This is a genomic window from Bradyrhizobium sp. 153, from assembly GCF_023073835.1.
Lineage (GTDB): Bacteria > Pseudomonadota > Alphaproteobacteria > Rhizobiales > Xanthobacteraceae > Bradyrhizobium.
The window spans coordinates 1-49,628 of sequence record NZ_JADPKH010000132.1; the positions used below are offsets into that span (position 1 = coordinate 1).

General features: G+C 64.4%; 48 protein-coding genes, 1 tRNA gene and 3 pseudogenes. 34 read left to right on the forward strand and 18 right to left on the reverse strand.

Features of this window, described 5'->3' with window-relative positions; genetic code table 11:
* Positions 1 to 681: porin (locus IVA91_RS31250; protein ID WP_247276191.1), on the reverse strand; the 681-nt coding region annotated here is incomplete at its 3' end.
* Between the two features lie 311 nt (positions 682 to 992).
* On the opposite strand from IVA91_RS31250, the gene IVA91_RS31255 reads away from it, so the two are divergent.
* The 8 genes from IVA91_RS31255 to IVA91_RS31290 all read left to right on the forward strand — a co-directional run bounded on the left by IVA91_RS31255 (position 993) and on the right by IVA91_RS31290 (position 9,562).
* Positions 993 to 2,399 carry a DegQ family serine endoprotease gene (locus tag IVA91_RS31255; RefSeq protein WP_247276192.1) on the forward strand — a complete coding sequence of 469 codons (1,407 nt, stop codon included), beginning with the start codon at positions 993 to 995 and terminating at the stop codon, positions 2,397 to 2,399.
* Complete coding sequence (locus IVA91_RS31260) at positions 2,396 to 3,727, forward strand: replication-associated recombination protein A (protein ID WP_247460085.1); 1,332 nt, start codon at positions 2,396 to 2,398, stop codon at positions 3,725 to 3,727. The genes IVA91_RS31255 and IVA91_RS31260 overlap by 4 nt, the downstream gene beginning before the upstream one ends.
* Before the next feature lie 56 nt (positions 3,728 to 3,783).
* Positions 3,784 to 4,998, forward strand: coding sequence for an RluA family pseudouridine synthase (locus tag IVA91_RS31265; protein WP_247460087.1), 1,215 nt, complete (start codon positions 3,784 to 3,786; stop codon positions 4,996 to 4,998).
* 139 nt (positions 4,999 to 5,137) lie between these two features.
* Positions 5,138 to 5,932, forward strand: coding sequence for an ATP12 family protein (locus IVA91_RS31270; RefSeq protein ID WP_247416832.1), 795 nt, complete (start codon positions 5,138 to 5,140; stop codon positions 5,930 to 5,932).
* 56 nt (positions 5,933 to 5,988) lie between these two features.
* Positions 5,989 to 7,614, forward strand: a complete 1,626-nt coding sequence (locus IVA91_RS31275) for a flagellar hook-length control protein FliK (RefSeq protein ID WP_247276196.1) — start codon at positions 5,989 to 5,991, stop codon at positions 7,612 to 7,614.
* The gene (locus IVA91_RS31280; RefSeq protein ID WP_247276197.1) at positions 7,611 to 7,874 is read left to right on the forward strand and encodes an EscU/YscU/HrcU family type III secretion system export apparatus switch protein; all 264 of its coding nucleotides are present in this window, start codon (positions 7,611 to 7,613) and stop codon (positions 7,872 to 7,874) included. Before IVA91_RS31275 ends, IVA91_RS31280 begins: the two co-directional genes overlap by 4 nt.
* Positions 7,875 to 8,023: 149 nt before the next feature.
* On the forward strand, positions 8,024 to 8,842 hold the full coding sequence (gene blaOXA / locus IVA91_RS31285) for a class D beta-lactamase (protein ID WP_247276198.1): 819 nt from the start codon (positions 8,024 to 8,026) through the stop codon (positions 8,840 to 8,842).
* 63 nt (positions 8,843 to 8,905) lie between these two features.
* Positions 8,906 to 9,562 carry a carboxymuconolactone decarboxylase family protein gene (locus IVA91_RS31290; protein ID WP_247276199.1) on the forward strand — a complete coding sequence of 219 codons (657 nt, stop codon included), beginning with the start codon at positions 8,906 to 8,908 and terminating at the stop codon, positions 9,560 to 9,562.
* Positions 9,563 to 9,714: 152 nt separating this feature from the next.
* Here IVA91_RS31290 and IVA91_RS31295 read toward each other — a convergent pair whose 3' ends face one another.
* Positions 9,715 to 10,710, reverse strand: coding sequence for a dienelactone hydrolase family protein (locus IVA91_RS31295; protein WP_247460089.1), 996 nt, complete (start codon positions 10,708 to 10,710; stop codon positions 9,715 to 9,717).
* A 427-nt stretch (positions 10,711 to 11,137) separates the two neighbouring features.
* On the opposite strand from IVA91_RS31295, the gene IVA91_RS31300 reads away from it, so the two are divergent.
* The gene (locus IVA91_RS31300; protein ID WP_247276200.1) at positions 11,138 to 12,670 is read left to right on the forward strand and encodes an acyl-CoA carboxylase subunit beta; all 1,533 of its coding nucleotides are present in this window, start codon (positions 11,138 to 11,140) and stop codon (positions 12,668 to 12,670) included.
* A 98-nt stretch (positions 12,671 to 12,768) separates the two neighbouring features.
* A complete protein-coding gene (locus tag IVA91_RS31305) occupies positions 12,769 to 13,116 on the forward strand; it encodes a hypothetical protein (RefSeq protein WP_247276201.1) in 348 nt (115 codons plus the stop codon).
* A gap of 18 nt (positions 13,117 to 13,134) precedes the next feature.
* Here IVA91_RS31305 and IVA91_RS31310 read toward each other — a convergent pair whose 3' ends face one another.
* On the reverse strand, positions 13,135 to 13,287 hold the full coding sequence (locus tag IVA91_RS31310) for a hypothetical protein (RefSeq protein WP_247276202.1): 153 nt from the start codon (positions 13,285 to 13,287) through the stop codon (positions 13,135 to 13,137).
* Positions 13,288 to 13,381: 94 nt separating this feature from the next.
* Positions 13,382 to 14,035, reverse strand: a complete 654-nt coding sequence (locus tag IVA91_RS31315) for a glutathione S-transferase family protein (RefSeq protein WP_247460091.1) — start codon at positions 14,033 to 14,035, stop codon at positions 13,382 to 13,384.
* A gap of 129 nt (positions 14,036 to 14,164) precedes the next feature.
* Here IVA91_RS31315 and IVA91_RS31320 point away from each other — a divergent pair, with 129 nt between their 5' ends.
* Both IVA91_RS31320 and IVA91_RS31325 read left to right on the forward strand, forming a co-directional pair.
* Positions 14,165 to 14,479, forward strand: coding sequence for a hypothetical protein (locus tag IVA91_RS31320; RefSeq protein ID WP_247460093.1), 315 nt, complete (start codon positions 14,165 to 14,167; stop codon positions 14,477 to 14,479).
* A gap of 119 nt (positions 14,480 to 14,598) precedes the next feature.
* Positions 14,599 to 14,883 carry a twin-arginine translocation signal domain-containing protein gene (locus tag IVA91_RS31325; protein WP_247336736.1) on the forward strand — a complete coding sequence of 95 codons (285 nt, stop codon included), beginning with the start codon at positions 14,599 to 14,601 and terminating at the stop codon, positions 14,881 to 14,883.
* 148 nt (positions 14,884 to 15,031) lie between these two features.
* On the opposite strand, the gene IVA91_RS31330 is transcribed toward IVA91_RS31325, so the two are convergent.
* On the reverse strand, positions 15,032 to 15,283 hold the full coding sequence (locus IVA91_RS31330; protein WP_247276206.1) for a hypothetical protein: 252 nt from the start codon (positions 15,281 to 15,283) through the stop codon (positions 15,032 to 15,034).
* Positions 15,284 to 15,472: 189 nt separating this feature from the next.
* A pseudogene (locus IVA91_RS31335) lies at positions 15,473 to 15,799 on the reverse strand (alpha/beta hydrolase); the annotation flags it as partial.
* 1 nt (position 15,800) lies between these two features.
* On the opposite strand from IVA91_RS31335, the pseudogene IVA91_RS31340 reads away from it, so the two are divergent.
* A pseudogene (locus IVA91_RS31340) lies at positions 15,801 to 16,260 on the forward strand (alpha/beta fold hydrolase); the annotation flags it as partial.
* Between the two features lie 209 nt (positions 16,261 to 16,469).
* Here IVA91_RS31340 and IVA91_RS31345 read toward each other — a convergent pair.
* Positions 16,470 to 17,168 (reverse strand): winged helix-turn-helix domain-containing protein, encoded by a 699-nt coding sequence (locus IVA91_RS31345; RefSeq protein ID WP_247276208.1) that lies wholly within the window; start codon positions 17,166 to 17,168, stop codon positions 16,470 to 16,472.
* A 245-nt stretch (positions 17,169 to 17,413) separates the two neighbouring features.
* Between IVA91_RS31345 and IVA91_RS31350 the strand changes: the two genes are divergently transcribed.
* The 3 genes from IVA91_RS31350 to IVA91_RS31360 all read left to right on the forward strand — a co-directional run bounded on the left by IVA91_RS31350 (position 17,414) and on the right by IVA91_RS31360 (position 19,049).
* Positions 17,414 to 17,722 (forward strand): NIPSNAP family protein, encoded by a 309-nt coding sequence (locus IVA91_RS31350; protein ID WP_247301137.1) that lies wholly within the window; start codon positions 17,414 to 17,416, stop codon positions 17,720 to 17,722.
* Positions 17,723 to 17,750: 28 nt separating this feature from the next.
* On the forward strand, positions 17,751 to 18,101 hold the full coding sequence (locus IVA91_RS31355; protein ID WP_028151163.1) for an antibiotic biosynthesis monooxygenase: 351 nt from the start codon (positions 17,751 to 17,753) through the stop codon (positions 18,099 to 18,101).
* A gap of 138 nt (positions 18,102 to 18,239) precedes the next feature.
* Entirely contained in the window at positions 18,240 to 19,049 is an 810-nt protein-coding gene (locus IVA91_RS31360) for an isocitrate lyase/phosphoenolpyruvate mutase family protein (protein ID WP_247460095.1), read from the forward strand.
* A 185-nt stretch (positions 19,050 to 19,234) separates the two neighbouring features.
* Here the strand turns inward: IVA91_RS31360 and IVA91_RS31365 are convergent, their stop codons facing one another.
* Positions 19,235 to 19,624, reverse strand: a complete 390-nt coding sequence (locus IVA91_RS31365; protein WP_247460097.1) for a hypothetical protein — start codon at positions 19,622 to 19,624, stop codon at positions 19,235 to 19,237.
* Between the two features lie 156 nt (positions 19,625 to 19,780).
* On the opposite strand from IVA91_RS31365, the gene IVA91_RS31370 reads away from it, so the two are divergent.
* Positions 19,781 to 20,425: a trimeric intracellular cation channel family protein gene (locus IVA91_RS31370; protein ID WP_247460099.1), complete on the forward strand. Its 645-nt coding sequence runs from the start codon at positions 19,781 to 19,783 to the stop codon at positions 20,423 to 20,425.
* Between the two features lie 145 nt (positions 20,426 to 20,570).
* Here the strand turns inward: IVA91_RS31370 and IVA91_RS31375 are convergent, their stop codons facing one another.
* Positions 20,571 to 21,797, reverse strand: coding sequence for a cytochrome c (locus IVA91_RS31375; protein ID WP_247460100.1), 1,227 nt, complete (start codon positions 21,795 to 21,797; stop codon positions 20,571 to 20,573).
* Positions 21,798 to 22,078: 281 nt separating this feature from the next.
* On the opposite strand from IVA91_RS31375, the gene IVA91_RS31380 reads away from it, so the two are divergent.
* From IVA91_RS31380 to IVA91_RS31420, 9 genes are all read left to right on the forward strand, one after another.
* A complete protein-coding gene (locus tag IVA91_RS31380) occupies positions 22,079 to 25,570 on the forward strand; it encodes an indolepyruvate ferredoxin oxidoreductase family protein (RefSeq protein WP_247460102.1) in 3,492 nt (1,163 codons plus the stop codon).
* Between the two features lie 348 nt (positions 25,571 to 25,918).
* Positions 25,919 to 27,076: a thiolase domain-containing protein gene (locus IVA91_RS31385; protein WP_247460105.1), complete on the forward strand. Its 1,158-nt coding sequence runs from the start codon at positions 25,919 to 25,921 to the stop codon at positions 27,074 to 27,076.
* Positions 27,076 to 27,465: a Zn-ribbon domain-containing OB-fold protein gene (locus IVA91_RS31390; protein ID WP_247460106.1), complete on the forward strand. Its 390-nt coding sequence runs from the start codon at positions 27,076 to 27,078 to the stop codon at positions 27,463 to 27,465. The genes IVA91_RS31385 and IVA91_RS31390 overlap by 1 nt, the downstream gene beginning before the upstream one ends.
* A 258-nt stretch (positions 27,466 to 27,723) precedes the next feature.
* Positions 27,724 to 28,584: a MaoC family dehydratase gene (locus IVA91_RS31395; protein WP_247301131.1), complete on the forward strand. Its 861-nt coding sequence runs from the start codon at positions 27,724 to 27,726 to the stop codon at positions 28,582 to 28,584.
* 155 nt (positions 28,585 to 28,739) lie between these two features.
* A complete protein-coding gene (locus IVA91_RS31400) occupies positions 28,740 to 29,618 on the forward strand; it encodes an SDR family oxidoreductase (RefSeq protein ID WP_247460108.1) in 879 nt (292 codons plus the stop codon).
* A 112-nt stretch (positions 29,619 to 29,730) separates the two neighbouring features.
* Positions 29,731 to 30,684 (forward strand): dihydrodipicolinate synthase family protein, encoded by a 954-nt coding sequence (locus tag IVA91_RS31405; RefSeq protein WP_247276220.1) that lies wholly within the window; start codon positions 29,731 to 29,733, stop codon positions 30,682 to 30,684.
* Positions 30,685 to 30,688: 4 nt separating this feature from the next.
* Positions 30,689 to 31,504 carry an NUDIX hydrolase gene (locus tag IVA91_RS31410; RefSeq protein ID WP_247276221.1) on the forward strand — a complete coding sequence of 272 codons (816 nt, stop codon included), beginning with the start codon at positions 30,689 to 30,691 and terminating at the stop codon, positions 31,502 to 31,504.
* Between the two features lie 79 nt (positions 31,505 to 31,583).
* On the forward strand, positions 31,584 to 32,498 hold the full coding sequence (locus IVA91_RS31415; RefSeq protein WP_247460110.1) for an EamA family transporter: 915 nt from the start codon (positions 31,584 to 31,586) through the stop codon (positions 32,496 to 32,498).
* A gap of 125 nt (positions 32,499 to 32,623) precedes the next feature.
* Positions 32,624 to 35,311: a PAS domain S-box protein gene (locus IVA91_RS31420; RefSeq protein WP_247460112.1), complete on the forward strand. Its 2,688-nt coding sequence runs from the start codon at positions 32,624 to 32,626 to the stop codon at positions 35,309 to 35,311.
* Between the two features lie 42 nt (positions 35,312 to 35,353).
* Here the strand turns inward: IVA91_RS31420 and IVA91_RS31425 are convergent, their stop codons facing one another.
* The 3 genes from IVA91_RS31425 to IVA91_RS31435 all read right to left on the reverse strand — a co-directional run bounded on the left by IVA91_RS31425 (position 35,354) and on the right by IVA91_RS31435 (position 37,010).
* Positions 35,354 to 35,794 (reverse strand): DMT family transporter, encoded by a 441-nt coding sequence (locus IVA91_RS31425; RefSeq protein ID WP_247276224.1) that lies wholly within the window; start codon positions 35,792 to 35,794, stop codon positions 35,354 to 35,356.
* Positions 35,795 to 35,873: 79 nt separating this feature from the next.
* Entirely contained in the window at positions 35,874 to 36,425 is a 552-nt protein-coding gene (locus IVA91_RS31430) for an AraC family transcriptional regulator (protein WP_247276225.1), read from the reverse strand.
* A 234-nt stretch (positions 36,426 to 36,659) separates the two neighbouring features.
* Positions 36,660 to 37,010 (reverse strand): GrlR family regulatory protein, encoded by a 351-nt coding sequence (locus IVA91_RS31435; RefSeq protein ID WP_247276239.1) that lies wholly within the window; start codon positions 37,008 to 37,010, stop codon positions 36,660 to 36,662.
* 258 nt (positions 37,011 to 37,268) lie between these two features.
* On the opposite strand from IVA91_RS31435, the pseudogene IVA91_RS31440 reads away from it, so the two are divergent.
* Positions 37,269 to 37,762 (forward strand): annotated as a pseudogene (locus IVA91_RS31440) (hypothetical protein).
* Positions 37,763 to 37,817: 55 nt separating this feature from the next.
* On the opposite strand, the gene IVA91_RS31445 reads toward IVA91_RS31440, so the two are convergent.
* Positions 37,818 to 38,201 (reverse strand): VOC family protein, encoded by a 384-nt coding sequence (locus IVA91_RS31445; RefSeq protein WP_247276227.1) that lies wholly within the window; start codon positions 38,199 to 38,201, stop codon positions 37,818 to 37,820.
* Positions 38,202 to 38,439: 238 nt separating this feature from the next.
* Between IVA91_RS31445 and IVA91_RS31450 the strand changes: the two genes are divergently transcribed.
* The 3 genes from IVA91_RS31450 (at position 38,440) to IVA91_RS31460 (ending at position 39,848) form a co-directional block, all read left to right on the forward strand.
* Entirely contained in the window at positions 38,440 to 38,955 is a 516-nt protein-coding gene (locus IVA91_RS31450; RefSeq protein ID WP_247416855.1) for a hypothetical protein, read from the forward strand.
* A 160-nt stretch (positions 38,956 to 39,115) separates the two neighbouring features.
* Positions 39,116 to 39,619 (forward strand): hypothetical protein, encoded by a 504-nt coding sequence (locus IVA91_RS31455; RefSeq protein WP_247276229.1) that lies wholly within the window; start codon positions 39,116 to 39,118, stop codon positions 39,617 to 39,619.
* 152 nt (positions 39,620 to 39,771) lie between these two features.
* Positions 39,772 to 39,848, forward strand: a tRNA-Arg gene (locus IVA91_RS31460).
* Between the two features lie 240 nt (positions 39,849 to 40,088).
* Here IVA91_RS31460 and IVA91_RS31465 read toward each other — a convergent pair.
* Both IVA91_RS31465 and IVA91_RS31470 read right to left on the reverse strand, forming a co-directional pair.
* The gene (locus IVA91_RS31465) at positions 40,089 to 40,361 is read right to left on the reverse strand and encodes a hypothetical protein (RefSeq protein ID WP_247276230.1); all 273 of its coding nucleotides are present in this window, start codon (positions 40,359 to 40,361) and stop codon (positions 40,089 to 40,091) included.
* A gap of 417 nt (positions 40,362 to 40,778) precedes the next feature.
* Positions 40,779 to 41,042 carry a hypothetical protein gene (locus IVA91_RS31470; protein ID WP_247276231.1) on the reverse strand — a complete coding sequence of 88 codons (264 nt, stop codon included), beginning with the start codon at positions 41,040 to 41,042 and terminating at the stop codon, positions 40,779 to 40,781.
* 290 nt (positions 41,043 to 41,332) lie between these two features.
* Between IVA91_RS31470 and IVA91_RS31475 the strand changes: the two genes are divergently transcribed.
* Positions 41,333 to 41,779: a hypothetical protein gene (locus tag IVA91_RS31475; protein ID WP_247460114.1), complete on the forward strand. Its 447-nt coding sequence runs from the start codon at positions 41,333 to 41,335 to the stop codon at positions 41,777 to 41,779.
* Positions 41,780 to 41,878: 99 nt separating this feature from the next.
* Positions 41,879 to 42,751, forward strand: coding sequence for a DMT family transporter (locus IVA91_RS31480; protein ID WP_247460116.1), 873 nt, complete (start codon positions 41,879 to 41,881; stop codon positions 42,749 to 42,751).
* Positions 42,752 to 42,879: 128 nt separating this feature from the next.
* Here IVA91_RS31480 and IVA91_RS31485 read toward each other — a convergent pair whose 3' ends face one another.
* On the reverse strand, positions 42,880 to 43,173 hold the full coding sequence (locus IVA91_RS31485; protein WP_247460118.1) for a histone: 294 nt from the start codon (positions 43,171 to 43,173) through the stop codon (positions 42,880 to 42,882).
* 323 nt (positions 43,174 to 43,496) lie between these two features.
* On the opposite strand from IVA91_RS31485, the gene IVA91_RS31490 reads away from it, so the two are divergent.
* Positions 43,497 to 45,227 carry a Cache 3/Cache 2 fusion domain-containing protein gene (locus IVA91_RS31490; protein WP_247460120.1) on the forward strand — a complete coding sequence of 577 codons (1,731 nt, stop codon included), beginning with the start codon at positions 43,497 to 43,499 and terminating at the stop codon, positions 45,225 to 45,227.
* Positions 45,228 to 45,369: 142 nt separating this feature from the next.
* Here IVA91_RS31490 and IVA91_RS31495 read toward each other — a convergent pair whose 3' ends face one another.
* The gene (locus IVA91_RS31495) at positions 45,370 to 46,029 is read right to left on the reverse strand and encodes a peroxiredoxin (protein ID WP_247460121.1); all 660 of its coding nucleotides are present in this window, start codon (positions 46,027 to 46,029) and stop codon (positions 45,370 to 45,372) included.
* A gap of 382 nt (positions 46,030 to 46,411) precedes the next feature.
* Here IVA91_RS31495 and IVA91_RS31500 point away from each other — a divergent pair, with 382 nt between their 5' ends.
* Positions 46,412 to 46,984 carry a hypothetical protein gene (locus tag IVA91_RS31500; protein ID WP_247460123.1) on the forward strand — a complete coding sequence of 191 codons (573 nt, stop codon included), beginning with the start codon at positions 46,412 to 46,414 and terminating at the stop codon, positions 46,982 to 46,984.
* 55 nt (positions 46,985 to 47,039) lie between these two features.
* On the opposite strand, the gene IVA91_RS31505 is transcribed toward IVA91_RS31500, so the two are convergent.
* Complete coding sequence (locus IVA91_RS31505; protein ID WP_247460126.1) at positions 47,040 to 48,893, reverse strand: nucleotide pyrophosphatase/phosphodiesterase family protein; 1,854 nt, start codon at positions 48,891 to 48,893, stop codon at positions 47,040 to 47,042.
* Positions 48,894 to 49,628: the final 735 nt, after the last annotated feature.

Genomic DNA, 49,628 nt, shown 5'->3' on the forward strand with positions numbered 1-49,628 from the left:
GATGCCGGCCTCGATCGCCATCCGTCCGCCGAACGGCTTCAAGCCGGTGTAGCTGAGATAGGCGTTCTCGACCCCGGAGACGCCACCGCCCGGAAGGGATCCCGGCGCCGCGCCGCCAAATCCATCGGACGAGCCGCCGAAGTCGTAGACCAGCGCGAAGTTCCAGTCGTTGAAGAACTTGCCGGTCAGGCCGATGCGCGCGCGGCGAACGTTCTGGCCGCTGTCGAGCTTCTGCGGCACGGTCGCCGCGGTGTTTGGACGATAGTCATAACCACCGACATCCCAGTGCAGGCGGCTGGTGATGGCGACGCAATTGGCCTGGTCGGCGGTGCAGACAGTTGGCCGGTTGTTCGGCATCGTCACGACCACACCGGAGGCCGGCGCCGGTCCTTTGACGGGGATTGCCGCATTGGCGTTGGCAACGACGGCCTTTGCCTCCGAGCGCGCCTCGGCCTTGGCTTCAGCCTTCGCTTCGGCTCTGGCCTTCGCCGTAGCCGCCGTGTTCGCCGCGGTCTGGCTCTGGAGCTTGTCGAGCTTCTGCTCCAGCATCTTCAGCTGCTGCTTCAACAGCGCGATCTCCTGCTCGCTGCTGCTTACCGTTTGGGTCTGGGCTTGGGCCTGCGAGGCCGCCAGCGCGCCGGCGAGACCGATCGCCGTGGCCGCAATCCTTGTTCTGCTCATGTCATGACTCCATCGTTTGACGAACTTCCCCAAGTCGCTGGCGGAGCCTAGGTGTGATCGATGACTGCCCCGCGACGCTGCGCCCGGTTGCGCGGTTCCCACTGATGCCAATTCGCCGCAACCGAATCCGCTCGACACTACAATGGTGGATGACGCGCATCATGCCAATCCATCACTCTGGCAAATTGCCGCTTAGTACGCTGTGCTTGCATCTCGGACACCACGGGGAAGAGGCCGAATATTGCCGCCCGGCGCCCTTCTATTGGCGGGCGAACGCGCCTATATTCCGGCGTCTTTTCCAAGAGGTAGGAATGTTTCGATCGACCTGGAGCGCCGTCGTCGCGGCCCTGTGCATAGCGTTTTCAGCCCACTTCAATCCGACTGCTGCGCAGGACCGTCGGGTGCCATCGTCGCCGGCCGAGCTGCGGCTGTCCTATGCACCGATCGTGCAGCGTGTGCAGCCGGCCGTCGTCAACGTCTATGCCGCCAAGGTGGTGCAGAACCGCAATCCGCTGCTCGACGACCCGATCTTCCGCCGTTTCTTCGGCGTGCCGGGCCAGCAGCCCGAGCAGATGCAGCGTTCGCTCGGCTCCGGAGTCATCGTCGATGCCTCCGGCCTCGTCGTCACCAACGTCCACGTCATCGAGGGCGCGGACCAGGTGAAAGTGTCATTGTCGGACAAGCGCGAATTCGAGGCCGAGATCCTGCTGAAGGATTCCCGCACCGATCTCGCCGTGCTCCGCCTGAAGGACTCCAAGGAGAAATTCCCGACTCTGGACTTCACCAATTCCGACGAATTGCTGGTCGGTGACGTCGTCCTCGCCATCGGCAATCCCTTCGGCGTCGGCCAGACCGTGACCCACGGCATCATCTCGGCGCTGGCGCGCACGCAGGTCGGCATCACCGATTACCAGTTCTTCATCCAGACCGATGCGGCGATCAATCCCGGCAATTCCGGCGGCGCGCTGGTCGACATGAGCGGCAAGCTCGCCGGCATCAACACTGCGATCTATTCGCGCTCCGGCGGCTCGCAAGGTATCGGCTTTGCCATTCCCGCCAACATGGTGCGCGTCGTCGTCGCTTCCGCCAAGAGTGGCGGCAAGGCAGTGAAGCGGCCGTGGCTGGGGGCAAAATTGCAGGCGGTGACGCCCGAGATCGCCGAAAGCCTCGGCTTGCGTTCGCCGACCGGCGCGCTGGTCGCAAGCGTGGTGCCGAATGGCCCCGCGGCGAAGGCCGGCCTGAAATCCTCCGACCTCATCACCGGGATCGACGGCCAGATCGTGGACGATCCCAATGCCTTCGACTACCGCTTCGCAACCCGTCCGCTGGGCGGTACCGCGCAGATCGACGTGCAGCGCGGCAGCAAGCCGGTCAAGCTGACGGTGGCGCTGGAGACTGCCCCCGACACCGGCCGCAACGAGCTCGTCGTGACCGCGCGCTCGCCATTCCAGGGCGCGAAAGTCTCGACCATCACGCCGGCGCTCGCCGACGAATTGCATCTGGATGCCGACACCGAAGGCGTCGTGATCACCGATATCGGCGGCGATACCGCGGCCGCAAATGTCGGTTTTCAGAAAGGCGACATCATCCTGGCCGTCAACAACCAAAAGATCAGCAAGACCGGGGACCTCGAGAAGGCTGCCGGCGAGCGGTCGCGGATCTGGCGCATCACGCTGGTGCGCGGCGGCCAGCAGATCAACGTCACGCTAGGCGGATGAGTTCGAAGCGACCACAGGAGACGCCAACTCTCTTCGCCGCGGCGGGGCTCGATCACGACGCTCCACATCCGCTGCCGGACCGGCTGCGTCCGCGCGCGCTGTCGGAGGTTGTGGGCCAGGACCACATCCTCGGTCCGGACGGTGCGCTGACGCGCATGCTGGAGACGCGCACGCTCGGCTCGCTCATCTTCTGGGGGCCGCCGGGTACCGGCAAGACCACGGTGGCGCGGCTGCTGGCGGATGCAACCGACCTGCATTTCGAGCAGATTTCCGCGGTGTTCTCCGGTGTCGCCGATTTGAAGAAGGCCTTCGATGCCGCGCGCGCCCGCCGCGAGACGGGCAAGGGCACGCTGCTGTTCGTCGATGAGGTGCATCGATTTAATCGTGCCCAGCAGGATTCGTTTCTGCCTGTGATGGAAGACGGCACGGTGGTCCTGGTCGGCGCCACCACCGAGAATCCGTCGTTCGAGCTCAACGCGGCGTTGCTCTCTCGCGCGCGCGTCCTGGTGTTTCGCTCGCTCGATGCTGCCGCGATCGAAAAGCTGTTCGCCCATGCCGAGGCGGTCGAGGGCAAGAAGCTGCCGCTCGATGCCGAGGCACGCGCGGTTCTGGTGCGCATGGCCGACGGCGACGGACGTGCCTCGCTGACGCTCGCCGAGGAAGTCTGGCGCGCCGCGCGCAAGGACGAGATTTTCGACGCCGCGCAGCTGCAGGAGATTTTGCAGCGCCGCGCCCCGATCTACGACAAGTCGGCCGATGGCCATTACAACCTGATCTCGGCGCTGCATAAATCGGTGCGCGGCTCTGATCCCGATGCCGCGCTCTATTACCTCGCGCGCATGCTCGATGCCGGCGAGGATCCGCTGTTCCTGGCCCGCCGCGTCGTGCGCATGGCCGTGGAGGACATCGGGCTTGCCGATCCACAGGCGCTCGTCATCGCCAATGCGGCTAAGGACGCCTTCGACTTTCTCGGCCATCCCGAGGGGGAGCTCGCGATCGCGCAGGCCGTGGTCTATCTCGCCACCGCGCCGAAATCGAACGCGGTCTACACTGCCTTCGGCACGGCGATGCAGGTGGCAAAACAGGCCGGCTCGCTCCTGCCGCCAAAACACATCCTCAATTCCCCGACCAAGCTGATGAAGTCGGAAGGCTACGGCGCAGCTTACGAATACGACCACGACACGCCGGAAGCCTTCTCCGGCCAGGATTATTTCCCGGAAGCCCTGGGCCGCCAGACTTTTTATGACCCGCCCGAGCGCGGTTTCGAGCGCGAGATCAGAAAACGGCTGGATTACTGGGCCAAGCTGCGCAAGGAGCGGGGTGGCTGAGGCCCAATCGCCATTTCGTCGTGACGAAAGGGCTCTTTTGGGATAGGCAGGCAGCCATGAGCCGCCGCATCAAGAGAATGAACCCAAAGCCCCGTTCGCGCGACGAGCGCGGTGACGCGCGTCCCTTCAAGGCGCGCAGCGCGCAGAAAGCGGGGCCGCGGCCGGGCGGCAAGGCAGCGAGCAAGCCGCCGCGCTTTGCAGGCGAGCGCGCCGAGCGGCGCGCACCCAAAGCTGCGCTGGAAAAGACCGCGCCGGAAAAGTCCGTCGAGGCATTGCTGCCGACCAAGGTGCAGACTGTCACCGTCACGGCCGACGAGAACAACATGCGCGTCGACCGCTTTCTCGAAGCACGCTTTCCCGGCCTGTCGTTCTCCCACATCCAGCGCGTCGTGCGCAAAGGCGAGCTGCGCGTCGACGGCAAGCGCGTCGACAGCAAGGACCGCCTGGAGGAGGGCCAGAGCGTCCGCATTCCGCCGCTGAAGCTCGACACGCCGAAGGCCGCCGGCCCACTCTCGGAAGCCGCGCAGAAGACGCTGGCCGCGCTGAAGGAGATGACGATCTGGGAGGACGATGACGTGCTCGTGCTCAACAAGCCCGCCGGACTTGCCGTGCAGGGCGGCTCGGGCATGACGCGGCACATCGACCAGATGCTGGAGGTGATGCGCGATTCCAAGGGCCAGAAACCGCGCCTCGTGCACCGTATCGACCGGGAGACGTCGGGCTGTCTCCTGATCGCCAAGACGCGCTTTGCCGCCTCGCATCTGACCGGCGCGTTCCGCTCGCGGTCGGCGCGAAAGGTCTATTGGGCGCTGGTGCCGGGCCTGCCGAAGCCAAAGCAGGGCCGCATCTCGACCTTCCTCGCGAAGGAGGAGGGCGAGGACGATACTATCATGCGCATCGCCCAGCATGGCGATGAGGGCGCAAGCCACGCGGTGACCTATTATGCGGTGGTCGAGACCGCCGGCAACAAGCTGACCTGGGTGTCGCTGAAGCCGGTGACGGGACGCACCCACCAGCTCCGCGCCCACATGGCCCATATCGGCCATCCCATCGTCGGCGACCCCAAATATTTCAACATCGAGAATTGGCAGCTGCCGGGCGGCTTGCAAAACCGTCTGCATCTCCTGGCACGCCGGATCGTCATTCCGCATCCGCGCGGCGGCGTGATCGACGCCACGGCACCACTGCCGCCGCATATGCAGCAATCGTGGAATCTGCTCGGGCTCGACGCAACCCGGTTTGATCCGATCGAGAACGCGCCGGAGGAGTAGGGCTAGGCGCCGGGGCCAGCCAAAGCCCGGCGAACGGGCCGCAATGCCCGCAAGTTCCCTTATGCCTGCCGCTCGCTTTGTCGCCCGCCGCCCTTATCTTTGAAAGCTTAGCACTCAGCGACCGGGACCGAAGACTCACATGCGCGAATTGTTCGAAGAAGCTGCGGGGCAACCCGCGTCGGATCCGCAGGAATCGGCGCGCGCCTCCGCGCGCGCGCCCCTGCGCAAGCGCTTCTACAAGGATGCCGGCGCAGTCGAGGCCGAGGGCGGTTTCGCCATCGCCCTCGACGGCAAGCCGATCCGCACGCCCTCCGGCCGCCAGGTGCTGATTCCCTCGCGCGAGCTCGCCGATGCGGTTGCTGCCGAATGGGCGGCACAGGGCGAGACGATCGATCCCGTGACCATGCCACTGACGCGGATCGCCAACAGTGTAGTCGAGGGTGTGATCGACCGGATCGATCTCGTCAGCGACGACCTCGCAAAATACTTCGAGACCGACCTGTTGTTCTATCGCGCCGGCCACCCCGAAGGGCTGGTTGCCCGCGAGGCCGCGCATTGGGACCCCGTGCTGTTTTGGGCCGCAGAGACGCTGGGCGCGCATTTCATCCTGTCCGAAGGCATCATGCATGTGAAGCAGCCGGACGAGGCGGTCAGGGCCGCGCGCGCCGCGCTGCCGGGGGATGCCTGGTCGGTCGCGGCGCTCCATATGGTGACAACGTTGACCGGCTCGGCGCTGCTGGCGCTGGCCCTGGCCCATGGCGTGCGCGATGCTGGGCAGGTCTGGGCCGCCGCCCATGTCGATGAGGACTGGAACATCGACCAATGGGGCGTGGACGAGGAAGCGGCCGCTCGCCGCGCCACGCGCCTGCGGGATTTCGAGGCCGCCGTGACGGTCTTGGCGACGGTAAAGCCGCAAGCACCGGAAGGTCCTTAACGAGAGGTTTACGAGGCGGCCTTAGGGTGGCGCCAGCATTCCCTGGGCCCTTCGAGATGCCGACGCCGATAAGCTCGATCGTTCCGATCAGCGCCGCCAGCCCTGTGGCTGACGCGGCGACGCCCGATCTCGTGCTTCAGGCCGGCAGCGTTGTCGACGCCAAAGTGGTCAGCGTGCTCGCCGACAATCTCGTGCGGATCGCAATCGCCAACCTTTCGATGGACGTGATGTCGGAAGTGGCGTTGTCGCCGGGGCAGAATCTCCAGCTCGCGGTGTCGCAGAACGACGGCACCATCCGGCTCGCCGTCGTCGTGGGCGGGGCAGACGGGGCGGCGTCCGATCAGATTACGCTGACGCCGGCTGCGGCCTCGCTGATGGATAGCCCGCCGCTTGCGCCGTCGACGAGCGCTGCGCGCAATACGCTGACGCCAGCGGAGCAGATTGCCGTCACTGCGGCGTCCGCCGAGGCCGTGACCAGGCAGGGCAGCCAAGCGCCGCTATTCGCCAATCTCGCCGCGGTCGTCGTCGGCAGCGATTTGCCGGCGGGGCTGAAGCAGGCCGTGCTGGACGTGCTGGCGCAGCAGACGCCGCTCAACGCCGGGCTCGACGGCGGCGATATCGAGACTGCCTTCCAAAAGTCTGGCCTCTTCCTCGAAGCCTCGCTGGCCGCCGGCCGCACGCCGGCGTCCGGCGCAACGCCCGATTTGAAAGCGGCGTTGCTCGTGCTGCGCCAGACGCTGGCCGCGCTCGGGACAACCTCGCCTCAGACGCAAGGCGCCGCCATTCCTGCCAGCGCCACGGGCACACCGCAGGTCAACGCCGCGCCGGCGCAGGCAGCAGGTGAGGCCGCGCAGGCCGCATTGTCGTCAGCGGCCCCCGATATTGCCCAAACGGCGCAACATCCGCGCGGCGCTAATCTCGCGGCCGCGGTCCTCGCCGACATGGCTGCCAAGGCGCCACAAATGGCGATGCCGCGAACCGTGACGGCCGGCCTTGCCGCCAGCCTCTTGCAGGAGATGACGCAGAACCTGCCGCGGATCATCGGCAACGTGCCCGGCTCCAACAAGGCCGTACCGGATGGCCACATCTTCGAGGTGGCCACCCATGCGACCGCGCCACCACCGTTCCGCGGCGCATTGCCGGTGCCCCAACCCATCGCCTCGCCATCGCTCGCGCCCGATACCCCGCTCGCTGCAACCGTGCACCGTCTGCTCGACGACACCGATGCCGCGATCGCGCGGCAGACATTGCTTCAGATCGCCTCGCTCCCTGATCGCGCCGATGCCTCCGGCCACCGCATCGACCCGGCCGTGCCGCAATGGAGTTTCGAAATTCCCTTCGCAACCCAACAGGGCACCGCGATGGCGCAGTTCGAGATCTCGCGCGACGGCGGCAACGAATCCGCCGATCCCGCCACGCGTGCCTGGCGCGCGCGCTTCTCACTTAATGTCGAGCCGGCAGGTCCCGTGCATGCGCTGATCACGCTGAGCGGCGACAAGACTTTTGTGCGGATGTGGGCGGAGCGGCCGGCGACGGCGCAGCAGCTCCGCGCCGGAATCGGTGAACTCAACCAGGCACTGACGAGAGCCGAGCTCAAGCCCGGTGATATCGTGGTGCGCGAGGGCACCCCGCCGCAACCGGCGCCGGCCCGCGCCGGACATTTCCTGGATCGGGCCACATGAGCGACGCCTCCAAGCTTGCGATTGCCCTGCACTACGAGAAGGGCACCAACGCCCCCGTCGTCGTCGCCAAGGGCAAGGGCACGATCGGTGAAAAGATCGTCGAGATCGCCAAGGCCCATGACATTCCGATCGAGGAGAACGAGGTCTTGGCCGGCGCGCTCTCCAAGCTCGAGCTCGGCGAGGAGATCCCTCCAGACCTCTACAAGGCCGTCGCCGAAGTGCTGGTGTTCGTGCTGCGGCTTTCGGGTCGCGGGCGGTAGAGCATGATCCGGACCCCGGAGGACCGCGTTAGCGCAAAGTGTGGAGCGGTCTTCCGAAAAAACATCGTGCTCAAGAAATAACCTGTCATCGTTTCACCAGATATCGGCGGCATTGTCGCGACCACTCTCATCATCATTGGATACCGCTCTTGCTGACCCGTCGTTCCACCCTCGGTCTGCTTGCCGCAGCCGCCACCGTGCCGTCACGCGCGCTCGCTCACGTCGCGCCGCCGCGCAACGAAATCCGCGACAGCTTGGCCAAACGCTTCACCGATCTCGGCACATCGGGCACCTTCGTCGGCTACAAGGTCGAGGACTATCTGATCGTCGCCAGCGACAAGGAGCGCTCGGGCGAGGGGAAGCTGCCGGCCTCGACCTTCAAGATTCCAAACTCGTTGATTGCGCTCGAGACCGGTGTGGTCACTGACCCCGACAAGGACGTGTTTCCCTGGGACGGCGTGAAGCGTCCGATCGAGGCCTGGAACAAGGATCACACGCTGCGGACTGCGATTGCAGTCAGTGCGGTGCCGGTCTATCAGGAGATCGCGCGCCGCATCGGCCAGCAGCGCATGCAAAAGTATGTTGACGAGTTCGACTACGGCAACCGCGACATCGGCGGCGGCATCGACCAGTTCTGGCTCACCGGGGCCTTGCGCATCGATGCCGTCGAGCAGATCGACTTCGTCGACCGGCTGCGCCGGCGCGCGCTGCCGATCAGCAAGCGCAGCCAGGATCTCGTCTGCGACATCCTGCCGGTGACCAAGGTGGGCGAAAGCGTCATTCGCGCCAAGTCCGGCCTGCTTGGTGCTGAGCGCGGCGAGCCGTCGCTCGGCTGGATGGTGGGCTGGGCCGAGAAAGGCGAAGCGCACACCGTGTTCGCGCTCAACATCGACTGCCGCGAGCCACGCCACATCGAAGCCCGCATGACGCTGACGCAAGCCTGCCTTGCCGATATTGGTGCGATCTAGCGCTACCGCGCTGGTGCCGCTCGACTAGCATCCTCCCGCCAAAGAAAACCGGGAGGATGGAAAATGAATGCAACGCCGCTCTGGCTGTCGTCGCTCACGCTTGCCGCAGCAAGCGGCTGGTTCGCTGCCACGATGTTTGCCGGCCCCGCCACCAGCAAGGAGCCACGGTTTCCGCAGCTCACCATGGATCAGCTCGACGCCAGGCAGAAGCCGCTCGGCGAGCAGATCATGAAGGTGTCGAGCGTCGGCATCGGCGGACCCTACAATTCGATGATCCGCAGCCCCGTGCTCGGCCAGCGCCTGTTCGACCTGTTCCACTATCTGCGCTGGGAGACCTCGGTCCCGGTCAAGCTCAACGAGTTCGCGATCCTGATCATCGGGCGTCAATGGCGGTCGCAGGTGGAATGGTACGCGCACGCGCCGCTGGCGGCGAAGGCAGGGCTGTCGGCCGACATCATCGCGGAGCTGAAGGCCAACAAGCGGCCGTCGAAGATGGCCGATGACGAGGCGGTGGTCTACGACTTCGTCACCGAGCTCACCACCACCAAGAAAGTCACCGACGAGACTTATGCGCGCGCGAAGAAGGTGTTCAACGACCAGCAGATTGTCGATCTCACTGCAGTTGCCGGCAATTACGTGATGGTCGCGATGCTGCTGGCAATGGCCGAGGAGACGGTGCCGCCTGGCAAGGAGGAGCCGTTCAAGCCAGGGGAGCCGTAAGGCTCGCCATTGCGAGGAGCTCGCGCCAAACTGCAGTACCGTAGGGTGGGCAAAGGCACGCAGCGCCGTGCCCCACCTTCGTCTCATGACTGTGATTGGTGGGCACGCTCCGCTTTGCCCACCCTACGAGAGCTGGGGCGGAGCAAACAGTCTCACCCCAATTTGAACAGCACCTGCAAAAACTCCTCCACGGCCTTGCGCGCTTCGGCGGCTGTCTTCGGATTGCCGCCGACATGCGGGTTGAGCTCGACACAGGCGTCCTTGTAGGAGAAGGGCGCGTTGGTATCGCCGTTCATCAACACGCCGCCGTCACCTTCCTTGATATGGCAGTTGCGCACGGTTTGCGCGTTGGCGGACACAGTGACGGTGTTGAGGCCGAGCAGGCCGCTGTCGAACCCATGTGCACTGTCAGGATATTCGGTCAGCACCACGTCGCGCCCGACCGCCTTGAGCCGCTCGACGAAAGCCCTGCAGCTTTTCACGGGATTGTAGTCGTCGGGCGCGCCGTGGAAGATGCGGATCGGTCGCGCGACGACTTCGCTATCGCCAACATAGGTCGTCGAGCAATCCGGATAGAACGGGATATAGGCCGCGAACTGGATGCCTGACTTATTCCACAGCTTGTTGAAGCGCTCGAGGCTCGCATAGAGCGTCGCCTGTCCGCCGCGTGAAAAGCCCATCAGCACGATGCGGTCAGGATCGACGCGGGGATGCTTCGCCAAAATCTCCAGCGACCGGTAGATGTCCACGATCAAATTGAGTCGGCCCAGGAAGGCCTGGTTCGGCCCGACCACCGTCAGGCCGCGCCCTGTAAAGCCGTCGATCACGAAGGTGGAGATGCCCATAGCGTTGAACGCGTGCACCCAGGCTTCCGTAGTGGCGCCGACGCCGCTCGAGCCGTGCATCAGCACCACGACGGGGAGTTTTCCGGTCCCTTGCGCGACACGCAGTTCGCCCGCGACCGTCACCGGCTTGCCGGCCGCCGCATCACCACTGAGGAATTGCTGGTCGGAGAGGGTGAGCGAGGGGATCGGGTAGATCTCGGCGCGGGTGGCGACCTCTTTCGGAAGCGATTGTGCGTTGGCGCCAATGCCCGCGAACAGAGTCGATATAAAGAGCGCCACAGCAACGCGGAATGCCCTCGGCATCGGATCTCCTCTCAGGATTTTGATCGGGTGCAACAACAGGCTCGCGCGCTGGGACGATCATCGTGGACATTGCGCGATGCTTGCGTCAGACATGAGGACCGCCGCCGTACCAACTCGGCTCACGCAACATTGGCGCCTGATCGTGGGTTCGGAGCAAGCCTGAATCGGCTGGCCTGGTCAACCGGGCTGGACGGCAATTTGCGGGCGACGGCCAGGATCGGGCGCTCCCGCCGAGAGGGGCGAAGCCGAACCCGGCCTGTCCTGGCGATGCCCCTGGCCATGCTCGCCTCCCAGGCAAAACTTTGTAATTCCTTGCGCTTTCACGCTGCGGCAGGGCAGCCCTGCGGCGCCGAAAGGCGCTTTCCGGGCCGCAAAATGCCGTGTTAGAACCCGGCATCGCTTAAGGCTTAAGAACTGGCGGGAGCAAATGAAACACATCCTGGACGCCCTTGAAGATCGTCGTGCCGGTGCCAAGCTCGGCGGCGGGGAGAAGCGCATCGAGGCGCAGCACGCCCGCGGCAAGCTGACCGCGCGCGAGCGCATCGAGCTCCTGCTCGACAAGGGATCGTTCGAGGAATTCGACATGTTCGTCGAGCATCGCTCCACCGAGTTCGGCATGGAGAAGAACAAGATCCCGGGCGATGGCGTCGTCACCGGCTGGGGCACCGTCAATGGCCGCAAGACCTTCGTCTTCGCCAAGGATTTCACCGTGTTCGGCGGCTCGCTGTCCGAGACCCACGCGCTGAAGATCACGAAGCTGCAGGACATGGCGATGAAGGCGCGGGCGCCGATCATCGGCCTCTATGACGCCGGCGGCGCCCGTATCCAGGAGGGAGTCGCCGCGCTGGCCGGCTATTCCTACGTGTTTCGCCGCAACGTGCTCGCCTCGGGCGTGATCCCGCAGATCTCCGTCATCATGGGCCCGTGCGCCGGGGGCGACGTCTATTCACCCGCAATGACCGACTTCATCTTCATGGTGAAGAACACCAGCTACATGTTCGTCACCGGCCCCGACGTCGTGAAGACGGTAACGAACGAGGTCGTCACGGCCGAAGAGCTCGGCGGCGCCTCGGTGCACGCCACGCGCTCCTCGATCGCGGATGGCGCCTTCGAGAACGACGTCGAGACGCTGCTCCAGATGCGCCGTCTGATCGACTTCCTGCCATCCAACAACACCGACGGCGTGCCGGAATGGCCGAGCTTCGACGACATCGGCCGCATCGACATGTCGCTCGACACGCTGATCCCCGACAATCCGAACAAGCCCTACGATATGAAGGAATTGATCCTGAAGGTCGTGGACGAGGGCGACTTCTTCGAGATCGCGGAGGCCTTCGCCAAGAACATCGTCACAGGCTTTGGCCGCATCGCGGGCCGCACCGTTGGCTTCGTCGCAAATCAGCCGATGGTGCTGGCCGGCGTGCTCGACTCTGATGCGTCGCGGAAAGCGGCGCGCTTCGTCCGCTTCTGCGACGCCTTCAACATCCCGATCGTCACCTTCGTCGACGTGCCGGGCTTCCTGCCGGGCACCGCGCAGGAATATGGCGGCCTGATCAAGCACGGCGCCAAGCTGCTGTTCGCCTATTCGCAATGCACCGTGCCGCTGGTGACCATCATCACCCGCAAGGCCTATGGTGGTGCCTTCGACGTCATGGCCTCCAAGGAGATCGGCGCCGACATGAACTACGCCTGGCCGACCGCACAGATCGCGGTGATGGGCGCCAAGGGCGCGGTCGAGATCATCTTCCGCAGTGACATCGGCGACCCCGACAAGATCGCGGCGCGAACCAAGGAATACGAAGACCGGTTCTTATCGCCGTTCATCGCCGCCGAGCGCGGCTACATCGACGACGTCATCATGCCGCATTCGACAAGAAAGCGGATCGCCCGGGCGCTGGCGATGCTGAAGGACAAGAAGACGGAAATGCCGGCGAAGAAGCACGACAATTTACCGTTGTGAGCGCACACAGCCCGGATGCGCGCAGCGACATCCGGATCTTTGCCTAAGCCCCGCATCTCGCTTCGCTGATGCGGGTTACCAATATCTTCTGAATTCGCATGACCGAAGACGATCCGATCGATGAGATCTCCGATATCGAGGCGCGGATCGAAGCGCTCGCCGAGATTGCCGAGCGGTGCCGGAAATACATTCTGGCGTCCAAGATCGCCATCGGCGGCGGGACCGCGCTGCTGCTCGTCACGATCCTCGGTCTGTTGGGATTAGGCCAGACCGCCGCGCTCGGATCGATCGCTCTGGTGTTGGGTGGGATCGTCTCGCTCGGCTCGAACGTCAGCACGTTGCGGCAGACGGACGAGGCCATCAGTGCTGCGGAGGCGCGTCGTTCGGCGCTGATCGGAAGCATCGATCTTCGCGTCGTTGCCGATACGCCGCTGAAGCTGGTGTGACGCGACGCGTCGCACGCCCTACGCCGCAGTCCTGAGCGTCAGCACCTGCAACTCCGCGCGGCATTCGGCTGCGAAGGCCTGAAGGCGTTCCGCGGTTTGCTGGTCGAGGATCGCCTTTGCTAAGCGCTCGGCGCGGGCAATCTGTTCTTTGAGATACGCGATACGGGCCATGGGTCACCTTTCGCCTCGAATAATTTGAGGCAAATTGCTTCGTTCCGATGGCTATGAGCGTACGCTTACCACCGGGTTAATGATGTGCGGCAGGTCACGCTCGGCGGGCCGCATCCCCCGCGGCGAAATGCGCCATTTGGTCCGCGCGGGCTTTGAGGAAGGCCGGGCGGGCCGTGGCCCGGGCGAGGTAAGCGCGACAGGCCGGGTGGTTCGCAAGTCCCTCGAAACGGTCGACGGGGCGCAGCACGTCCGACATCAGGATGTCGGCGACGGAGAAGGACCCCGCCAACCATTCGCGGCGGGCCAGCACCGGTTCGAGATGCTTGAGACGAACCGTAAGGAACCCGTCCAGGAATTTCCATCCTGGCGTGCCGTCCGCATTGCCCATGAAGTTCAGCATCGCCCAGGGCAGGCTCGCCATCTCCACCGAATTGAGCGCGGCGAACACCCATTTCGTCGCCTCGCTGCGGCGGCGCGGATCCGATGGCATCAGCTTGTCGCTGCGCTCGCCGAGATGCAGCAGGATCGCGCCGCTCTCGAAGATCGAGAGGTCGCCATCGGTCAGCCACGGCACCTGGCCGAAGGGCTGGTGCGCGAGATGTGCGGCGCCGCGGTCCTCGAACGGCACGCTCGCGACGCGATAGGGCAAAGCGGCTTCTTCGAGCGCCCAGCGCACACGGAGGTCGCGCACGAAACCCCTGGGCATCTCGGGAACCCAGTCGAAGGTGGTCAGCGTGAGGTCGGCCATGTCGTCTCTCCGTATCTTGGCTCAGACCAAGGACGAGCAAAGGGCACGCATTCCGACACCGGTGACAACTGTTTTTGTCGCCGGCGAGTGAAGCGGCTAGTCTTCGCTCAAACAGTGGGAGGAAACCCGATGCCATCAGCGTTCTTCGTCGTCCGCGCCACCGTCACCGACGCGAGCAAGCGCGCCGCCTTCGACAGATGGTACGAGACGGAACATCTGCCCGATGCGGTGAGGGCGTTCGGCGTAGCCAAGGCCTGGCGGTTCTGGAGCCTGGACGATCCCTCGCTGCATCAGGCCATGTATCAGTTCGATGACGAGGCGAAGCTCGCGGCGATGCTGAAAGGTGATGCGCTGAAGCGCCTGACGGCCGACTTCAACCGCGACTGGCCCGAAGTGAGGCGCACGCGCGAGACGCTGGTGCTGGCGCAGGAGTTCGCGACGTAGGCGACAGGCGATACCGTCCGCTTCTCATCGAAACTGAACGCATGATTCAGCTTCGGTTCATGTCGTCACCGCGACACTTCCTCGGCATCACGGGCACGATGATCCAAGAGGAAGAAGCCATGGAGCGCCGAAATTTTTTGAAACTTGCACTGGGGGTGACGGCGGGAGCCGCCGCCTTCGCTGCGACCGCGCAGGCCGCGCCGCTGTCACCGCAGCCACTCGCTGATCCCACCCGCATGCCGCAAGGTCACTCAGACGCTCATCCCGCAGTCACTACCAGCGAAGAAGCCGGGCAGGCGAAACCTGAGCAGGTGCACTGGCGTGGGCGCGGCCGGCATTGGGGCTGGCGCCACCGCCATTGGGGTTGGCGTCGCCGGCGCTGGCACCGCCGCCGTTATTGGTAAGCCCGCGGCAACCGCGAATTGGACCGGGGATCGCCGCTGGCGGTCCCCGTCTCGATTCGGGAGGCGCTCAAGGGACACCGTCGACTAGCGCCAAAACGAAATTGGCCGCGCAGGCGGTACCGCGCGGCCATTTTGCAATGCGAAAGGATCAGAACGGACGGCAGCGGCCGGCGTACCAGCGGAAGCCATAGGGGCACGCGCGTGCGCGGGGCACCACGACGACCGGCGCCGGGGCGACCACTACGGGCGCGGGGCGCACAACGACTGCCCCGCGCATCGGACGGCAGCCGCCATAGGGGCCACGATACCAGCCGGGGCCGCAGCCGCCGGCGGCGCTGGCCGCTTCGCTGAAACCGACGACCGCGCTGGCGAGCATGACGGCGGCGAACAGGTATTTCATTTGATCTTCCTTCTGGTCCTTCGGGAGAGGCTTAGGGGATGGCGCTTGCGGCGAACAATGAATCAACAGACACGATTCGACACGTTAAATCGGGGGCGTGCCGACACGTCGCGATCCAAGCCTGCCAATCATGACCTGAATGCGGCATGAACATTGCTCCGCATGCCGCTTCACGCGATGGCGACGGCGCTAGCGGCCAAGAAACTCCAGCACCAGCTCCCGATACTTCTCCGGCGCCTCCAGGAAGACGAGATGGCCGGTGTCCGGGATCACCTCGGCCCGCGCATTCGGCATCTTTGCGGCGAACGCTTTCGCGAGTTCGGCATTCTGCCCCATCTTGGCGCGCAGCGCCTCCGGCGCGCTCACTCGTCCCGGCGCGTTGTGATCATCGGCGCCCATTACAAACAGCGTGGGCAGTGTGATGAGCGGGATCTCGTGTGCCACCGGCTCGCGATAGATCATCTGGCCGGAGCTGACGAAGGCACGCAGCCAGCGCGAATAATCGGGGCTGCCCTTTGTGGTGCTGCTGCACGGGCGTAATTTCCCGTCGAGCTACTGGGCCCCCGTGATCAAGATGCTGAGCGAGGCGGGTTATCGCGTCGTCGTGCCGGACCAGGTCGGGTTCGGCAAATCCTCTAAGCCGCAGGGCGAACTCCATTTCGACACGCTGGCGCGCAACACGATTGCGCTGCTCGATCATCTCAAGATCGACAGGGCCGAGATCGTCGCTCATTCGCTCGGTGGCATGCTCGGCGTGCGCCTCGCCCGCGCCTATCCGGACCGCATTGCCCATCTGGTGCTGACCGCGCCGATCGGACTGGAGGACTACCGCCTCTACGTGCCGCCGACGCCGACCGAGAAGATGATCGAGACCGAGGACAAGCTCACGGCGGACGGCTATCGCAAGCAGCTCCAGACCAACTATTCGATCAAGCTGGCCGCCGGAGGCGATCACCCCGTTCATCGATGCCCGTTTCAGAAGCGGTTCATTGAGGGTCTCGTGTTTGGAGCCGTCATTCCGGGGCGCGTCGACGACGCGAACCCGGAATCTCGAGGTGCCGGGTTCGCTGCTCCGCATCGCCCCGGAACGACAATGCGCATAAAGTGATGGATGGCCGGGTCAAGCCCGGCCACGACAACAATGGGAGTTCACACGGCATTGTGTGCCGTCACGCAGCTTGCGTGATCAGTCCTTGCCGTTCCCGAACAGCGCAGCGAACTGTTTCTCGCCGGTGCGGGTGAAATTCACAACGCGGCTTCCGGGCGTGGCGTCGCGTGCGGCCCATTTGAGTTCGGCGAAGCGCTGCATCATGGCCGCCCCCAGTGTGCCGGCGAGATGATGCCGCCGCTCGCTCCAGTCGAGACAGGCCTTGCACACCGGGCGGCGCGGATGGGTCAGCATGTCGGGCGAGATCTGCAAATGCTTGGCGAGGAAGCGCTCGCCCTCCGCCGTCAGCTCGATCTCCTGCTTCTTCTGCCTGACCAGCTGCCGCGCGCGCATGGTGTCGAGCATCTGCACGCCGAGATCGCCGGCGAGATGGTCGTAGCAGATCCGCGCGCGCCGCAACGCCGGATCCTTCGGCCCGGTGCGCACGCGCATGTGGCCGGTCCGCGCGGCAAGCCCCGCCAGGCCCTCGAGCACGCCCGCGACGTCGTCATCGGTGAGGCGGTAGTAGCGGTGCCGGCCCTGCTTCTCCGGCTCGACGAGGCCGCCGGCCTCGAGCTTCGACAGGTGCGAGCTCGCAGTCTGCGGCGTGATGCCGGCCTCCTGCGCCAATTCGCTCGCGGTCAGCGCGCGGCCGTTCATCAGCGCGGTGAGCATGTTGGCGCGCGCGGGATCGCCGACTAGGGAGGCGACCATGGCGATGTCAGGACCTGATTTCATGCTTCGATGGTAGCCGAAGCATCAACGTCCGGCAAGGAGGTAGGTTTTCACCAAGTCGTCATTGCGAACGACGGCGAAGCGATCCTCAATACCTAACCCTCATCCTGAGGAGCGCGCCTTTGCGCGCGTCTCGATGGAGGAAGGCCCGGCTGGTGGCCGACGCCGCGCACGCGGCTCCTCAGGGTGAGGGGCTGACTTTGGTGATCGCTGCGCTCGCAACGACGACGGAAACACAGGAGCCCTTCATGTCCATCACCGTCTTCATCCGGTACCAGCTTGATCCATTCAAGCGCGCCCAATTCGAGGAATATTCGAAACGCTGGCTCACCATCATCCCGAAATGCGGCGGCGAGCTGATCGGCTATTTCATGCCGCATGAGGGCACCAACAACATCGCCTTCGCGCTGATCACCTTCGAGAGTCTGGCCGCCTATGAGGCCTATCGGGCGCGGCTGCGGCAGGACGCAGAAGGCATGGCGAACTTCCATTTCGCCGAGGAGAACAAGTTTATCCTCGCGGAAGAGCGCACCTTTCTGCGCAAGGTGGTATTGTAGGCCACTACATCGTTAGCAGGAGATGCCCATGATCGCCGTGATCTTCGAAGTCTGGCCGAAGCCGGAACACCGCCAGGACTATTTCGACCTCGCGGCCGATCTGAAGCCCATCCTGCAAACCATCGACGGCTTCATCTCGGTCGAGCGCTTCGAGAGCCTCACCGAGAAGGGCAAGATCCTGTCGGTATCGTTCTGGCGGGATGAGGCGGCCGTGCAAGCCTGGCGCAACACGATGGAGCATCGCCGTACCCAGGCCAAGGGCAGGGCGAAGATCTTCGCCGATTATCATTTGCGCATTGCCAGCGTCATCCGTGACTACGGCATGAATGATCGCGAGCAGGCGCCGAAGGACAGCCGCGCCGTGCACGACGCACACTAGCGCTGCCCGGGCGCGCCCTTGCGCTGCCCCGGGGCGCGCCCTTGCGCTGCCCCGGGGCGCGCACTTACGCTGCCGGGCGCGCACTAGCGCTGCCCTGAATGCGCGCCTATGTCTTCGCGGCCAATAAGGGAGAGAAACATGCACGTGACAACCGCTGACAAGCGCGCGACGTTCAGGAAGATGCACCAGAGCGGCTGCTTCATCCTGCCCAATCCGGTCGACGTCGGCAGTGCCAAGGCGCTGCAGCATCTCGGTTTCAAGGCGATTGCGTCATCGAGCGCGGGCTTTGCCTGGACCATCGGCAAGGCCGATAATCACGTCAGCGTCGAGGAGGTCTGTCAGCATCTGGCAGCATTGAGCTCCGCCGTCGACATTCCCGTGAATGCGGATTTCGAGGGCGGCTTTGCCGTCGAGCCGGACAAGGTCGCTGACAATGTCGAGCGCTGTGTCCGCACCGGCGTTGCCGGCCTGTCGATCGAGGATTCCACCGGTGACAAGGCCAAGCCGCTCTACGACCGCGCGCTCGCGGTCGAGCGGATCAAGGCCTCGCGCAAGGCGATCGGCGACAGCGGCACGCTGCTGGTCGGCCGCTGCGAGGCTTATCTGTGGGGCGCGACCGATCTCAAGCTGGTCATCGACCGGCTCACCGCCTACGCTGACGCGGGCGCTGATTGCCTTTATGCGCCGGGCCTGAAGAGCCGCGAGGACATTGCGGCGGTGGTGAAGGCGGTGCATCCAAAACCGTTCAATCTCCTGATCGGCGGCTCCGGCCTGTCGTTGCAGCAGGCGGCCGATCTCGGCGTGCGTCGCATCAGCGTCGGCGGCTCGCTCGCCCGCGCCGCCTGGGGCGGCTTCATGCGCGCGGCCAAGGAAATGGCGGAGCAGGGGACCTTCACCGAGCTCGGCAATGGCTATTCCGGCGGCGAGCTCAACAAGATGTTCAGCTGACCCAAAGCAAAAGCGGCGGGACCTTTTTGGGTCCCGCCGCTCTCGTAGCCTCTCGGTGTCCTGCCCCGGCTGGTGCGCAATTGCGCACGGGCCCGGCATCCAGTACGCCGCGGCTTTTGATTTGGCCACGACCGTCTCGGAGTGCTGGGTCCCGCCAGGTCAGCGGGCGAGCTATCGTGTTACTTTTACTTCGCGCCGTCAGACGGCGTCTGCGTATCGGGCGCCGGCTTGCTCGGTGCTGCACCCGTGGTCACGCCCGGCCCGGTGTTGTTGCGCGGCGTCACGTCGCGCATGCCGGGAGGCGCGGTCGGATTGGTCGGCTGCGTCTGCGCGGTCTGCGACGTCGGCGCGTTGCTGGCCTGGTTGGTTGTGCTGGTATTGTTCAGGCCGTAGAACACGGCACCCAGCACCAGCGCAATCGCAACGGCGAACAGCGCAACCTTGCCGCTGGAGGCGGGGCCTTCGCCAAGCTCGGGATCGGCCTGAAGCTCGGCATCCCGGCGCGCCGCGCGAAGATACTCATCGTCGGCGAGGTTCGGGCGGTACGGATCGTTGGGAAAACGGTCGTCAGCCATCGATTGGTCTCCTCGGGTTATTGCCGCGGGACAACCCGTGGATGCGAGATTCCGTTCCCGGCGCTTATGCTTTCGTCGCATGTTGCTCCCGCCGCGGGAATCAGGACCTTGTCTAGGGGAACCGTGGATCAGGTTCCACAGAGGGAGAACAAATCCATGTGGAGCCTGCCGCCGACGGACGGCGTCCTGCATCTTCTGGCGTTGGTCGCCTTGACGGCGGAGAGCATGACGGCCGCGCTGGCCGCCGGTCGACGGAGCATGGACTATGTCGGCGTTTGTCTTCTCGCCTGCGTGACCGCGCTTGGCGGTGGCACACTGCGCGACCTGTTTCTCGGTCACTATCCGCTGGTGTGGGTCGCCAACCCGATCTACCTCGCGCTGCCGGGCGGGGCAGCGCTGCTGACGATCCTGATCGCGCGGCTGGTGCATCGTCTGCACCTCGCTTTCATCGTTCTCGATGCCATCGGCCTCGTCGTCTTCACCATGATCGGCTGCAATGTCGGCTGGCAGATGGATGCCTCGCTGCCGATCGTGATCGTCTCGGGCATGGTGACAGGCTGCGCCAGCGGCGTGTTGCGCGACGTGCTCTGCAACGACGTGCCGCTCCTGTTCCGATCCGAACTCTACGCCAGCGTCTCGGTCGTGACCGGGCTGTTCTACGCCACCGCCTTCGCTCTCAATCTCAATGCCGAGCTCTGGACAATCCTGACCTTCGTGCTCGGCCTCAGCTTCCGTCTGCTCGCGGTCCGCTACAGATGGGAGATGCCGAAATTCGTGTTCACCGGGGATGAAAAGAAATAGCGCGCTTTCTTCGCCTCGCTCCGCTTGCGAGAGGCAGACGCGCGAAGCGCGGCCCGATGACAGGCTCCGCGAAGCAAATCCAGAATCCCTCCGCGAAAGACTTTGGATTGCTCGCCAATGACGGAGAGAAGGCGACGGCGCGGATTTACGGCTCTTCCTTCCTCGCCTTTGCCACCTGCGCCGGCGTCACCATCGGGCCCGCATTGCCCCAGGAATTGCGGATGTAGTTCGTCACTGCCGCGATCTCGGCGTCGGACAATTGCTTGGCATAGGCCGGCATCTCGGCGGTGTTGGGCGCGCGCGGCGTCGTCAGGGTGTGGGCGCCATCGAGGATGATGCGCAAGGTGGAGGACGGATTGACCGATTGCAGCAGGGCGTTGCCGGGCAGCGGCGGATAGATCCGTGGGCTGCCTGTGCCGTCGGCCTCGTGGCAGGCGACACAGAGCTTTGCGTAGACCGCCTGGCCGGCCTTCATCTCGGCAACGTCAGCCGGCGTCACGATGGTCTCGCGCCGCGCCGGCGGCAGGCTCTTCAGGTAGACCGCGATCGCACGCACGTCGGCATCGCTCATCTTCGAGGTCGAGTTGACGATCACCTCCGCCATCGGCCCGCCGGCATGGCTTTTGGCGTTGCGGCCGCTTTGCAGATATTCGGTGATATCGTCGGCGCTCCACGACTTCAGCCCGGTGCGCGCCGCGCCGTCGAGCCTTGGGGCATACCAGCCGCCGACCTCGTTGCCGGACAGCGCCTGCGCTTGCTTTTCCGCGCCAAAATAGTTCTTCGGCGTGTGGCAGGCGCCGCAATGGCCGAGACCGGTGACGAGATAGCCGCCTCTGTTCCACGCGGCGCTCTGGCTCTGGTCCGGCTCGAACAGGCCGGGCTTAAAGTACAGATAGTTCCAGACCCGCATCAGCCCGCGATAACCGAACGGCCAGCGCAGCTCCGGCGGCTTGTTGCGGTTGGCGATGGGCGCCAGCGTTCCTAGATAGGCCCGGACCGCCAGCGTGTCGTCCTTCGTCATCCGCGTGAAATAGGGATAGGGAAACGCCGGGTAGTAGTTCGAACCGTCAGGCGCGAGGCCATAGCGCAAGGCGCGCGTGAAGTCGGCATCGGTCCAGGTGCCGATCCCGACGTCGCGGTCTGGCGTCAGGTTTGGCGCGTAGATCGCACCGAAGGGCGTATCGATGCGCTTTCCGCCCGCGAACGGCTTTGCCGGATCGGCGGTGTGGCAGCCCGCGCAGTTGCCAGCCTCGACCAGCGTCTTGCCGTAGGCGATCAGCTCCGGCGAGAGATCGGCGGCGCGGGCTGCGCCTCCAATTGCACTGCACAACGCCAAACCCACGAGAGCCGAGCCAGTCAGAATCGTCCGCATCGAAAGCCTCTCCTGCGACCAATCGACGTCGTCCCGCAGTATAGGGGCCTCACGTCATTTCGCGACGGCGGGGGTATGGTGACACAAATTGAAAATGCCCAGCGTGTTTCAGGCCACGAAATTGCGATTTTTACCCGGCGCTCCCTTTGCTCCAGATTTGTGATGCGGAGCGTGAAATTTCCGACATAGAGTGGCGGAGATGGTCGGCGCGCCCTAGCTAAAACTGACGGGCAGGCAACGGCTTAAGTGGCCAAAGGCCAAGAAGGGCGGAAGAGGACAGCATGGGCATCAACCAGGGTCCGATCAGTCTCGATCAGAAATACACCCAGCAGACCGGACACGTTTTCACCACGGGCATCCAGGCGCTGGTGCGCCTGCCGATGGCCCAGATCCGGCGCGACCGCGCCAACGGCCTCAACACCGCGGGCTTCATCTCCGGCTATCGCGGCTCGCCGCTCGGCGGCTACGACCAGCAGCTCTTCGCCGCGCGGAAGCATCTCGAACAGTACAACATCAAGTTTCAGCCCGGCGTGAACGAGGATCTCGCAGCGACCGCCGTGTGGGGCTCGCAGCAGCTCAACCTCTCGCCCGGCGCCCAATATGATGGCGTGGTGGGCATCTGGTACGGCAAGGGCCCCGGCGTCGACCGTTGCGGTGACGTCTTCCGCCACGGCAATGCCGCCGGCTCGGCCAAGAACGGCGGCGTGCTCTGCCTTGCCGGCGACGACCATGGCGCAAAATCCTCCACCGTTCCGCATCAGTCCGACCATGCCTTCATCTCGGCGCTGATGCCGTATCTCTATCCCTCGAGCATCCACGAGATGATCGAGATGGGTCTGCTCGGCATCGCGATGTCGCGCTACTCCGGCTGCTGGGTCGGCATGAAGGTGATCACGGAGACGGTGGAGACCACGGCCGAGATCGACCTCACCGACGAGATGAAGCCCTTTATCATCCCCTCCGATTTCGAGCTGCCGCCCGGCGGCCTCAATCTGCGCTGGCCCGACGACCGCTTCGAGCAGGACCGTCGCCTCCAGGACTACAAGGGCTTTGCCGCGATCGCCTTTGCGCGCGCCAACAAGGTCAACCGCGTCACCATGGATTCGCCGAATGCCCGCTTCGGCATCATGGCATCCGGCAAGAGCTATGAGGACGTGCGCCAGGCGCTGCGCGAGCTCGGGATCACCGAGCAGGTCGCCGCCAAGATCGGCCTTCGTCTTTACAAGATCGGCATGCCATGGCCGCTGGAGCCGGAGGGCGTACGGCAGTTCGCTGTGGGGCTCGAAGAAATCTTCATCGTCGAGGAACGGCGCGAGATCGTCGAGAACCAGGTCAAGCAGGAGCTGTTCAACTGGCGTGACGACGTCCGCCCACGCATCGTCGGCAAGATGGACGAGCACGACAAGCGCTTTTTGACCTTCGCCGCCGAGCTCAGCGTCGCCTCGCTTGCGACCTCGCTGACCGAGCGGCTGCTTCGACTTAATCTCAACCCTGAAATTGCGGAGATGCTCCGCGTCAAGGCCGACTGGTTCAACGGCCGCCAGGCCACGCAGATGCAGGCGGTCGCGCCCATCTCCCGTACCCCGTATTTCTGCTCAGGCTGTCCCCACAACACATCCACGAAAGTCCCCGAAGGCAGCCGCGCCATGGCCGGCATCGGTTGTCACTTCATGGCGCTGTGGATGGACCGCTCGACCGAAACATTTACGCATATGGGCGGGGAGGGCGTGCCCTGGGTCGGCATTGCGCCTTTCACCAAGGAGAACCACATCTTCGCGAATCTCGGTGACGGCACCTATTTCCATTCGGGCATTCTCGCCATCCGCCAGGCGATCGCCTCCAAGGCGAACATTACTTACAAGATCCTCTACAACGACGCCGTTGCCATGACCGGCGGTCAGCGCCATGACGGCGATCTCTCGCCGCAGCAGATCACCCAGCAGCTTTACGCCGAAGGCATCCGCGAGCTCTATCTGGTCTCGGAAAACCCCGATGCTTACCCGGCCGACACCATCGCGCCCGGCGTGAAGAAGTATCACCGCGACGAGCTCGACAATGTCATGAAGATATGCCGCGAATACAAGGGCACGTCTGCCATCGTATTCGTGCAGACCTGCGCGGCCGAGAAGCGTCGCCGCCGCAAGCGCGGCTTGATGGAAGACCCGCCGCGCCGCGTCATGATCAACCCGGCGGTCTGCGAAGGCTGCGGCGACTGCTCGGTGCAGTCGAACTGCATCTCGGTCGAGCCGCTCGAGACCGAGTTCGGCCGCAAGCGGGCTATCAACCAGTCCTCCTGCAACAAGGACTATTCCTGCCTGAAGGGCTTCTGTCCGTCCTTCGTCACGATCGACGGCGGTGCGCCGCGCCATCGCGCGCCGGCGGAGCTCAGCGAGATCGGCGAGCTTCCGGAGCCGGCCTCACGCCCGATCCTCGACAAGCCGTACAACATCGCGGTCGGCGGTGTCGGCGGCACCGGTGTGCTCACCATAGGCGCGCTGCTCGGCATGGCCGCCCATATCGAGGGCAAGGCCTCGATGATCCTCGACATGTCGGGTCTCGCGCAGAAGGGCGGGGCGGTGCTCAGCCACGTCCGCCTGTCCGATCATCCGGCCGAGGTGACCTGCTCGCGCATCGTCACTGGAACGGCCGATCTTGTGCTCGCAGCCGACGAGGTGGTCGCGGTTGCCAAGGACACGATCTCGCTCTGCGACTCCAGCCGCACCCGCGGCATTATCAACAGCCACGTCATCCCAACCGCCGACTTCGTCCTCAACCGCGACTTCAATTTCCAGACCCGCAAGCTCAACGCGGTGCTGGAGACGGCGCTGCACAAGGACTCCGTGTTCTTCGATTTCACCAAGCCGGCCGAGCAGCTGCTCGGCGATGCTATCGCCACCAACATGATGATGATGGGCTATGCCTATCAGAAAGGGCTGTTCCCGCTGTCGGCGGCGTCGATCGAGCAGGCTATCGAGGTCAACGGCGTCTCGGTCAAGATGAACAAGGAGGCCTTCCGCCTCGGCCGTCTCGCGGTCGCCGATCCCAAGCGCCTCGCCGACATGCTGAAGGGGACGGACGAGGTCGTTGCACCCAAGACGCTGGAGGCGATGACGTTGGACGAGGTCATCGAGCATCGCGCCAAGCACCTCACGGCCTATCAGTATGCTCGCCTGGCAAACCGTTATCGCAAGCTGGTCGATCAGGTCCGCGAGGTTGCGGTGAAGGGTGGCTATGGCGAAGCGCTGCCGCGCGCCGTCGCGGTGAACTACGCCAAGCTGTTGGCCTACAAGGACGAATACGAAGTCGCGCGCCTCTACACCGACGGCGCCTTCGAGCAGCAGCTCCGCGACCAGTTCGAGGGCGAGTTCAAGTTCAACTTCAACCTGGCGCCGCCGATCCTCAGCCGCGGCGTTGATGCGCTCGGCCGTCCGAAGAAGCGCGCCTTCGGCCCGTGGATGCTGAACGTCTTCCGCGTGCTGGCCAAATTCAAATTCCTGCGCGGCACGCCGTTCGACATTTTCGGCCGCAGCGCCGACCGCAAGCTCGAGCGCGACCTGATCGCCGGCTACGAGAAGGACGTTTCAACCGTGCTCGGCCTGCTGTCGCCAGTCACGCACGACACCGCCGTGGAGCTGCTGTCGCTGCCCGACCGCATTCGCGGCTACGGCCCGGTGAAGGAGAAGGCCGTAAACGACGCCAAGCCCCGCTACGCCCAGCTCGCCGCTGACCTCGCCAACCCGCCGCCCGCGCCAAGGCAGATCGCGGCGGAGTAGGTCTCCTAGACCTGCGATTTTCCTCTTTGAAATCAACCCCGTTCTACTGTGCATGGGGTTGTTTTCGTTAAAAAAGAAAACCGCTTGCGCGGTCGGGCAAAGCAGCTTTAGGATTCTGCTGTCGCCTGCATCATTGGCGAGGAGCTCTTGCGACGAAGCAATCCAGCACGTTTCCGCGGAAGACTCTGGATTGCTTCGCCGCGCTCGCGATGAACGTGGGAGAGAGGCGGACCCCATTTGCGCCAAGCCGCTACCCTCTCGCGGGGCGGAATATTTCCGCGCTTGCCAAGCAGGCCACCGCGGTTCAGAAAAACGGAGCAAGAAGAAACGCGAGCGGAGACCTGAAGTTTGACCATCAAGGGCAAGGCCTACATTGCCGGGATTTTTGAACACCCGACCCGGCATGCGCCGGACAAATCCACCGCCCAGCTCCATGCCGAGGTCGCCAAGGGCGCGATCGAGGATGCCGGGCTCTCCAAGGACGATGTCGACGGCTATTTCTGCGCAGGCGATGCACCCGGCGGCGCCTGGCCGATGGTCGATTATCTCGGCCTGAACACCAAAAAACTCCGCCATGTCGATTCCACCGAGACCGGCGGCTGTTCCTACATCATCCATCTCGGCCACGCCGCCGAAGCGATCGCGGCAGGCAAGTGCTCGATCGCGCTGATCACGCTGGCCGGCAAGCCGCGCACCGGCGTGATGCCGCCGCGGGCGGCCGGCGCAGAGGTTGATTTCGAATCCGCTTACGGCGCGACCACGCACAATGCCTATGGCATGTGTGCCATGCGCCACATGCACGACTATGGCACCACGAGCGAGCAGCTCGCCTGGATCAAGGTCGCGGCCTCGCATCATGCGCAATACAATCCGCATGCGATGCTCAAGGACGTCGTCACCGTCGAGGACGTCCTGAACTCGCCGATGATCTCCGATCCCCTCCATCGCATGGATTGCTGCGTCGTCTCCGACGGCGGTGGCGCGCTGATCGTGACGACGCCAGAGATTGCCAAAAGCCTGAAGAAGCCTCAGGTGCGCCTGATCGGCCATGGCGAGGCCATGAAAGGCCCGCGCGGCGGCAAGGATCTCGACCTCACTTATTCCGCGGGTATCTGGTCCGGCCCGCGCGCCTTCGAGGAAGCCGGCATCACGCCGAAGGACATCAAATACGCCTCGATCTACGACAGCTTCACCATCACCGTCTTGATGCAGCTCGAAGATCTCGGATTCTGCAAGAAGGGCGAGGGCGGCAAGTTCGTCGCCGATGGCAATCTGATCTCGGGCGTCGGCAAGCTGCCGTTCAACACCGACGGCGGCGGCTTGTGCAGCAATCATCCCGTCAACCGCGGCGGCATGACCAAGATCATCGAGGCCGTCAGGCAGCTGCGCGGCGAGGCGCATCCGAAGGTGCAGGTCAAGAATTGCGATCTCGCCATCGCCCATGGCACGGGCGGCCTTTTGGGTGTTCGCCACGCCGCCTCGACCGCCATTCTGGAGCGCGTGTGATGAGTGAAGCAAAAAAAAATCCGGCCCCGGTGACCAATCCCGAGACCGCAGCGTTCTGGGACGCCGCCAAGCGCGGCAAGTTCATGATCAAGCGCTGTACCGCCTGCGGCGAAGCGCATTACTTCCCGCGCGCGATCTGCCCGTTCTGCTATTCCGACAAGACGGTGTGGGAGGAGGCTTCGGGCGAAGGCACGATCTACACTTACAGCCTGATGCGGAAGTCGCCGACCGGTCCTTACGCGATCGGCTACGTCACGCTGAAGGAGGGGCCGTCGGTGCAGACCAATTTCGTCGACTGCGATCTCGAGAAGCTGAAGATCGGTCAAAAGGTGAAGGTGGTGTTCAAGCCGACCGACGGCGCACCGCTGCCATTCTTCACGCCGGCCTGATTGCTTTCTTCCTTCTCCCCTTGTGGGAGAAGGTGGCATAGGCCGCCTCCGGCGGCCGTCCTTAAAAGACGCCGAAGCGAAGCTTCGGCTTTGGCGCCGGATGAGGGGTATCGCTCCGCGGAGAGATTGCTTGATGCGGAAGCAACCCCTCACCCAAACGAGTTTGCCGCAAGGGTCTCGCGGCCCTCTCCCACAAGGGGAGAGGGCGCATCAACGAGCGCCGCTGCTTGCGGGGAGACCGGGAGGAAGACAAACAACATGTCCGCCAGATACGAAGAACTCAAAAGCCTGAAAAACATCGGCCAGAAATACGCCTACACCGACCGCGACGTAATGCTCTACGCCTATGGCATCGGCCTAGGCGCCGATCCCATGGACGAGAAGGAGCTTGCCTTCGTCAACGAGGGCACGCTGACGCCGCGGCCGCTCAAGGTAGTGCCGACGTTCGCGTCCGTCGCAGCGTGGGGTTCGGGTCCCGGCGAGATGAACCTCAACCGCGTGATGGTGGTCGACGGAGAGCGCGACATCACCTTCCACCAGCCGCTGCCGGTCGCCGCGAACATCACCGCCGATTCCTCCGTGCTCGAAGTCTACGACAAGGGCAAGGACAAGGGCGTCGTGATCAGCCACCAGACGGTGCTGAAGAACGAGAAGGGCGAGAAACTGGCAACGCTGGTCGCTTCGCGCTTCGCCCGTGGCGACGGCGGCTTCGGCGGTCCGAACCTGACGCAGCCCGATCCCCACAAGATTCCGTCGCGCGCACCCGACAAGACCATCGACATCACGACGCGCCCCGACCAGGCGCTGGTCTATCGCCTCTGCGGTGACCGTAACCCGCTGCACTCCGACCCCGAGTTCGCCAGGAAGGCCGGCTTCCCGCGCCCGATCCTGCACGGCATGTGCACCTACGGCATCACCTGTCGCGGCGTGCTCCAGACCTATGCCGATTACGACGCCTCGGCCTTCCGCCAGCACGTTGCCCGGTTCTCTTCGCCCGTCTATCCCGGCGAGACCGTAACCATGGACCTCTGGAAGGACGGCAACGTGATCTCGTTTGAAGCCAAGGTGAAGTCGCGCGGGGTCACCGTGATCAAGAACGGCAAGACGGTGCTGGGTTAGGTCGGTCTCGTGCCCCGGGCGCAGCGCAGCACGCAGTGATGCGCTGCTGAGCCGGGGCAGGGAATGCTCGACGAAGAACTGGGTCCCGGCTCTGCGATGCAGCGTTCACGCTGCATCTTGTCCGGAACACGAAAACAAAACAGGGAGACGCCACCATGGGACTACTCGACGGCAAGGTTGCGCTGATCACTGGTGCGGGCGGGGGGCTCGGCGAGGCCTATGCAAAGCTGTTCGCGCGGGAAGGGGCCTCGGTCGTCGTCAACGACCTTGGCGGGCCCCGCGACGGCTCCGGCGCCGACACCTCGATGGCCCAGAAGGTGGTGGACGCGATCAAGGCCGAGGGCGGCAAGGCCGTCGCCAACGGCGCCGACATCTCCACCATGGAGGGCGGCCAATCGGTGTTCGACGACGCCATCAAGCACTTTGGCCGGGCAGACATCCTGGTGAACAATGCCGGCATCCTGCGTGACCAGACTTTCGCAAAAGCCTCCGAGGCGGATTGGGACAAGGTCATCAAGGTGCATCTGAAGGGCACCTTCTGTTGCACCCTGCCGGTGTTTCGCTGGATGCGGGAAAACGGCGGCGGCGTCATCGTCAACACCTCCTCGACCTCGGGCCTGATCGGCAATTTCGGCCAGACCAATTACGGCGCGGCCAAGGGCGGCATCTGGGGCCTGTCCAACGTGCTGGCGATCGAGGGCCGCAAGTACAACATCCGGATATGGACGCTGGCGCCGGGCGCGCTGACCCGCATGACAGCAGACCTGCCCCGCTATAAGGAGAACCCCGGCGCGGCGCTGGGTCCGGACGGCATCGCGCCGGCCGTGCTATACATGGTCAGCGACTTGTCGGGCGACCAGACCGGCAAGGTGCTGGGCGTGTCCGGGCCCCGCGGCGTGCGCGAGATGCGGATGATGGAGATGGAAGGCTGGAAACCGCCGCACTCGGGCTGGAAGGCCCAGGACATCGTTGATCACGCCAAGGAGATCTTCTTCTCCGAGGAGCAGATCAAGATGGGAGCGCGGCGGTTTTAGGCTGAGTTGTCGTTCCGGGGCGATGCGAAGCATCGAACCCGGAACCTCGAGATTCCGGGTCTGGTCCTTCGGACCATCCCGGAATGACAAAAGAAAGAGAGACGAGACGAACATGAAACTCACCGCCGACGCCAAGGGCACTTTCGCAATCGCGCCGACGCCGTTCCATGACGACGGCCGGATCGACGAGCGCTCGATCGACCGCCTGACCGATTTCTACGAGGAGGTCGGCTGTGACGGCGTGACGGTGCTGGGCATTCTCGGCGAGGCGCCGAAGCTCGATGCCGCCGAGGCCGAGCAGGTGGCGGTGCGCTTCGTCAAGCGGGCCAAGAAGATGCAGGTGATCGTCGGCGTCTCGGCGCCGGGTTTTGCCACCATGCGCTCGCTGGCAAAGGCCTCGATGGACGCCGGCGCGGCCGGCGTCATGATCGCACCGCCACCATCGCTCCGCACCGACGACCAGATCGTCGGCTATTTCAAGCAGGCTGCCGAGGCGATCGGGCCTGACGTGCCCTGGGTGCTTCAGGATTATCCGCTGACGCTCTCGGTGGTGTTCACCCCCGCCGTGATCCGCAAGATCGTTATGGACAATGCGAACTGCGTGATGCTCAAGCACGAGGACTGGCCGGGGCTGGAAAAGATCTCGACGCTGCGCAATTTCCAGAAGGACGGCTCGCTCCGTCCGCTCTCGATCCTCTGCGGCAATGGCGGGCTCTTTTTGGATTTCGAGATGGAGCGCGGCGCCGACGGCGCTATGACCGGCTATGCCTTCCCCGAGCTCCTGATCGATGTCGTGCGCCTCTCGAAGGAAGGCAAGCGCGATGCCGCGCATGATCTGTTCGACGCGCATCTGCCGTTGATCCGCTACGAGCAGCAGCCGGGCGCCGGCCTTGCCGTGCGCAAATACGTGCTCCAGAAGCGCGGCATCATCGCCTCCAGCGCGCAGCGCAAGCCCGGCGCGACAATCACGCCGGCGGCGAAGGCGGAGGTCGAATACCTGCTGTCGCGCGTCGCCCGAATCGACAAGCGCGCCAATCTCGGCCCGCAATCCAGCGCCGCAGGTTAGCCGCATGCCTGAAGCCGCCGCATCACGCCCTGCCTCGACGATCCTCCTGCTGCGCGACGGCGTGGATGTCGACGGCAAGAACCGCGGCGAGATCGAGGTCTTCATGATGGTCCGCCATCATCAGATCGAGTTCAACTCGGGCGCGCTGGTATTTCCCGGCGGCAGCGTCGATGCAGGCGACAAGGAGATCGTGGTCCGCGCCGACCTCTATTCGGGCGGCGAGGGCTTAAGCGAGGCGGACCGCGGCTTTCGGATCGCGGCAATCCGCGAGACTTTTGAAGAGAGCGGCATCCTCCTGGCGCGATCGAAGGATTCGGGCGCACCGGTCGATGCCAAGCGTGCCGGCGAGATCGCCGATGCGCATCGCGTCGCGCTCAACGAGCACAAGGTCAGCTTCCTCGATATCCTTGCCGATAACCGTCTTCAGCTCGCGCTCGACACGCTCGTGCCGTATGCGCACTGGATTACGCCAGAGGGCATGCCGAAGCGGTTCGACACCTGGTTCTTCCTTGCGGCCGCGCCGCCCGATCAGCTCGGCGCCCATGATGGTCGCGAGTCCACCGATTCCATCTGGGTCTCGCCGCGCGAGGCGGTGGAGGGCGGGGCGAGCGGCCGCTTCAAGCTGCCGTTCCCGACCACCCGCAATCTGATCCGGCTTGCCAAGCAGGGCAGCGTGAGTGCTGCACTGGAGCACGCCCGCGGGATGTCGATCGTCACGGTCATGCCTGTGATGACCAAGACCGAAACCGGCCGCCAGCTCCGCATCCCCCGCGAGGCCGGCTACGATGGCGAGGTGTTCGAGGTCGGCGCGGTCGGCTAGATACTTCGACGCCAAACGAAGTATCGGCGGCCGCGGACACGCTAGGTTCTGTCCATCGCGAATGGATGGGACGCAAGTCATGGACAACCGGCAGGGTACCAACATCGCCGTCGAGCTGGCGTTGCTGGTCGCGCTCGCAACGCTCTGGGGCGGCTCCTACACTTTCATCAAGCTGGGCGTTGCCACCATTCCGCCGGTCACGCTGATCGCGGCGCGCACCACGATCGCAGGCCTCTTGCTGCTGGCCGTCATGCGGGCGCGCGGCATCGGGATGCCGACCGACCGCGAGACCTGGCAGCGCTTCGCCTTCCAGGCCGTGCTCAACAGCGTCATCCCCTGGACGTTGATCGCCTGGGGCGAGCGCCATGTCGATGCTGCGCTTGCTACGATCCTCAATTCGGCCGGACCGATCTTCACCTTCCTGCTCACGGCGCTGATCACCCGTCACGAGCCGACGACGCCGCGAAAGCTGTTTGGCGTGATCGCCGGCATGGCCGGCATCCTGCTGATCGTCGGCGTCAATGCCTTCCATGACATCGACAGCGGCCTGCTGGCGGAGGCGGCGATCGTCGCCGCGACGATCTGCTATGCCTGCGCCGCGATCTTCGGCCGCAGTTTTAAGGGGCTCGACCCCATGGCGCCGGCCGCCGGCTCGCTGCTGGCGGGCGCAGCCGTGCTGATTCCGGCCTCGCTCGCGATCGAACAGCCCTGGAGGCTGTCGCCTTCGCCGACTTCCGTATTGGCGCTGCTCGCGCTGGCCGTGTTCTCGACTGCGGCGGCTTTCGCGATCTACTTCCGCCTGATCCAGACATTGGGCTCGGTCGGGACCACGGCGCAGGCCTATCTGCGCGTCCCGATCGGGGTTGCCATCAGCGTCGCGTTCCTCGGCGAGACCTTGAGCCACACCGCCTGGATCGATCTGGCCTGCGTCGTCCTCGGCGTTGCCGCCATGACGATCCCGGCCGGGCGGCCGGCAAGCGTCAAGAGCTCTTAGTCCGAGACGAAGAAGGGGCGGCAGGCTCCGGATATTAAGGATATTCGGCGGCCAGAGGCATGTTCCCCCGGGGGCGCAATACGTCGTATATTGGGCCTCCAGCAGCCTGGTCCTCAAAAGCCCCAATGTCCGCCGAATTGATGCCGACCCCAGAGAAAAAGCGAACCTTCTCGCTCTCCATCGGCCAGCTCACCTTCGGCAGCTTCCTGTTGGTGCTGGCGGTGATCATCGTCACCTCGACCGCGAGCGTGATTGCGATCCGGCATATCGACACCACCTTCGCCGAGCTGCAGCGGCTCCAGAGCGTCGGGGACCTTGCCGAGGACATCGATCGCCGCATGAACGAATTGCGCCTTGCCGCGCGCGACTTCGTCACCGATCCCGGCGCCGGCATCCAGTTCCAGCAGGTGGGCGAGGCGGCCTCCGCCTTAAGCGATATCCTGAAGAAGACCCGCATCGAGCTCGCGCCCGAGCAGCAGGACATGATCGACGGGGTCACCGAGCGGCTTGCGACCTATCGGACCGGCCTGGAGCGGATCTCGACCCTGATCGACCGCCGCGCCCAGCTGCTCGCCGGCCTGCCACCGCTGCGCGACCGTTTCGACGCGGCCGTCGCCGGCACCGCGGACCGCGAGCTGGCCTCCCGCCTGTCCGAGGCGCAGAGCCGGATCGCGCTCGGGCTGCTGGCGCGCAACCCTTCCGCGGCCGAGCAGGCCGCGGAGGGAATGCGGGCGATGGACACCGCCGATAGCAAGCTGAGGTTGGCTGTCAACGATTACGCCGAGGCAATCATGGCGGTCGCCGTCCGCGAGCGGCAGATCGCCGACATCGACCGCGAGGTGCTGGGCACCGAGGGCCGCCTGATCGGCCGCGTCACCGAATTGCTGCGCGAGGTCAGTTCGCGCCGCGGCCACGTGCTGTCGCGCGATTTTGCCCGCACGCTGACCGAGGCGCGGTGGCAGAGCATCGTGCTCGGCACGGTCGGCGTGCTGATCGGCATCGGCGCCGCGTTGTTCGTGGTGCGAAGGACGGTCCGTCCGCTCGCCCAGATCGCGCGCTCCATTCGCGCGCTTGCAGCGGGCCAGAAGGACACGTCGATCCCTTCGGCCGACCTCGACAACGAGATCGGCGATATCGCGCGCGCGGCCGAAGTGTTCCGCCGCGCGCTCGAGGAGGCCGACACGGCGCGCGAGGCGGCGGTGCGCGCGCTCACCGAGCAGCGCCTCGCGGAGGAGAGCTACCGAAAACTGTTCGAGGGCTCCGTCGATGGCATTTACGTGACGACGCCGGCCGGCGACCTCCTCAACGCCAATCCGGCGCTGGCGCGGATGATGGGTTACGACAGCCCGCAGCACCTCATCGACAGCATCAACGACATCGCCCACACGATCTACGTCCACCCCGAGGCGCGTGCCGAATATCAGCGGCTAATGGCGCGCGACGGCATGGTACGCGAGTTCGAGTATCAGGTTCGCCAGCGCAGCGGCAACATCCTGTGGCTCTCCGACAGCGCCACGGGCGTGCGGGACGAGCAGGGCAACATCGTCCGCTACGAGGGCACGCTGCGCGACATCACCGACCAGAAGCGGGCGGAAGATGCCATCGCCGAAGGCCGGCGCCTGCTCCAGCAGGTCATCGACACCGTGCCGGCGGTGATCAACGTCAAGGATCGCGACCTGCGCTATGTGCTGATGAACCGTTACATGGCCGGTATCTTCGGCATCGAGCCGAGCGACGCGCTCGGCCGCACCACGGCCGACCTGATGTCGCGCTACGGCGCAGCCAAGTCTGACGAGAGCGACAAGCGCGTGCTCAAGCTCCGCAAGGGGCTCGGCTTCTATGAGGAGGAGTACAAGGACGCCTCCGGCAACATGCGGCAATGGCTGGTCAACAAGCTGCCGCTGCTCGACGCCGAAGGCGAGATCGAACGCATCGTCACCGTCGCGCTCGACATTGGCGAGCGCAAGCGCGGCGAGCAGGAGATGCGCAAAGCCAAGGAAGCTGCCGAGACCGCGCTGCGCAATCTGCGCGAGACCCAGGCCTCGTTGATCGAGGCGGAGAAGCTCGCCGCGCTCGGGCGCCTGGTCGCCGGCGTCGCGCACGAGGTCAACAATCCGGTCGGCATCAGCCTCACGGTCGCGTCCGCGCTGGAGCGCAAGACCGCGATGTTCACCGCCGAGGTGGAGCGCGGCGAGCTCCGCCGCTCCACGCTCAACGAGTTTCTCAACACCAGCCGCGATGCCTCTTCGCAGCTCGTCTCCAATCTCAACCGCGCCGCCGAGCTGATCCAGTCTTTCAAGCAGGTCGCGGCCGACCGCAACTATTCGGACCAGCGCAGCTTCGACCTTGGCGACCTCACCGAGCAGGTGGTGATGAGCCTGCGGCCCGGCCTGCGAAAGCACAATCTGACGCTCAATGTCGAGTGTCAGCCGGATCTCACCATGAACAGCTATCCCGGCCCGTACGGCCAGGTGCTGACCAATCTGTTTCTCAATTCGGTGGCGCACGCCTTTCCGGACGGCCGGCCGGGGACCATCGACATCCAGGTGCGCGAGTCCGGCAAGGACAATGTCGAGATCGTCTTCTCCGACAATGGCTGCGGCATGTCGCTCGACGTCCGCCGCCGTGCCTTCGATCCGTTCTTCACGACGCGGCGCGATCAGGGCGGCACCGGCCTCGGCCTGCACATTGTCTACAGCATCGTCACCAACCGGCTCGGCGGCCGGCTCGACCTAGATTCCGAGCCGGGCGGTGGCACGCGCATCCAGATGATCCTGCCGCGCACAGCGCCGCTCGAGCAAGCGGCGGAATGATCAGGTCGCGGACTCGCTAGCGCGCCGCGCTGCCGGCGATCGTTACCCGCGAACGAGAGCCGCGCCCAGGATGAGACACCCGGCGCCCAACGCCCGTGTCAACGTGATCGGATGGTGCGGCAGGCCGAACAGGCCGACGTGGTCGAACGCCAATGAACCAAGCAACTGACCCACGACGATCAACGTCAACACCGTCGCCACGCCGAGGCGCGGCACCATGAGGATGCTGGTCGCGATGAAGATCGCGCCGAAAATTCCCCCGGTCCATGCGATCCAAGGCGCTCGTCCGGCCAGGGCGGCAGCGGGTATCGGCTCGCGCACGACGATCAGGACCAGCAGTAATGCGATTGTCCCGCCAAGATAACTCACGAACGCCGCCCACCTCCCTGATTGCATGGCCTTGCCAAGACTGGCGTTCAGCACCTGCTGAAAGGCGAGGCTCAGGCCCGCGGAGAGGACGACGAAGGCTGCCAGAAGGTTCATGCGCGGCTCGTAATGGCATGGGAAGTGGCGCCAGCTTAGCGCCTGGAGCCAATTCACGTCTGGAACGAAATCGACCGCCTCAATCTGCGAACGCGCAGCGGTAGGCGGCAGGCGTTGCGCCGTAAGCGCGCCGAAACAGGCGACCAAGGTGGCTCTGGTCGGAGAACGAGCCGGCATAAGCCACGTCCGCGACGGTGTCGCCGCACTTCAAACGTGAGCGTGCCGCTGCCAGTCGCAGCGCAAGACGATAGGCGGCAGGGGTCATTCCAATCTCTCGCTTGAACTGCCGAATGAAGCCGTCGGTCGATCGGCCCTGGCGTGCCGCGATCGTGCGGATGTCGAGATCGTCGCACGAAACCAGCTCCGTCAGCGCGGCACGTTTGGCCGGCAGCGTCAGACGTCTCGGGCACGGATCATGCGAGCCGATCGCGTCGAGCATCTCCTCTGGCAAGGTTGCCCGCGAGTTACGGATGCAGAACGGCCCCGAGATCCTTCTCACCGCCGCATGAACGCCCGGTAAATAGAGATGGTTGACGATCGAGCCCGCGCCGCCTTGCGAGGCGTGCGGTACGCCCGCCGGGATGACGACGATATCGCCCGCGATGGCGAGAAACTCTCCGAATGTGGTCATGTACATGCGCCATCCCTTGTGGACGGCGGCGACCTGGACATTCGGGTGAAGGTGACAGGCGAGCGCGACCGCCTGTGCCGCCGCGAGGTGGCCGAACTCGATCGCCGAGTCACGTGCCCATGGGCGATATGTCCACGATCTAGGCATCCTCACTGCATACGATCTATTGCTCAGGATGTCAGGAGGCTGCTGCAGACTGGTTTTGAGCCGTGCGTCGTGACTTATTGGCACGCCCTAATCGACGTCGGCGAGCCTGTGCAGCGTCGCGCCGAAGATCTGGCTGGCCTTGCCGACCAGCGCCGTGCCGGTCATCTCCCCGCGCGTCTCCGTGAAGGTGCCACTGACGCCGATGCCGACCGGGGCGGGGCCGCCGAACAGCGGATTGTCGTCGCCCCGCGGCGAGGTGTGGCGCTGCACCAGCACTTCGCCCTTGAAGGTGTTGTCCTTCACGGTGTAGCTGCCGGTGTAATAGAGGTAGGCGTCGCCGCCAAGAATCTTGCCGTCGCGGAAAAGGATCACGCCGCTGCCTTTGCCGACCCGACCGTCGAGCAGGCTCACGTGAATCGAATAGAGGCCGTTCTTCATCACGTCCCGCAGGCCGGCCGCCATCGCCCAACGGCGTAACCGGTAGAGCATTTATGCCAAAGCGCATCGCACGCGCAACGCGGCAGTTTAGCGGGCGGCAGGGGCATCGCCGTCGCGAGCCGTGATTGTTCCGGCTTGTGCGTGACGCCGTCATGACGCTCTGATGATGAGGCGAGGCCGGACGTTGCGCATTGGAGTTGGCCCGCGAAATGCATAGCCATTATCGCACTGGCCGCGGAGTGCTGGAGCAAGACGAACGTGAGCAACTGGATCGATTCCGGCGGCGTTGAGCCGCGTCTGTACAGTGTGCGTCCCGCGAATTGCAAAAGCGAACGACGGCGGAGCGGCACCGCGACACGCTGGCGAAGCTTGATAAGGCTCGCGTGCGCCTTGGGCCTGAGTGCGCTTGCGGCCTCCTTCGGGCACGCGCGTGACCGTGGCCAATTCGCGAACACCAATCCGGACTTGAAGGCCTGGTTCGACGGCTTGCGAAGCGGCAAGGGGCCTTGCTGCTCGGACGCCGACGGCTCGGCCGTCTCGGATTCCGACTGGGACAGCAAGGACGGGCACTATCGTGTCCGCATCCCGCGCTACGGCTCGGGCATCGACGGCCAGCCGCAAGAGCTCGTCTGGGTGGACGTGCCCGAGGAGGCCGTGATCTCGGAGCCCAACCGGGTCGAACCATGGTCTGGCCGATCTACGGCCCCATGGGCGTCACCATCCGCTGCTTTATGCCTGGTAGCATGACATAGGCCACCAAGCGACGCTTCGCCCGGAGGGCTGATGCCTGATGCCGCCCGCGCCACGTCAGGTATACTTGGTGTCGCGCTCGAGCAGTTCGATGGAGATGCCTTCGGGGCCGCGGATGAAGCAGATGCGTACGCCGGGCCTGATCGTCGTCGGCTCGCGTGTGAAAGTGACGCCCTTGGCCTTGATCTCGGCGGCGACGGCGTCGATGTCCTTTACCGTCAGACCAAAATGGTCGAGGCCCTGATGCGGATGCGCGGGCGGCGGGCTGACGGCGCTGTCGCCTTCGAGCGGCGCGATGAATATCCTGGCCCCGCCAAGGTTCACGTCGATCCGTCCGGGCGCCCGCACGATCTCGCCACCGAGGATGTCGCGCAGCCAGGCCGCCGTGGCCTCCGGATCAGGGCTGCGCAGATGGACGTGATCCCAAGTGACGACTGGCATTTCATTCTCTCCCAATGGGACCTTCGGATGTTGCGCCGCATGTTAACGGCCCCTGCCGGTGATCACCACCGTCCTTGCCGATTCGCAACGGCCGGGAACCTTGGTTCGTGTTCCCGATTAAGGTATCCAGCGGCTCGGTCCGTCGTCGGACGGGCGTAAGCCGCTGTCGGTGACGAAAACCATGAACGCTGGGCTTGACCGGATCGGGTTGAGGCGTTTCGCCGGAATCGGCGAGCGATTGGCGCGGACCGTGACGGTTGCGAGCGTCTCGTTTGGCCGAAGTTTGCTGTGGTTGCTGGCAGCGATCATCGTCGGCTGCGGAATCTGGATGCTGCTGCCTCTCTCCAAAAGCAATAGCGCTGAGTCGGGGACGTCGGAGCTGGCAGCCGTCGAGACGGCTCCTTCGGGCGATTCGGCCGGCGCGGGCGCGCCGGCCCCCGAAGCTCGGGCGCCGGCAATGGCAGAACTCGGTCGTCTCAGGATTTCATCGCAGACCTGGCGCCGCGGCGGCCTCGGCTCGAAGGCGCTGGTGACGTTCACGCTGCGAAACGACAATGACTATGCCGTAAAGGATGTCGAGATCGTCTGCGCTTTCGCGCGGCGCGACGGCAGTCATCTCACCGATCGCAGCCGTGTGCTGGCGGACCCCGTCAGCATGAAGAGCCGCAAGACCTATGCGCAGATCCCCGTCGGCTACGTCAATGTGAACGCCGATCAGGCGAAGTGTTCGCTGGTTGCAGCGCGCCGCGCGTAAAGCGCTGCATTTTCCGATAGCGGAAAAGTTACCGTCCGCAAGACTTGGCCAAAAAACTTCGCGTCGCCATTTGAACCGTACGGCTGGGCTAGGAACCAATTAGAAGATCGCCTGTTGAGGCGGAGAGCCCACGCGGGGATGCGGGGGGCGGAGCGCGGCTATGCCCATCTTTCGGTATTTCATCTTTGTCGGTGGAGCTTTGCTCGCACTGTTATTTGCCGTGGATTTCGTTCTGCCGGCGTCACCAGTGACGCAAACTGTTGCGACGGCGAGCAACGACCAGCCACTGATCCGGATCCGGTCCGATCGCCATTTGCCTGAGCGCGTGGTGCTCGATACCAGCCAGCCGACGATTGCCGCGCCTGCGATGAAGACCGCCACCGTCGCGGCGCCGCAGCCGCCGGATACCGCGTCGGCAGCGGCCCTCGCGGAGATGTCGGCCAAGGCGCGGGTGCGCGAGACCTTTGCCCAGTTTACCCCTGGCTCGAAGGCCGACAGCGCCGCCAAGAAGCCGCAGGCCCAGGCTCAGCCCAAGCGTAAGGTCGCCAGAGCGCACACGGCCCCGCAATATGGTGGGCCGCAGTATGGTGGGCCACAACAGTTTGGCCGGCCGATGCTGGTGGCCCAGCAGCCGCATTTCGGTCTTTTCAACACGACCTGGTGAGAGAGCCTTCGACTCGTCTCGAACGGCGACGGGTGGGGCTTTATATTGGGCAGCCTCTCTGCTAATTCGAACCCATCCGAACGCCGCCCGCTGTGCGGGCTCGCCAACAGTGGTCAGGCGCGTCTCGGTTGCGGCCCAATCTTTGGGCCAGGGCGCTCGTAGCTCAGCTGGATAGAGCATCGGATTTCGATTCCGAGGGTCGGAGGTTCGAATCCTTCCGAGCGCGCCACGCTTATGTTTGTCCAGCCCGGAGACATAGGTAGCAGGTCGTACCTGAGACATGGGTGACAACCTCGTGCCGAACGGGTTGTCGAGGGTTGCAGGGTTTACGCCATGCATTGATGGCACAGCCCATTATTGCTCGGCCCGCGCTTTCACCGTCAACCCCGCGCGCCAAGGGCGCGCCCCTGCGGGCTTCCAGATGCGTCTTCTCGCAAAAGCGAAGGGGCCCCGAGGGCCCCCTTTGATATTACCAGCGGCGATAGCCGTAACCATAATAGCGTGGGCCGTAGTAGCGCGGCGCATAATACCGGGGGCCGTAGTACGGCCGCGGCCCGTAATACCCATAATAGTTCGGACGCCACCAGCAGCGTCCCCAGGCGTTGCAGACCATGCGGACCTGCTCGACGTCGGAGACCTGCGAAGTTGCAGGCGCGGGCGCGATGGGCATGGCGGACGCCGCCGGCGATACCGCGAGGGCACCGAACAAGGATGCGGCGACGAGGCCAATCTTGAGCTTCATGATGTCTTCCTCCGCTGACGCGAGGCAGGATATCGATGATGTTCTGATCAAATTGTGGCGGACCCGAAATGTAATGCTGATGAACAAATCTTCGGTCAGCCGAGCGTCAGGGATGATCTTAACGGCACCAAACCATCTCTGATTCAGTGTTGCGCGTGCGCCGGCAGGTGCTCGCACGACTTGCGGCCAGCCTTGATCCTGCGCAATTTTGCGGGGCACGGGGCGGCCGTCTCGATGTTGACGTCAGCGCGGGCGAGACCTCGGCCCCGACCATGGTGGCCTCACCGCGCGCGCTGGCATGATCCGCGCCGATTATTCTGACTCGTGCACAAGGCGTATCGGTCTACGAGATCGAGAAGCAATTGCTGCTCTCGGGCGCCGCGAAATAAGAACGCCCGCGGGAAGGAGCGGCGCCCCTCAGTAGCAGGGGTGCCGGCGACCGTCCTGGCCGATATAAGCGGCTGCGCTTCGGTAGCAGTGGTTGGTCGACGGGCCGTCGTAATAGGCGAAGGTGCCGGGGGTGATGCCGGGTCCGTAATTGTGCAGATAGCTGATCGGGTAGGGCAGCGGGTTGACGTAGGAGCGGTGGTAGCGGTGGTGTCCCCGCGCCTCCGCGAGGCCGGGGGCTAGGATTGCAGCCGACAGGACAGCAACTGCGGCTACAAGCTTCAACTTGCTCATCTGATTCTCCGGAACCTGCGCGAATGGGTCGGCTATGTATAGCAATTTCGGGTAGTCAGGACATCGGTCCGGAGGCTCGGAATCACGCCCAAACCGCAGATTTCCGGGTGGGTGCGACAGAATTGCCGGACATGCGGTCGAAAGCTGCCCATTTTTGGCCTTTTCGGGATGCTTAACGAATTCCCCACACAAGTGTGACCAAATAGTATTCGGTTTAGAATCCCTCGCCGGCCTTTTGGGGGCTCCTTCGAGGCCGGTCCATTCCTGAAGGCTTTCGCCGTCACGTCGCCATGCGCATCATGCTTCCGAGCCTGCTGTTGTTGTGCCTCGCCGCCGCCATGCCGGCGCGCGCCGAGCTGCACATCACCCGCGACCACGGGGGCTATGTCGAGGAGTACAAGGCCAAGTACAAGCGCGTGCGCGAGAAGGGCGAGCGCGTCATTATCGACGGCATCTGCAATTCGGCCTGCACGCTCGTGCTTGGCATCGTCCCGATGAACAAGATCTGCGTAACGCCGCGCGCCAGCCTCGGCTTCCATCAGGCCTATTACGACAAGGCCTTCACCTTCGGCATCAAGGTCACGAGCGCCGAGGGTACCTCCGATCTGATGTCCTACTATCCCGACAAGGTGAAGGACTGGATCCGCCGCAATGGCGGGCTCACCACTGATATGAAGAAAATCAAGAACGGGGTCGAGCTCTGGAAAATCATCGACCCCTGTCCGGAAGAGTGGTGAGCGGCTGAGCCGCGGCTCCCCGCTGTTCGTCGCAGCGCAGCATCGCTCGTCCAGAAATTCGTATTGCCGCATGGGGCCCCATCGGGCATGGAGGCGGCAATGAAGCACAATCCGGAAGCCCTGACCGCCCGCGCGGCGCCGATCCTGTTCGTCCTGCTCTGGAGCACCGGATTCATCGGCACGAAATACGTCGTCGACAATGCCGATCCCTTGACCTATCTCGCCATCCGCATGGCGATCGTGGTCGGCCTGATGGCGATCATCGCGGCGATCGCGCGACCGAAATGGCCTGATGGCACCGGCATTGCGCACAGCGCGGTCGCCGGCATTCTGGTCCATGGATTCTATCTCGGCGGCACCGCGATCGCGATCGCGCATTCGATTCCGGCAGGCCTTTCCGCGCTGATTCCGGGTTTGCAGCCGATCCTGACCTCGACCATCGCCAATCGCTGGCTCGGCGAGAAGGTGACGCCGGTGCAATGGACCGGCCTCGTGCTCGGCCTCGGCGGCGTCGTGCTGATCCTGCACAACCGCCCGATGAGCGGCGAAGCCGGGCTCGGCTGGCTCGCCTCGGTGGTCTCGCTGATCAGCATCACCCTCGGCACGCTCTATCAGCGCCGCTACTGCAATCACATCGACTGGCGCGCCGGCAATCTCGTGCAATACCTGTCCGTCACCATTTTCTTCGCGATCGGCGCCTTTCTGTTCGAAGACCGCGTGGTGCACTGGACGCGCGAATTCGTGCTCGCGCTCGCCTGGCTGGCCGTGGCGCTCTCGATCGGATCGATCGGGCTGTTGTACTGGCTGATCCGCCACGCCGCGGCAACCTCGGTCGCGAGCCTGTTCTACCTGGTGCCGGCCGTGACGGCGCTGATGGCCTACCTGCTGTTCGGAGAAAAGCTGGACGCAATTGCCATTGCCGGCATGGCGCTCTGTGCCACAGCGGTCTTTGTGGTCAATCGACGCTTTTAAAGGTTTCCGGTGCGTACAGCCCCGACGGGTGCTCGCAGTTTTGCTGCTGGCGTATTCTGAAGGCGCTGGGTATCTCCAGAGCGTCTCCGGGCGCGCCCGCACCCGAAGACCTGCTCCGAGCGTTGCGGTCAGCGCTTGGCCTTCTTGGCCTTCTTCTTCGATTTGGTGGCTTTCTTGGCGGCCTTCTTCGCAGATGTCTTGGTGGCCTTTTTTGCGGTTTTCTTGGACGACTTCTTCGCGGCTTTCTTCGTGGTCTTGTTGGCAGCCTTCTTGGCCGTCTTTTTGGCAGCCTTCTTCGCCGCGACCTTCTTTGCGGCTTTCTTCACCTGCTTGACGGCGGTGACTGCGGCGTCCTTGGTCGCTTCCACGGCGGTGGTGATCGTCTCCATCGCCTGCTCGGTGATCGGCTTCTCGTTGTCCATATCGTCCCCCATTGTTTGAACGGAGCGATGACGATAGCGGGTTTCAAGATTGTGTCAAAGCAACGCTCAACCTATGCGGATCTTGCGTAGGCTGCGAGCGCGGCGTCCCGCTCGCGTGATCGCTGACCGGCTGCGGAGTGGCGGGTGGCCGGACAGGCGGAGATCGCCGCCGAGCGAGACGATGAGGGGCGGAGCGCTTGGCGTGGTGAGGGGGCTTCTTTACGATTCGGAAAGAATGCCCGCGCCCGGCGGTGCGAACGGTCGTTAATGGGGCCGTAAGCCGATTGCATCAATATGCAGGAGTTACGGGGGTCACTCGATTCATGTCCAACTTTCTAACGGCGAAACTTCTGCCGCAGTTCAAGCTCGGCACCAAGGCAGTCCTGTGCGCCGTGCTGCTGATCGCCGTGAACACGGCGCTCGTGGTCGGCTCCGGCTATTGGTCGCTGACATCCGCATTCAACGATCGTGCTCTCCGCGACATCGAGGTCAACCTGCGCACGCTGGCGCTGGCCTTCGCCGAGACCGTTCCAGACGTCAAGATCACGGTGAGGGATGGCGCAGTCGCACGCGCCGAGATTCCCAAGATGCCCGAGCTCAGGGATCACGCCATCGTCGATCGCGCAGTGTCCTATGTCGGCGGCAATGCGACCCTGTTCGTGTTCGACGAGGCGAGCCGACAATTCGTGCGACGCTCGACCAATGTGAAGAAGGAGAATGGCGATCGCGCGGTCGGCACCCAGCTTGCCGCCGATCATCCGGGACAGGCGCCGCTGCGTCGTGGCGAGGCCTATAAGGGGCCGGCGACGCTGTTCGGCAAGTCGTTCATGACCGCCTATTTCCCGATCTTGGACGCGACCGGCAAGGTCGCCGGCATTCTCTATGTCGGCATCCCCATGGCCCAGTTCGAGAGCATGCTGTCCCAGGCGATCTCGAGCATGGCCGCGGCGGCCGGTCTCGCGGCGCTCCTGGTCCTGATCCTCACCTTGGTGATCGTCCGCCGTGTCACGAAACCGCTCACCTCGGTCACGCACTCGCTCACGGCGCTTGCCAACGGCCAGAGCGACGTCGCGATCGAGTGCGAAGATCGCGCCGATGAGATCGGCGAGATCGCCCGCACCGTCGCGGTCTTCAAGAGCAATTCGCTGGAGCGGGCGCGCCTGCGCAGCGAGCAGGCGGCGGCAACGACTGCCGCGGCCGAGCAGCGCAAGGCGGAGCTTCGCAGCTTCGTCGAGGAGTTCCGCGGCAGCGTCGGCGGCATTCTCGACAAGGTGCTCGCATCGTCGGGCGAATTCGAGCGCGTGGCACGGCAACTCACCGATGTTGCGCGCTCCACCGCCGAACTGTCGGCGCACTCGGCCGGAGCTTCCGAAAACGCCTCCGAGCACGTGCGTTCGGCAGCGTCGGCCTCCGACGAGCTGTCCCAATCGATCTCCGAAATCACCCGCCGGGTGCAGGAATCCAACGAGATCTCCGCCGAAGCGGTGCGGCAGGCCGAGGCGACCGACCAGCGCATCGCGCAGCTCTCGGAAGCCGGCGCGCGTATCGGCGACGTCGTCAAGCTGATCACCTCGATCGCCGAGCAGACCAACCTGTTGGCGCTGAACGCCACCATCGAGGCCGCCCGCGCGGGCGACGCCGGCCGCGGCTTCGCCGTGGTGGCCCAGGAGGTCAAGACGCTGGCCGGCCAGACCGCCAAGGCAACAGACGAGATCTCGAACCAGATCGAGAGCATGCAGCTCGCGACCGAGGAATCGGTCGCCGCCATCAAGGCGATCAGCCAGACCATCGAGCGCATCAGCGGCATCGCCGGCTCGATCTCGGCTGCGGTCGAGCAGCAGAAAAGCGCGACCCACAACATCGTGGCCAGCGTTCGTGCGGCGGTGTCGGGCACGGCCGATGTCGCCGTCAATGTCCGTCACGCCGCCAAGGGCGCGAGCGAAACCGGCGAGACCTCGAGCCGGATGTTTGCCTCGGCCCAGGCGCTGTCGGGCGAGAGCCTGCATCTGAAGGCCGAGGTTGACGGCTTCCTCGACCGCGTCCACGCGGCCTGATCCAACGCGGTCATTGCGGGGCGTCTTCTAAAGGACCGACCTCTGGTGCGCAATTGTGCACCAGAGAATCTCGAGATCCCCCGGTGCGCAATTGCGCACCTGAGGTCTGGGTTCGTCGGACCATCGCGGGATGGCAGCTCGGTTATTTCGGCTGCGGCACGATGCGGATGTAGGGCTTCGGCTCCTTCCAGCCCTGGGGATAGATCGTCTTGGCCTCGTCGTTGGAGACCGAGCCAGCGATGATGACGTCCTCGCCCTGGGTCCAGTCGGCCGGCGTCGCGACACGATGCTTGGCGGTGAGCTGGAGCGAGTCGATGACGCGCAGGATCTCCTGGAAGTTCCGCCCTGTGGTCATCGGATAGACCAGCACCAGTTTGATCTTCTTGTCCGGCCCGATGATGAAGACGTTGCGAACAGTCTGGTTGTCGGCCGGCGTGCGGGTGAGGGGATCGCCCGAGGTCGAGGCCGGCAGCATGCCGTAGAGCTTGGAGACGTTGAAATCGGTGTCGCCGATCATCGGATAGTTCGGCGCGGCGCCTTGCGTCTCCTTGATGTCCTCCGACCATTTGGAATGGCGGTCGACTGGATCAACCGACAGGCCCATCAGCTTGACGCCGCGTTTGTCGAATTCCGGCTTCAGCTTGGCCAGCGCGCCGAGTTCGGTCGTACAAACCGGCGTGAAGTCCTTGGGGTGCGAGAACAGCAGGGCCCAGCTGTTGCCGATCCAGTCATGAAACTTGATCTTCCCTTCGGTGGTCTCAGCTTCGAAGTCGGGGGCGGTGGCGCCGATCGGAAGTGTCATGGTTCTACCTCATCTCTTTGAATTTACTATGGAATTCATCTCGGGCCGTTATCATCAGTATAGGGTTTTGGCGAAGCCAAGTGAACCGGCTCAAGTAAAATGTGAATTCCTTCTTCGAAAGGCCGATCTTCTAGCACCTTTCTGTTACCGCGGCGCCTGCGGCGAAACATCTCCACCCGGGGTGACACGGTGCCGATTGCCCCGATAATGCCGTTTATGACTTCCATCACGCTCGCCCGGCGCTTCCTAGAACCAAAATGGTCCTGACAGCGACCAATTGGCAACCATCTAGAAAAGTCGCGATCCCCGTATCGAATCGTTAACCACCCCTTTACGTCGGCATGAAAATGCTGGCCGATCAGAAGAAGTCTGGAAGTGAACTATGTCTGCCGCTGCGCCTAAGCCTACCGAGCCGTCGTCCCTCGAACCGTCCTGCCGCGATACGGCGGCCCATGCGCTGAGCATCGTGCGCGACGGCGTGATCACGGGCGAAGGCCCGACCACCAAAGGAAGGGTGCATTTCTCCCGTTCGCTCGATGCCGACGACACCGCCTGGTGCGTACGCATCCTGACGGCCACTGCCGTCAACGACCAGCCGGTGACCCGCACCGAGGCCGAAGTATTGTTCGAGATCAACGAGGCCGCGACCGAACGTACTGACGGTGGCCGGTTCGACGACCTGCTCGCCAAGGCCGTTGCCCATTATGCAGCCAGCGCCTCGGGCCTGAAGGTGCCGCCGCGAAGCGTTGCGCTATCGGCCGACACCGAGATCGAGAGCTGGGCACCGTCCTATGCCTCCAAGGTCAACAGCGAGATGCTGGAGTGGATCGCCGGCCAGATGCGCGGCAAGCGCCAGAACAACCGTCGCCTAATGGCGATGGTGGCGACCTTCCTGGGCGCCACCGCACTGCCTCTGGCGGGCCAATTGCCCAACGTGTTCGACATTGGCATGTAAGGTTTTAAGCATTTAACATCTACGCGCCTCATGCAGACGCGATCGAGCGGCGGGGTCATTTCCCCGCCGTTTTTTGTTTACCGCCCTCAAGCTCGAGCCCGAGCGTGCGGCCGGGGAAGCCGGCGGCATCGAAATAGCGCTGGCTGCCGACGCGCTGGAAGTTCAGCACGGTCATCAGGCCATCCTCCGCCGGTTTGGACTTCAGCGTGCCGGCATAGGCCTTCGGCATCGTGCCATTGAGCAGGGCCTCCGAGATCACGCGGCCGACGAGAACGCCGTTCTGCGCGCTGCGCAGGCCCAGGAGCCGGGCCGCGGTCATGCCGACGTCGGCGTTGCTGACCGGGATCTCGTCGACATAGCCGGCCTTGAAGTCCGGACCAATGGCGGCCATGAAGTTCATGGTGTCGCCGCGGCTGAAGCTGCCATGCATGCCCTGGCCCTGGCGCAGCACGGTATCGGCGACCTGCACCGAGCAGTTGGTCGGCGCCTCGCCGCAATCGCTGGCATAGGAGCGGAAGTTGACGACGATCGACGGCGTCGGCGTCGCCGCCTTGCCGCGCAGATTGATGCTCGACAGTGGCAGCGTGCCGGGGAAGCGACCGAGCGAGTCGTGGACGAACAGGCCGGAGACGTAGTCCTGCTCGAGCAGCGCCTTGATCGTCTTCGCCGCCAGCGTCTTGTCTTTGTTAGGCAGATAGATCAGGTCGGAGCCGCCATTGGTCGCGACAACGAGATCGGGCTTGGTCGGATCTTTGCCGAGCACGCCGTTACCGGCCTTGGGATGCTTATTGCCTTCGATCTTCGCATTCTTGTCGTTGGGATCGAACAGCGGCAGGTCGAGCGCTTTGGCGAGGTCGAGCGCCAGGAAGCCCATCGGCAAAAAGTCCGTCGGCGTGTCGTCATAGCTGATCTTGGCCGAGGGGCTGGTCTTGCTCTCCTTGGAGATGGTCGAAAAGCCGTGGTCCGCGGAAACGATGATGTTGGTCGATGTGGCGAGCCCGAGCTCGTCGAGCGCCTTGCGGAGCTGGGCGAGGTTGGTGTCGGCATTCTTGATGCCAGCCATCGAGGTGGGACCGTTGATCCCAGGCATGATCTGATTGAGGCTGTCACCGGTATTGTGCTGGCTGCCGTCGGGGTCGCGCGACCAGAACACCAGCACGAACGGCTTGTTGCGCGCCTTGAACATCGGCAGCACCACCTTGGTGGCGACATCGGCAAAATAGGCCTGTTGCGCGACGTTGGCGACGGTGGTGCCAGGGGTTTTGGCGTCGCCCGCCTTGGAATTGTCGCCGCGTGGTGGCGTGGCGGTGGGCAGGCCGGCCTTGGTCAGCGCGTCCTTCACCTCGTCCGACAGCGCGACACCGTTCTTGCCGCCGGTGGAGTCGTCGAACACGACCGAGTGCAGACCAGCCCTGTCGGGCTTGTCCGTGTGGTCGAACTGGTAGGTCGGGCCGACCTTGCCGATCGCCGCGGTGCTGAACCCCTTGTCGCGGGCCATCTTCAGGATGGTCTCTTCGTTCAGATAGTCGCCCTTGAAATGCTCGTCGATGTCGCCGAGCACGGCATCGTTTTCGATAAAGGGGACGACGGTGTCGCCGGCGGGGACGGAGGTGTAGTTGGTCCAGATCGTGTTGGAGAAAACGCCGGTATCACCGAGATAGTGTCCGGTCGACATCGCCGAGCCGTTGGCCATGGTGAAGGTCGGGAACAACGAATGCGGGTTCTTGAAGTTGACGCCCTTGTCGCGGACCTCGGCCATCGCCGGAGCCGTCTCCGGTGTGACCTTCAGCGCGCGAAGGCCGTCCGGAATGAACAGGATCAAGTTGCGGGGCGTGTTGTTCTGGGCGGAGGCAAGTCCGGTGGACAGGAATGTCAGTCCGGCGGACAGCAACACCAGTGAGCGGCGCATCAAATCTCTCCCTGCGGTGAGGCGGCTTGGCCGCGACCGCGGCCCCCGGCTCGTTTAGTTTCGCTGCATGACACTTTCGTTACAAGAGCCGTTGGCGATGCAGGAGGCGGGTAAGGGTGGCGATGCATGAATCTCGTGTCCCGGACGCGCTGCGTCGCAAGGGCTCCTCGCGATGACGATCAAGAGGCGGCGGCCTGATTCTCCAGGTGACGCCGCGCCACCGGTCTCGCCTTCGGCGAGCCCGATGACAGGCCCCGGCGGGGAATCCCGTACGCCGCGGCGTCTCTGTTCACGCACTGCCGTCTCGGCGTACTGGATCGCCCGGTCCCGGCTCCGCCAAGGCTACGCCGAGGCCCACAGGAGTGCTCGGCCCGCCGAAGCCTTGGCGAAGGCGGCAAGCCGGGCGATGACGGCGAGTGTGTGGTGGCAGACACATCTTCGCATCCTCGCGGCTTGTTCGCCCGAGCTCTGCTTCGGTGCCTTGCCCTCATAATTGAAGAGGGCGCAGGGAAGACCGGGCGCCGGCTGGCGCCCGCGGTCCGCTGTGCGCAAATGCGCCGGAAACAGATGCACAGCGGCATACAGGGCAGCCTGGACATCCCGGCCTTCCCTGCGCAATGGTTTTACGGCTTATGGCGCGCTCTTGTGTCTGGGAAATCTGCCAGAATGTGCAAACGGGCGGTTCTCGCAAAACCGCCCGTTGCTGGATCTGAGCCCGGTCGCGCTCAAAGGCCG

Coding starts and splice junctions, on each gene's coding strand:
- IVA91_RS31505 (WP_247460126.1), bottom strand. CDS start 48,893: ATGCGCCGCTCACTGGTGTTGCTGTCCGCCGGACTGACATTCCTGTCC.
- IVA91_RS31360 (WP_247460095.1), top strand. CDS start 18,240: ATGCACGTGACAACCGCTGACAAGCGCGCGACGTTCAGGAAGATGCAC.
- IVA91_RS31315 (WP_247460091.1), bottom strand. CDS start 14,035: ATGGCCGACCTCACGCTGACCACCTTCGACTGGGTTCCCGAGATGCCC.
- IVA91_RS31325 (WP_247336736.1), top strand. CDS start 14,599: ATGGAGCGCCGAAATTTTTTGAAACTTGCACTGGGGGTGACGGCGGGA.
- IVA91_RS31400 (WP_247460108.1), top strand. CDS start 28,740: ATGGGACTACTCGACGGCAAGGTTGCGCTGATCACTGGTGCGGGCGGG.
- IVA91_RS31265 (WP_247460087.1), top strand. CDS start 3,784: ATGAGCCGCCGCATCAAGAGAATGAACCCAAAGCCCCGTTCGCGCGAC.
- IVA91_RS31420 (WP_247460112.1), top strand. CDS start 32,624: ATGTCCGCCGAATTGATGCCGACCCCAGAGAAAAAGCGAACCTTCTCG.
- IVA91_RS31500 (WP_247460123.1), top strand. CDS start 46,412: ATGTCTGCCGCTGCGCCTAAGCCTACCGAGCCGTCGTCCCTCGAACCG.
- IVA91_RS31305 (WP_247276201.1), top strand. CDS start 12,769: ATGACCGAAGACGATCCGATCGATGAGATCTCCGATATCGAGGCGCGG.
- IVA91_RS31445 (WP_247276227.1), bottom strand. CDS start 38,201: ATGCCAGTCGTCACTTGGGATCACGTCCATCTGCGCAGCCCTGATCCG.
- IVA91_RS31255 (WP_247276192.1), top strand. CDS start 993: ATGTTTCGATCGACCTGGAGCGCCGTCGTCGCGGCCCTGTGCATAGCG.
- IVA91_RS31455 (WP_247276229.1), top strand. CDS start 39,116: ATGCCCATCTTTCGGTATTTCATCTTTGTCGGTGGAGCTTTGCTCGCA.
- IVA91_RS31470 (WP_247276231.1), bottom strand. CDS start 41,042: ATGAGCAAGTTGAAGCTTGTAGCCGCAGTTGCTGTCCTGTCGGCTGCA.
- IVA91_RS31320 (WP_247460093.1), top strand. CDS start 14,165: ATGCCATCAGCGTTCTTCGTCGTCCGCGCCACCGTCACCGACGCGAGC.
- IVA91_RS31405 (WP_247276220.1), top strand. CDS start 29,731: ATGAAACTCACCGCCGACGCCAAGGGCACTTTCGCAATCGCGCCGACG.
- IVA91_RS31430 (WP_247276225.1), bottom strand. CDS start 36,425: ATGACCACATTCGGAGAGTTTCTCGCCATCGCGGGCGATATCGTCGTC.
- IVA91_RS31485 (WP_247460118.1), bottom strand. CDS start 43,173: ATGGACAACGAGAAGCCGATCACCGAGCAGGCGATGGAGACGATCACC.
- IVA91_RS31475 (WP_247460114.1), top strand. CDS start 41,333: ATGCGCATCATGCTTCCGAGCCTGCTGTTGTTGTGCCTCGCCGCCGCC.
- IVA91_RS31390 (WP_247460106.1), top strand. CDS start 27,076: ATGAGTGAAGCAAAAAAAAATCCGGCCCCGGTGACCAATCCCGAGACC.
- IVA91_RS31270 (WP_247416832.1), top strand. CDS start 5,138: ATGCGCGAATTGTTCGAAGAAGCTGCGGGGCAACCCGCGTCGGATCCG.
- IVA91_RS31260 (WP_247460085.1), top strand. CDS start 2,396: ATGAGTTCGAAGCGACCACAGGAGACGCCAACTCTCTTCGCCGCGGCG.
- IVA91_RS31290 (WP_247276199.1), top strand. CDS start 8,906: ATGAATGCAACGCCGCTCTGGCTGTCGTCGCTCACGCTTGCCGCAGCA.
- IVA91_RS31300 (WP_247276200.1), top strand. CDS start 11,138: ATGAAACACATCCTGGACGCCCTTGAAGATCGTCGTGCCGGTGCCAAG.
- IVA91_RS31415 (WP_247460110.1), top strand. CDS start 31,584: ATGGACAACCGGCAGGGTACCAACATCGCCGTCGAGCTGGCGTTGCTG.
- IVA91_RS31410 (WP_247276221.1), top strand. CDS start 30,689: ATGCCTGAAGCCGCCGCATCACGCCCTGCCTCGACGATCCTCCTGCTG.
- IVA91_RS31425 (WP_247276224.1), bottom strand. CDS start 35,794: ATGAACCTTCTGGCAGCCTTCGTCGTCCTCTCCGCGGGCCTGAGCCTC.
- IVA91_RS31480 (WP_247460116.1), top strand. CDS start 41,879: ATGAAGCACAATCCGGAAGCCCTGACCGCCCGCGCGGCGCCGATCCTG.
- IVA91_RS31355 (WP_028151163.1), top strand. CDS start 17,751: ATGATCGCCGTGATCTTCGAAGTCTGGCCGAAGCCGGAACACCGCCAG.
- IVA91_RS31380 (WP_247460102.1), top strand. CDS start 22,079: ATGGGCATCAACCAGGGTCCGATCAGTCTCGATCAGAAATACACCCAG.
- IVA91_RS31350 (WP_247301137.1), top strand. CDS start 17,414: ATGTCCATCACCGTCTTCATCCGGTACCAGCTTGATCCATTCAAGCGC.
- IVA91_RS31310 (WP_247276202.1), bottom strand. CDS start 13,287: ATGGCCCGTATCGCGTATCTCAAAGAACAGATTGCCCGCGCCGAGCGC.
- IVA91_RS31275 (WP_247276196.1), top strand. CDS start 5,989: ATGCCGACGCCGATAAGCTCGATCGTTCCGATCAGCGCCGCCAGCCCT.
- IVA91_RS31370 (WP_247460099.1), top strand. CDS start 19,781: ATGTGGAGCCTGCCGCCGACGGACGGCGTCCTGCATCTTCTGGCGTTG.
- IVA91_RS31465 (WP_247276230.1), bottom strand. CDS start 40,361: ATGAAGCTCAAGATTGGCCTCGTCGCCGCATCCTTGTTCGGTGCCCTC.
- IVA91_RS31365 (WP_247460097.1), bottom strand. CDS start 19,624: ATGGCTGACGACCGTTTTCCCAACGATCCGTACCGCCCGAACCTCGCC.
- IVA91_RS31280 (WP_247276197.1), top strand. CDS start 7,611: ATGAGCGACGCCTCCAAGCTTGCGATTGCCCTGCACTACGAGAAGGGC.
- IVA91_RS31495 (WP_247460121.1), bottom strand. CDS start 46,029: ATGACACTTCCGATCGGCGCCACCGCCCCCGACTTCGAAGCTGAGACC.
- IVA91_RS31375 (WP_247460100.1), bottom strand. CDS start 21,797: ATGCGGACGATTCTGACTGGCTCGGCTCTCGTGGGTTTGGCGTTGTGC.
- IVA91_RS31490 (WP_247460120.1), top strand. CDS start 43,497: ATGTCCAACTTTCTAACGGCGAAACTTCTGCCGCAGTTCAAGCTCGGC.
- IVA91_RS31330 (WP_247276206.1), bottom strand. CDS start 15,283: ATGAAATACCTGTTCGCCGCCGTCATGCTCGCCAGCGCGGTCGTCGGT.
- IVA91_RS31295 (WP_247460089.1), bottom strand. CDS start 10,710: ATGCCGAGGGCATTCCGCGTTGCTGTGGCGCTCTTTATATCGACTCTG.
- IVA91_RS31345 (WP_247276208.1), bottom strand. CDS start 17,168: ATGAAATCAGGTCCTGACATCGCCATGGTCGCCTCCCTAGTCGGCGAT.
- IVA91_RS31435 (WP_247276239.1), bottom strand. CDS start 37,010: ATGAAGAACGGCCTCTATTCGATTCACGTGAGCCTGCTCGACGGTCGG.
- IVA91_RS31395 (WP_247301131.1), top strand. CDS start 27,724: ATGTCCGCCAGATACGAAGAACTCAAAAGCCTGAAAAACATCGGCCAG.